This is a genomic window from Methyloterricola oryzae (genome assembly GCF_000934725.1).
Taxonomy (GTDB): Bacteria; Pseudomonadota; Gammaproteobacteria; order Methylococcales; family Methylococcaceae; genus Methyloterricola; species Methyloterricola oryzae.
In genome coordinates this window covers 55,208-112,878 of the sequence record NZ_JYNS01000004.1, presented here as the reverse complement: position 1 = coordinate 112,878, position 57,671 = coordinate 55,208, and the positions used below count along the sequence as shown (strand labels likewise).

49 protein-coding genes (2 of these 49 running past the window's edge) are annotated in these 57,671 nt (G+C 63.3%); 31 read left to right on the top strand and 18 right to left on the bottom strand.

Translation table 11 applies throughout. The features are described 5' to 3' along the window. The 3 genes from nifJ to EK23_RS07905 form a co-directional block, all read right to left on the bottom strand. Window positions 1-1,991 carry the 5' portion of a pyruvate:ferredoxin (flavodoxin) oxidoreductase gene (nifJ, locus tag EK23_RS07915; RefSeq protein WP_045224805.1) on the bottom strand. Its footprint begins 1,600 nt before the window's first position, so the window shows 1,991 of its 3,591 coding nt (coding positions 1-1,991); it begins with the start codon at window positions 1,989-1,991; its stop codon lies beyond the left edge, outside the window. Further along, window positions 1,988-3,634, bottom strand: a complete 1,647-nt coding sequence (locus EK23_RS07910; RefSeq protein WP_045224804.1) for an NAD(P)-binding protein — start codon at window positions 3,632-3,634, stop codon at window positions 1,988-1,990. Before EK23_RS07910 ends, nifJ begins: the two co-directional genes overlap by 4 nt. Before the next feature lie 170 nt (window positions 3,635-3,804). Next, window positions 3,805-4,293 (bottom strand): DnaJ domain-containing protein, encoded by a 489-nt coding sequence (locus EK23_RS07905; protein WP_045224803.1) that lies wholly within the window; start codon window positions 4,291-4,293, stop codon window positions 3,805-3,807. 200 nt (window positions 4,294-4,493) lie between these two features. On the opposite strand from EK23_RS07905, the gene EK23_RS07900 reads away from it, so the two are divergent. The 16 genes from EK23_RS07900 to EK23_RS07825 all read left to right on the top strand — a co-directional run bounded on the left by EK23_RS07900 (window position 4,494) and on the right by EK23_RS07825 (window position 20,662). Continuing rightward, the gene (locus EK23_RS07900) at window positions 4,494-5,462 is read left to right on the top strand and encodes a type IV pilus biogenesis protein PilM (protein WP_145998600.1); all 969 of its coding nucleotides are present in this window, start codon (window positions 4,494-4,496) and stop codon (window positions 5,460-5,462) included. Then, window positions 5,459-6,073, top strand: a complete 615-nt coding sequence (locus EK23_RS21630) for a PilN domain-containing protein (protein ID WP_052808032.1) — start codon at window positions 5,459-5,461, stop codon at window positions 6,071-6,073. Before EK23_RS07900 ends, EK23_RS21630 begins: the two co-directional genes overlap by 4 nt. Before the next feature lie 13 nt (window positions 6,074-6,086). Next, window positions 6,087-6,782 carry a hypothetical protein gene (locus EK23_RS07890; RefSeq protein WP_145998599.1) on the top strand — a complete coding sequence of 232 codons (696 nt, stop codon included), beginning with the start codon at window positions 6,087-6,089 and terminating at the stop codon, window positions 6,780-6,782. Beyond that, entirely contained in the window at window positions 6,775-7,107 is a 333-nt protein-coding gene (locus EK23_RS07885; RefSeq protein ID WP_045224800.1) for a hypothetical protein, read from the top strand. The genes EK23_RS07890 and EK23_RS07885 overlap by 8 nt, the downstream gene beginning before the upstream one ends. Before the next feature lie 2 nt (window positions 7,108-7,109). After that, the gene (locus EK23_RS07880) at window positions 7,110-8,951 is read left to right on the top strand and encodes a secretin GspD/PilQ domain-containing protein (protein WP_045224799.1); all 1,842 of its coding nucleotides are present in this window, start codon (window positions 7,110-7,112) and stop codon (window positions 8,949-8,951) included. 10 nt (window positions 8,952-8,961) lie between these two features. Continuing rightward, a complete protein-coding gene (locus EK23_RS07875; RefSeq protein ID WP_045224798.1) occupies window positions 8,962-9,870 on the top strand; it encodes an ExeA family protein in 909 nt (302 codons plus the stop codon). Then, window positions 9,867-10,976, top strand: coding sequence for a tetratricopeptide repeat protein (locus tag EK23_RS07870; RefSeq protein WP_045224797.1), 1,110 nt, complete (start codon window positions 9,867-9,869; stop codon window positions 10,974-10,976). The genes EK23_RS07875 and EK23_RS07870 overlap by 4 nt, the downstream gene beginning before the upstream one ends. Before the next feature lie 15 nt (window positions 10,977-10,991). After that, window positions 10,992-12,689 (top strand): GspE/PulE family protein, encoded by a 1,698-nt coding sequence (locus EK23_RS07865; protein WP_045224796.1) that lies wholly within the window; start codon window positions 10,992-10,994, stop codon window positions 12,687-12,689. Window positions 12,690-12,691: 2 nt separating this feature from the next. Further along, on the top strand, window positions 12,692-13,921 hold the full coding sequence (locus EK23_RS07860) for a type II secretion system F family protein (RefSeq protein ID WP_045224795.1): 1,230 nt from the start codon (window positions 12,692-12,694) through the stop codon (window positions 13,919-13,921). 108 nt (window positions 13,922-14,029) lie between these two features. Further along, window positions 14,030-14,536, top strand: coding sequence for a pilin (locus EK23_RS24445; RefSeq protein WP_045224794.1), 507 nt, complete (start codon window positions 14,030-14,032; stop codon window positions 14,534-14,536). A gap of 32 nt (window positions 14,537-14,568) precedes the next feature. Further along, on the top strand, window positions 14,569-14,988 hold the full coding sequence (locus EK23_RS24575; RefSeq protein WP_045224793.1) for a prepilin-type N-terminal cleavage/methylation domain-containing protein: 420 nt from the start codon (window positions 14,569-14,571) through the stop codon (window positions 14,986-14,988). Window positions 14,989-15,000: 12 nt separating this feature from the next. After that, window positions 15,001-15,453 (top strand): prepilin-type N-terminal cleavage/methylation domain-containing protein, encoded by a 453-nt coding sequence (locus EK23_RS24570; protein ID WP_045224792.1) that lies wholly within the window; start codon window positions 15,001-15,003, stop codon window positions 15,451-15,453. Window positions 15,454-15,478: 25 nt separating this feature from the next. After that, on the top strand, window positions 15,479-15,982 hold the full coding sequence (locus EK23_RS07840; RefSeq protein ID WP_145998598.1) for a type IV pilus modification PilV family protein: 504 nt from the start codon (window positions 15,479-15,481) through the stop codon (window positions 15,980-15,982). Between the two features lie 6 nt (window positions 15,983-15,988). Then, entirely contained in the window at window positions 15,989-16,819 is an 831-nt protein-coding gene (locus tag EK23_RS07835) for a type II secretion system protein (RefSeq protein WP_045224791.1), read from the top strand. Continuing rightward, window positions 16,809-17,234 carry a hypothetical protein gene (locus EK23_RS07830; protein WP_052808031.1) on the top strand — a complete coding sequence of 142 codons (426 nt, stop codon included), beginning with the start codon at window positions 16,809-16,811 and terminating at the stop codon, window positions 17,232-17,234. Before EK23_RS07835 ends, EK23_RS07830 begins: the two co-directional genes overlap by 11 nt. After that, on the top strand, window positions 17,231-20,662 hold the full coding sequence (locus EK23_RS07825; protein WP_052808030.1) for a LamG domain-containing protein: 3,432 nt from the start codon (window positions 17,231-17,233) through the stop codon (window positions 20,660-20,662). The genes EK23_RS07830 and EK23_RS07825 overlap by 4 nt, the downstream gene beginning before the upstream one ends. 54 nt (window positions 20,663-20,716) lie before the next feature. Here the strand turns inward: EK23_RS07825 and gnd are convergent, their stop codons facing one another. Beyond that, window positions 20,717-21,736 carry a phosphogluconate dehydrogenase (NAD(+)-dependent, decarboxylating) gene (gene gnd, locus EK23_RS07820; RefSeq protein WP_200892120.1) on the bottom strand — a complete coding sequence of 340 codons (1,020 nt, stop codon included), beginning with the start codon at window positions 21,734-21,736 and terminating at the stop codon, window positions 20,717-20,719. Window positions 21,737-21,855: 119 nt separating this feature from the next. Beyond that, window positions 21,856-23,130: a DEAD/DEAH box helicase gene (locus EK23_RS07815; RefSeq protein ID WP_082054044.1), complete on the bottom strand. Its 1,275-nt coding sequence runs from the start codon at window positions 23,128-23,130 to the stop codon at window positions 21,856-21,858. 215 nt (window positions 23,131-23,345) lie between these two features. Here EK23_RS07815 and EK23_RS07810 point away from each other — a divergent pair, with 215 nt between their 5' ends. The 5 genes from EK23_RS07810 (at window position 23,346) to rluB (ending at window position 27,151) form a co-directional block, all read left to right on the top strand. After that, on the top strand, window positions 23,346-23,966 hold the full coding sequence (locus EK23_RS07810) for an L-threonylcarbamoyladenylate synthase (RefSeq protein WP_045224788.1): 621 nt from the start codon (window positions 23,346-23,348) through the stop codon (window positions 23,964-23,966). 17 nt (window positions 23,967-23,983) lie between these two features. Beyond that, window positions 23,984-24,673 (top strand): site-2 protease family protein, encoded by a 690-nt coding sequence (locus EK23_RS07805; RefSeq protein WP_045224787.1) that lies wholly within the window; start codon window positions 23,984-23,986, stop codon window positions 24,671-24,673. 51 nt (window positions 24,674-24,724) lie between these two features. Continuing rightward, complete coding sequence (locus EK23_RS07800; protein ID WP_045224786.1) at window positions 24,725-25,600, top strand: segregation and condensation protein A; 876 nt, start codon at window positions 24,725-24,727, stop codon at window positions 25,598-25,600. Between the two features lie 113 nt (window positions 25,601-25,713). After that, window positions 25,714-26,328 carry an SMC-Scp complex subunit ScpB gene (scpB, locus tag EK23_RS07795; RefSeq protein ID WP_045224785.1) on the top strand — a complete coding sequence of 205 codons (615 nt, stop codon included), beginning with the start codon at window positions 25,714-25,716 and terminating at the stop codon, window positions 26,326-26,328. Further along, the gene (rluB, locus tag EK23_RS07790) at window positions 26,279-27,151 is read left to right on the top strand and encodes a 23S rRNA pseudouridine(2605) synthase RluB (RefSeq protein ID WP_082054034.1); all 873 of its coding nucleotides are present in this window, start codon (window positions 26,279-26,281) and stop codon (window positions 27,149-27,151) included. Before scpB ends, rluB begins: the two co-directional genes overlap by 50 nt. Window positions 27,152-27,154: 3 nt before the next feature. On the opposite strand, the gene EK23_RS07785 is transcribed toward rluB, so the two are convergent. The 9 genes from EK23_RS07785 to EK23_RS07735 form a co-directional block, all read right to left on the bottom strand. Next, entirely contained in the window at window positions 27,155-28,054 is a 900-nt protein-coding gene (locus EK23_RS07785; protein ID WP_045224784.1) for a GGDEF domain-containing protein, read from the bottom strand. Between the two features lie 164 nt (window positions 28,055-28,218). After that, window positions 28,219-30,054 carry a hypothetical protein gene (locus EK23_RS07780; protein WP_045224783.1) on the bottom strand — a complete coding sequence of 612 codons (1,836 nt, stop codon included), beginning with the start codon at window positions 30,052-30,054 and terminating at the stop codon, window positions 28,219-28,221. A 46-nt stretch (window positions 30,055-30,100) separates the two neighbouring features. Further along, window positions 30,101-30,526, bottom strand: coding sequence for a putative lipoprotein (locus EK23_RS07775; protein ID WP_045224782.1), 426 nt, complete (start codon window positions 30,524-30,526; stop codon window positions 30,101-30,103). 67 nt (window positions 30,527-30,593) lie between these two features. Next, window positions 30,594-31,142, bottom strand: coding sequence for a hypothetical protein (locus tag EK23_RS07770; RefSeq protein WP_045224781.1), 549 nt, complete (start codon window positions 31,140-31,142; stop codon window positions 30,594-30,596). Between the two features lie 98 nt (window positions 31,143-31,240). Further along, window positions 31,241-32,416: an autotransporter strand-loop-strand O-heptosyltransferase gene (locus tag EK23_RS07765; protein WP_045224780.1), complete on the bottom strand. Its 1,176-nt coding sequence runs from the start codon at window positions 32,414-32,416 to the stop codon at window positions 31,241-31,243. Window positions 32,417-32,569: 153 nt separating this feature from the next. Then, a complete protein-coding gene (locus tag EK23_RS23900; RefSeq protein ID WP_045224779.1) occupies window positions 32,570-33,298 on the bottom strand; it encodes a hypothetical protein in 729 nt (242 codons plus the stop codon). Between the two features lie 394 nt (window positions 33,299-33,692). Further along, window positions 33,693-33,968 carry an EscU/YscU/HrcU family type III secretion system export apparatus switch protein gene (locus EK23_RS07755; RefSeq protein WP_045224778.1) on the bottom strand — a complete coding sequence of 92 codons (276 nt, stop codon included), beginning with the start codon at window positions 33,966-33,968 and terminating at the stop codon, window positions 33,693-33,695. Beyond that, complete coding sequence (gene fliK, locus EK23_RS21625) at window positions 33,965-35,836, bottom strand: flagellar hook-length control protein FliK (RefSeq protein ID WP_052808029.1); 1,872 nt, start codon at window positions 35,834-35,836, stop codon at window positions 33,965-33,967. Before fliK ends, EK23_RS07755 begins: the two co-directional genes overlap by 4 nt. Window positions 35,837-35,852: 16 nt before the next feature. After that, on the bottom strand, window positions 35,853-36,731 hold the full coding sequence (locus EK23_RS07735; RefSeq protein WP_045224774.1) for an HDOD domain-containing protein: 879 nt from the start codon (window positions 36,729-36,731) through the stop codon (window positions 35,853-35,855). A 306-nt stretch (window positions 36,732-37,037) separates the two neighbouring features. Here EK23_RS07735 and EK23_RS07730 point away from each other — a divergent pair, with 306 nt between their 5' ends. Next, the gene (locus EK23_RS07730; RefSeq protein ID WP_045224773.1) at window positions 37,038-38,669 is read left to right on the top strand and encodes an alpha-keto acid decarboxylase family protein; all 1,632 of its coding nucleotides are present in this window, start codon (window positions 37,038-37,040) and stop codon (window positions 38,667-38,669) included. A gap of 275 nt (window positions 38,670-38,944) precedes the next feature. Beyond that, window positions 38,945-40,846 carry a sensor histidine kinase gene (locus EK23_RS07725; protein WP_045224772.1) on the top strand — a complete coding sequence of 634 codons (1,902 nt, stop codon included), beginning with the start codon at window positions 38,945-38,947 and terminating at the stop codon, window positions 40,844-40,846. A gap of 24 nt (window positions 40,847-40,870) precedes the next feature. On the opposite strand, the gene EK23_RS07720 is transcribed toward EK23_RS07725, so the two are convergent. Beyond that, window positions 40,871-41,518, bottom strand: a complete 648-nt coding sequence (locus EK23_RS07720) for a response regulator (protein WP_045224771.1) — start codon at window positions 41,516-41,518, stop codon at window positions 40,871-40,873. A gap of 187 nt (window positions 41,519-41,705) precedes the next feature. On the opposite strand from EK23_RS07720, the gene EK23_RS21620 reads away from it, so the two are divergent. Further along, window positions 41,706-42,233 (top strand): response regulator transcription factor, encoded by a 528-nt coding sequence (locus tag EK23_RS21620; protein WP_052808028.1) that lies wholly within the window; start codon window positions 41,706-41,708, stop codon window positions 42,231-42,233. Window positions 42,234-42,483: 250 nt separating this feature from the next. Here EK23_RS21620 and EK23_RS07710 read toward each other — a convergent pair whose 3' ends face one another. Beyond that, complete coding sequence (locus tag EK23_RS07710) at window positions 42,484-43,413, bottom strand: sulfotransferase (RefSeq protein ID WP_082054031.1); 930 nt, start codon at window positions 43,411-43,413, stop codon at window positions 42,484-42,486. Between the two features lie 766 nt (window positions 43,414-44,179). On the opposite strand from EK23_RS07710, the gene EK23_RS07705 reads away from it, so the two are divergent. The 5 genes from EK23_RS07705 to EK23_RS07685 all read left to right on the top strand — a co-directional run bounded on the left by EK23_RS07705 (window position 44,180) and on the right by EK23_RS07685 (window position 54,320). Continuing rightward, window positions 44,180-46,387, top strand: coding sequence for a PKD domain-containing protein (locus EK23_RS07705; protein WP_145998595.1), 2,208 nt, complete (start codon window positions 44,180-44,182; stop codon window positions 46,385-46,387). Window positions 46,388-46,487: 100 nt separating this feature from the next. Then, window positions 46,488-48,623, top strand: a complete 2,136-nt coding sequence (locus tag EK23_RS07700; RefSeq protein ID WP_045224768.1) for a cytochrome-c peroxidase — start codon at window positions 46,488-46,490, stop codon at window positions 48,621-48,623. Between the two features lie 282 nt (window positions 48,624-48,905). Further along, window positions 48,906-52,253: an Ig-like domain-containing protein gene (locus EK23_RS07695; RefSeq protein WP_200892119.1), complete on the top strand. Its 3,348-nt coding sequence runs from the start codon at window positions 48,906-48,908 to the stop codon at window positions 52,251-52,253. A 133-nt stretch (window positions 52,254-52,386) separates the two neighbouring features. After that, window positions 52,387-53,325 carry an SCO family protein gene (locus tag EK23_RS07690; protein WP_045224767.1) on the top strand — a complete coding sequence of 313 codons (939 nt, stop codon included), beginning with the start codon at window positions 52,387-52,389 and terminating at the stop codon, window positions 53,323-53,325. A gap of 206 nt (window positions 53,326-53,531) precedes the next feature. Beyond that, window positions 53,532-54,320: a response regulator gene (locus EK23_RS07685; protein ID WP_045224766.1), complete on the top strand. Its 789-nt coding sequence runs from the start codon at window positions 53,532-53,534 to the stop codon at window positions 54,318-54,320. An 82-nt stretch (window positions 54,321-54,402) separates the two neighbouring features. Here EK23_RS07685 and EK23_RS07680 read toward each other — a convergent pair whose 3' ends face one another. Continuing rightward, window positions 54,403-54,801 (bottom strand): YidB family protein, encoded by a 399-nt coding sequence (locus EK23_RS07680; RefSeq protein WP_082054028.1) that lies wholly within the window; start codon window positions 54,799-54,801, stop codon window positions 54,403-54,405. A 160-nt stretch (window positions 54,802-54,961) separates the two neighbouring features. On the opposite strand from EK23_RS07680, the gene lysM reads away from it, so the two are divergent. Then, on the top strand, window positions 54,962-55,432 hold the full coding sequence (gene lysM, locus EK23_RS07675) for a peptidoglycan-binding protein LysM (RefSeq protein WP_045224765.1): 471 nt from the start codon (window positions 54,962-54,964) through the stop codon (window positions 55,430-55,432). 372 nt (window positions 55,433-55,804) lie between these two features. Next, window positions 55,805-57,139: a YihY/virulence factor BrkB family protein gene (locus EK23_RS07670; RefSeq protein ID WP_052808026.1), complete on the top strand. Its 1,335-nt coding sequence runs from the start codon at window positions 55,805-55,807 to the stop codon at window positions 57,137-57,139. Window positions 57,140-57,269: 130 nt separating this feature from the next. Here the strand turns inward: EK23_RS07670 and EK23_RS07665 are convergent, their stop codons facing one another. Further along, on the bottom strand, window positions 57,270-57,671 hold the 3' portion of the coding sequence (locus EK23_RS07665; RefSeq protein ID WP_045224764.1) for a Spy/CpxP family protein refolding chaperone. It continues 81 nt past the right edge of the window; 402 of the gene's 483 nt are visible here — the last part of the coding sequence; its start codon lies beyond the right edge, outside the window; the stop codon is at window positions 57,270-57,272.

Here is a 57,671-nt window from a genome sequence, read left to right as displayed (position 1 = left end):
ACCGGCAGTTCGTCGCCCTTGCCCGCCATCATCAGCGCCGTGACCTTCTGCACGAAGTCCGGCGCCTGGGGCGGCACCGCGGGCGGCAACTGCCGGGTGCTGCTAGCGGCGGCAGGAATCTTCACCGGATAGAGATGGGCGAGGGTCTCGTCCACCGCCTTGAAGTTCTTCTGCACCACGTCCTCGCCCTTCTTGCCGTAGGTCTTCTTGATGGTTTCCTTGATCTTGGCGATGGAGTCTTCCCGCGGCAGCACCCCGGAAATGGCGAAGAAACAGGTCTGCATGATGGTATTGGTGCGCGAACCCATCCCCGTGTCCTGGGCTACCTGGGTGGCGTCGATCACGTGCAGTTGCAGCTGCTTGGCGATGATGTCCTCCTGCATGCTGCGCGGCAGCTGGTCCCAGACCTCCTGCGGTCCATAGGGGCTGTTGAGCAGGAAGGTGGCGCCGGGGCGCGCGTTTTCCAGCACGTTCACCTTTTCGATGAAATTGAACTGGTGGCAGGCGATGAAATGGGCCTGGCTGATGAGGTAGGGCGCGTCGATGGGATCGGGCCCGAAGCGCACGTGGGACACGGTGCGCGAGCCGGATTTCTTGGAGTCGTAGACGAAATAACCCTGAGCATAGAGCGGCGTGGACTCGCCGATGATCTTGATGCTGTTCTTGTTCGCCCCCACGGTGCCGTCGGCGCCCAGGCCGAAGAACAGGGCGCGGAACAGGTTGTCCGGCTCGATCTGGAAGGCGGGGTCGTAGTCCAGGCTGGTGTGAGAGACATCGTCGTGGATGCCCACGGTGAAATGGTTCTTGGGACTGTCCTTGGCCAGTTCGTCCAGCACCGCCTTGGCCATGGCCGGCGTGAATTCCTTGGAGGACAGGCCGTAGCGTCCGCCGATGATGCGCGGCAACTGCGGCGTGGGCAGGCGGCCGGCGCTGAAAGCCTCGGTGAGCACGGTCACCACGTCCTGGTAGAGCGGCTCGCCCGCGGTGCCCGGCGTCTTGGTGCGGTCCAGCACGGCGATGGCGCGGGTGCTGGCGGGCAAGGCCGCCATCAGGTGTTCGGCGGAGAAGGGCAGGCACAGGCGGACATGGATGACTCCGACCTTCTCGCCCTGATCCGCGAGATAGGCTACCGCCTGCCGCAAGGTGTGCGCGCCGGAGCCCAGGATGACGGCGACGCGCTCGGCCTGCGGGTGTCCGTAGTAGTCGAACAGCTTGTAGGCGCGCCCGGTGAGGGCGGCAAAGCGGTCCATGACGCCCTGCACGATGGCGGGCAGTTGGGCATAGTACGGGTTGACCGTCTCCCGTCCCTGGAAATAGACATCCGGGTTCTGGGCGGTGCCGCGGATGAAGGGGCTGTCCGGATTCAGCGCGCGGGCACGGTGCGCGCGCACCAGCCGCTCGTCAATCATGGCGCGGATCTGCTCGTCCGGCACCAGCAAGAGCTTGCTGACTTCGTGGGAGGTCCTGAAGCCGTCGAAGAAATGCACGAAGGGCACCCGCGACTCCAGGCTGGCGGCCTGGGCAATGAGGGCCATGTCGTGGGCTTCCTGTACCGAAGCCGAGGCGAGTTGGGCGAAGCCGGTATTGCGCACCGCCGCCACGTCGGAATGGTCGCCGAAGATGGAAAGCCCTTGCGCCGCCAGGGAACGCGCCGCCACATGGAACACCGCCGGAGTCAGCTCGCCGGCGATCTTGTACATGTTCGGGATCATCAGCAGCAAGCCTTGCGAGGCCGTGAAGGTGGTGGTCAGCGCGCCGGTCTGCAGGGCGCCGTGCACCGCGCCGGCGGCGCCGCCTTCGCTTTGCATCTCCACCACCAGGGGCACGTTCCCCCAGAGATTGGTCTTGCCCTCGGCCGCCCACTGGTCGGCGAGTTCCGCCATGGTGGAGGAGGGGGTGATGGGGTAGATGGCGCAGACTTCGTTGACCCGGTAGGCGATGTAGGCAACGGCCTCGTTGCCTTCGAGGGTGATGACTTTGGGTGCGTTCATGGTTGTTCTCCGGTTTCCGGAGTCATCTCGATGGCGTGGCAGGGGCACTGCTCATAGCACACGGCGCAGCCGGTGCAGCGGTCGTAGGCATAGCGGTAGCGGGCGCCGGGGCCCAGCTTGATGATGGCCTGCTCCGGGCAGGCGCCGTAGCAGCCGTCACATTCGAAGCAGTTGCCGCAGGAGAAGCAGCGGCGCGCCTCGAACACCGCCTCCGTCTCGGCCAGGCCCTTCACCACTTCGTCGAAGCCGTAACGCCGGCGCTCGGCGTCCAGGGTTTCCTGATGGCGCTGTTCCGCCTCGGTGAGATACCAGATGTGCAGCTTCTCGAAGCCTGCCAGTTCGTGCTTAGGCGGCTTGACGTAGACCTCGCCGCGCAGGAAGGCGTCGATGTGGCGCGCCGCCTTTTTTCCGTGACCCACGGCCACGGTGACGGTGCGCTCGCTGGGCACCATGTCGCCGCCGGCGAAGATGCCGGGGTGGCCGGTCATCATATTGGCGTCGACGATGACGGTGCCATCTCGCTGGAACTGAATCTCGGGCACGGCCTTCATGAATCCGGTGTCCGTGTCCTGGCCCAGGGCCAGGATCAGGGCGTCGGCCTCCAGGGTCTCGAATTCCCCCGTGGGCTCCGGATAGCCCTGCTCGTTGATCTTCATCACCTCGACGGTGATGTGGGTCTGGTCGATCTCCTTGATGGTGCGTAGCCAGTTGATCTTGACGCCTTCCTCCATGGCCTCGTCGGCCTCGAAGGGATGGGCCGGCATGTGCTCGCGGTCGCGCCGGTAGATGATCAGGGCTTCTTCCGCACCCAGGCGCTTGGCGGTGCGGGCGGCGTCCATGGCGGTGTTGCCGCCGCCGTAGATGGCCACCCGGCGGCCCAGGCTCGGGGCATCGCCGCTGGCGGCATCGCGTAGATAGGACACGGCGTCGAGGATTTTGCCGGCGTCGCGGGCGGGGATGTCCACGCGCTTGCTGAGGTGGGCGCCCACGGCGACGAAAACGGCATCGAAGCCGCCCGCCTGCTTTTCCAGCAGTAGGTCCTGAACCTTGTGGTTGAGAACGATCCTGACGCCCAGGTCCTCGATGCGGCGTATCTCGCCCATCAGTTCATGGCGCGGCAGGCGGTAGGCGGGGATGCCGAAATTCATCATGCCGCCGGGCACTGGGCCTGCCTCGTGGATTTCCACGCTGTGGCCCAGTCGCGCCAGATGATAGGCCGCCGACAGTCCGCTGGGTCCGCCGCCCACCACCAGGACGCGTTTGCCGCTGAGAGGCTGGTCGGGCACGATTTTCCAGCCCTCCTTGAGGGCCATGTCACCCAAGAAGCGTTCGACGGCGTGGATGCTCACCGCACTGTCCACCTGGGTGCGATTGCACTGGCTCTCGCAGGGGTGGTAGCAGACGCGGCCATGGGTGGCGGGCATGGGATTGTCCCGCATGAGGGTCTGCCAGGCCTGCTCGTAGCGGCCGGCCTGCACCTGGGCGAGCCAGGCCTGGATGTTCTCGCCGGCGGGACAGGCGTTGTTGCAGGGGGGCAGCAGGTCCAGGTAGATCGGACGTTGGCTTCTCACCGGCCCCGTTCCCTTGCCGTGCTTGAGCAGGTCGGCGGGGCGGGTCAGGTCTTTGGGCTTGGAGCTGATCATGGTCCTTTTCTCCAATAGGCGGCGCTTGTGGGGTCCACGCTTAGCCGGGTCATGCCCGGTCGCGGTTCGCGCGCCTCGAACCGTCGCGGTCGCCCCTTAGTTTAGAGGCTTGAGTGGCGGAATCAACCGCAATTCCCGCAACTTTCCTGTGACTTTGGCGGGGTCCTTCGTCAGCGGCCCAGAAGCACGTCGCGGGCTTTGTTCAACTGCGCGGCCAGGTAGGCCGAGCCGCCCCGGTCCGGATGAATCTTCTGCATCAGGCGGCGGTGCGCCTCGACGATCTGCGCCTCGCTCGCGCCGGGTTCCAGTCCCAGGATCTCCAGGGCTTCCTCGCGGGTCATGCGTGAGTTTGCCGAGGCTCGCGGGCCGGACTCGCGCGGCCCCTGTTGTGCGCCGGCGCGGCGCGCGCGCAGGAAAATAGGAGCCAATTGCACCAGCAGGGGCAGGGCCCGGGACAGGAGGGCGGCAAGTCCGCCCACCAGGGCCACCAGCCAGTTCACCCGGCCGGTGGCCAGGAGGACCAGGATCACGCCGACGGCCGCCCACACCAGGGCCGTGCGCAGCCTCTGCCGGGAAAGCTGCCGTGCGTCGCCCAACAGGCTATGGAGCCCGTAGAAGGCGAGGAGCAGGAGGATGACAAGCAAAACGATCTGTATCAAGGCTGTGACCGCCGGGCGCGAAACGACTTCAGGCCTCGCATTCTACCTCCTGGCCAGGCCAGGCGCGCGAGGCGGCTTGATCAAAACTTCCTAGAATTCTTGCTTACTCGCGCCGGTCGATTACACTCAATGCATAACTCGCGCCGCTGCAGCGGCGGCCGGGGTCGAACGATCGGACCGTTCTTCAAAGGAAGAGATCCTTGCCTCTATTCACATGGGCTCGCTTGTTTCGCTACGATAGACCGAACCGTGCGGGCGGTGTCGCCGTGGCGATGCTTGGCGACGGGTTCGCGATTGCTCAGTATCGAGGGGCGGAATCCACCAGCGGGAGTGGCCTTCCGCACATCGCTCATCATCCCTGCACTGCCCTCGACCGGCCGCGCCTGCTGGCGCAGGCGATAGCCGAACTGGGCGCCTCTGGGGCCGACGCCCGGCTGGTGCTGGCAGCCGGCGATTTCCGCATGCTGCAGACCAGTCGGCCGGAAGTTCCCGAGGACGAGTTACGCGAGGCGCTACGTTGGCGCATCCAGGACATGCTGGATTTTGCCGTCACCGAGGCGGAGATCGAGTACTTTCCCATGCCGTCTCCCCGTCAGGCCGCATCTGGCGAACTGCTCACGGTCCTGGCCTGCCGCACCGATCTGATCCGCGAATACAGCGAGTTGTGCGAGGCCGCAGGCTTGCAACTCGGCGTCATCGACATACCGGAAATGGCCCTGCGCAATCTGGGAACACGCCTCCCGGAAAATGCCCGCGGCGTCGCCCTGCTGTCCCTGCAGCGCGAACGGGGCATGCTGCAATTGCAGCGGGGCGGCGATATCTATATTTCCCGCGAGTTGAATGTCGGGTCGGTCCCGTTCGAAACAGATCGCGCCGGCATGGGTAGCCACGATCGGGAGAGCGCTTTGGAGCGACTGGCCCTGGAGGTGCAGCGGTCGCTGGATTACTACGAGAGTTACTACGGCCAGTCCCCGGTGGCTGGGCTGGTGGTGACGCCGATTGCCAGCGGCACGCAGCAACTGGTGGATGGTCTCAACCGTTCCTTGGGGTTGATCTCGCGCGCCATGGACCTGAGCGCGCTATTGTCCCTGGAGCGCATGGACGACGCCTTGCAGCAGGCCTGCCTGCCCGCCGTAGGCGCCGCGCTGCGGCAAGAGGCGGGGGCATGAGACAGGAAATCAATTTCTACCGTGGCGGCACCCACCCGCCGCTTCCTCCTTTCGGCGCGCGCTGGCTGATCCGGGCGGCCCTTTCTACGGTGGTCCTATTGGCAGCGCTCAGTCTGGCGCGGTTTGTCTTCAACCAGCGCCTGGCGTCCGAAGTGGCGGTGGCCAACAAGCAAGCCACTACCCTACAGGCTCAAGTGGACGCCCTGCGCGCGCGCTACCCCGAGCCCCGGCCGGATGCGGCCCTGGTGGCGCAGGCCGAGCGCCTGCAGCGGCAGGTGGGGCAACTGGACAGCCTGCTGCAGCGCGTGGAAGGCGGGCAATTGGTGAACCGAGGCGGTTTCTCGGGCTATTTTCAAGCACTGGCGCGGCAGACCGTCACTGACGTCTGGCTCACCGGAATCCGTTTCAGCGCCGGGGGCGCGCAGCTGGAACTGCAAGGCAGGGCGCTCAAAGCCGAGCAGATACCGCACATGCTGCAGGCCCTGGGTCAGGAGGCCGCATTCAAGTCTCGCAGCTTCTCGACGCTCAGCATCCGGCGGCCGGAGCAGCAGCCGGGTCAGGTGGATTTCATCCTGCGGACCCAGGTGCCCAAGGATGTGAGCAAAGGGTAGGGCGGGCCTCAGGATGGAACTAGGAACCATGCAGGCGGATCTGGCGGGGCAATGGCAGCAGCTGGCGGCGCGCGTCGACGCCTTGAGCCTGCGGGAGCGCGTCCTGGTGGGGCTGGCAGTGCTGTCGGTGTTGTTCGCCCTCTGGAACAACCTGCTGGATGAACCCATGGCCGCCCGGCACAAGGCGCTTGAGCAGCAGTTGCAGCAGGCTCAGACCCGCAGTCAGGCGCTTTCGGCAGCGGCCAGTGCCCTGTCGGCGCGGGCTGGAATCGATCCCAACCGCGCGGTGCGCGAGCGAATCGAAGGCTTGCAGGCCCGATTGGAAGAGACGGAGGCCCGCCGCGATCGTCTCGGCCATGAATTCATCACGCCCGAGGCCATGGCGGGGCTGCTCCGCGAGATACTCGCCCGCCAGCAGGGCCTGCGCCTGATCTCCCTGCAAACCGAACCGGCGCGCCGGCTCGGCGCCGCCGAGGATAGCGGGACAGGGAAGGCGAAGGAAGATGACGAGACGCCCGCCATCTACCGGCACGAAATGACTCTGGAAATCGAGGGCCGCTATTTCGATGTGCTCGATTATCTGCGCGCACTGGAGCCGCAGGCCCTGTTCTGGGACTCCGTGGATTACGAAGTGAAGGCCTACCCCTTGGCGCGGGTGCGGCTGAAGGTATATACCCTCAGCTTTCACAAGGAGTGGCTCAGTGCCTGAGTGGCGCGTGTGGATTGCCTTGGGCCTGGCGGGCATATCCTTGGGAACGGTGGCCGAAATGGCCGATCCGACCCGTCCCGCGTTGAACCAGTCTGCGGCAGAGCTGCCAAGCGCCGAGCTGCCGAAGGTGTCCGGCATCGTGATCCAGCCCCGCGGCCGGCACGCGCTGCTGGACGGCACGGTGACCGTACGCGTGGGCCAGCGCTGGCAGGGCCTGGAAGTGCTGGCCATCGAGCCCGGCCGGGTCCGGGTGCGCAAGGACGATCAGGTCATCGACCTGCCCTTGGTGTCACAGGTTAAGAAAACCCGAAGGAAAGACCACTGAACATGCCGTTCCGCCTGCTTCGACCACTGATAGCCCTGGCCCTGGCCTTGGGGATGAATTCCTGCTCTTACCTGGACCTGCGGCCCGATCGCAGCGCGCCCTCCGAATTCATGAAGGCCCAGGAAGACCCCAAGCCGGTCAGGCCGCCCCAGTCCACGCGTTTTCAGCCGCCGGCGGCGGTTTCCGACGCGCTGCTGCCCGACTTGTCTGCCCCGGGGGAGAGTGCGCCTCGCCATGGGCGTGAGCGGCGCTTCGACGTCTCGGTGATGCAGGTGGATGCGCGCGAGTTCTTCATGGGTCTGGTGGCGGACAGCGAGCAAAACGTGGTGGTGCACCCGGATCTGAAAGGCGCGGTCACCATCGACCTGAAGAACGTGACCCTGCCCGAGGTGCTGGAGGCGGTGCGGGAGGTTTACGGGTACGACTACAAGAAAACCGGCGCGGGCTACCTGATCTTCCCCTCGGAGTTGATGTCGCGCATCTATCATGTGGATTACATCAATTTCGTGCGCAACGGCCGTTCGGAAACCCGCGTCAGTTCGGGGCCCAGCTCGCAATCCTTCTACGCCAATGCCGCCCTGCAGGGCGGTGCGCTGGGCCAGAACTATGGCCAGGGCGCATACGGCGGCGGGCAGGCCGGCTACTCGGGCGGACAAGGCGGCAGTGGTTCGGGCGGCGCCAGCCAGGAGTACGAGGAGTCCATCGATTGCCGCAATTTCGCCAAGAACAGCGAAAACCGCGATGACAGCCACAACCAAGCCATCGCCGTGCCATCCCGCGGCGTGCCCTCGCTTCCCGGCAGCGTGGTTTCCACCACATCCAGCTCCCAGTTCTGGCGCGAGCTCAAGCAGGCCCTGGGGGTCATCGTCTGCGATGCGGCGGACGCCAATTTCGTGGTCAATCAGCAGAGCGGCGTGGTGGTGGTGCGCGCCTATCCCCGGCAGTTGCGCGAGGTCGAGCAGTTCCTCGAGGCCATGCGCCGTGAGGTGGAGCGGCAGGTGGTATTGGAGGCCAAGATCCTGGAGGTGGAACTCAAGGATGGCTATCAGGCCGGCGTGGACTGGGCCAGCGTCATCCGTGACGGCCAGAATTCCATGCTGACCAGCCTCACCGGGCCTATCGGTCCGCTCTCGGCCCTGGCCACGCAGACCTTGAATGTGGGTCAGGCCTTCACCGTCAGCGTCAACATGGGCGACTTCAAGGCCTTCATCGAATTGCTGGAGACTCAGGGAAACGTCAATACCCTCTCCAGCCCACGGATCTCGACCCTGAACAACCAGAAGGCGGTGATCAAGGTGGGCAAGGACGAGCTGCATGTGTCCAACGTCAATCCCGGCTCCTTCGCCAACACCATCGGTGCGGGCGGGTTCTCGCCCTCACCGGTGCTCAGCCCCTTCTTCTCCGGTATTTCCCTCGACGTGACACCTCAGATCGACGACAAGGGCATGGTCACCCTGCACGTCCACCCGGCGGTGACCCAGGTCAGTGACCAGGTGACCCGGCTGAACTTCGGCGATGGCGAGCAGGAAATCCCCCTCGCCTTGAGCCAGGTGCGCGAGTCCGACAGCGTGGTGCACGCACAGACCGGCCAGATAGTGGTGATCGGCGGTCTGATGCAGAACACCGAGCAGAACAGCCGCGAAGGCATCGCCTGGCTGAGCCGATTGCCCTGGGTGGGCTCGCTGTTCCGGCGCGGCACCGGCACCTTCGTCAAGAGCGAGCTGGTGATACTGCTCAAGCCCACGGTGATCCAGTCCGCCGCGGACTGGAAGCCGCTGCGTGACGAAATGGCCGAGCGCTACCGCAGACTGGATGGCGAATCGCGGCGGGATCCCTTGCCATAAGAGACCGGGCATGTATTTGCAGCACTTCGGCCTCACGGAATATCCCTTCGGGCTGACCCCCAACACCCAGTTCTTCTGTGCGCTGCCCGGCTATCAGGAGGCCCTCAACGTCCTGATGATCGCCCTGCACGGCGGCGAAGGCTTCATCAAGATCAGCGGCGAGGTGGGCACGGGCAAGACCATGCTCTGCCGTAAGCTGCTCAACGAACTGGACTCGGGCTTCGTCACCGCCTACATCCCCAACCCGGCCCTGTCACAGGCCGAGCTTCTGGCGACCTTCGCCGAAGAACTGGGCATTCCCTTCGAGAAGGTGATCCGGCCCGGCCATCTGCTCAAGCTGATATATGCGCACCTTCTGGGCGTGGCCGCCTCAGGCAAGCGCCTGGTGCTGGTGCTGGATGAAGCCCAGGCGATCCCGCCGGACAGCCTGGAACTGCTGCGGCTGCTCACCAACCTGGAGACCGAGCGGCGCAAGCTGCTGCAGATCGTGCTGTTCGGCCAGCCGGAACTGGACCGGCTGCTGGCGCGGCCCGAGTTTCGGCAACTGCGCCAGCGCATTACGTTCTCCTACCACTTGAGGCCCTTGCGGCGTAGCGAGACGCGACGCTATCTGACCAGCCGCCTGCGTACCGCGGGCCTGGAGCGCGGCGATCTGCTGACCGGCCCCGCCTGCTGGCTGATTCACTCCCTGACGCGAGGTACGCCGCGCCTGCTCAACATCCTGGCCAACAAGGCCTTGATGGTGGCCTATGGCAAGGGCGCCAGGCGGGTGCGCTGGTCCCATGTGCGTCTGGCCGCCGCCGACACCGAAGCCCTCAGCGCGCGCCCCGCGCGCCTGCCGCGCCTGTGGCTGGTGGCCCTGCTACTGGCAAGCGCCGGTTGGGCCGCGCTCAACGCCGCCCACGGGGCGCTGCCATGAGCCTGATCAACCAGATGCTCAAGGACCTGGAGGCGCGCGAATCGGGTGACAAGGGGCTGGCCGATCTCCCCGGCAGCGTGCGCGTGGTGGAACAGGACGCGCCGCGCTCCTCGTTGATATGGCTGCTGGTCCTGGCCGTCCTGGGCGGCCTGGTTTTTGCGGTGGCCTGGTTCTTTTTGCGGCCGACCCTGGATGCCAGCCCATCCGCCCCCGCCGTGGGTACCCCGGAACTGGCTCCGGCGGTCGTACTGCCCCAGCCTTCGCCTACCGCCGTTGCGGCCGCGCCGATGGCGCCGGAAATGCCGGCGCAGGTGGCGGCTGAGCGCACTCCCGAAGTTCCGGCCCAGGCCTTTAAAGCTGATGAATCGACTGGCGGCCAGGCTCCAGCCGCTGCGAGTGGCTCGAACGGAGAACCGGCACCATCCCGGGCCAGCAGCGAAACGCCTCCGGCGGTTGCCCCGCGCCCTATGCTCCCCAGCACCGCCGTCACGCGCGTCAAACAGGCTGGCACAGCCGGCGGGCCTGACCTGCCATCCGCCAAAACGTCCACTCCCCCGCGCCGCCGCAGCGGCACAAACATTTACGGCGGAGACCATAGGCGCGGCGTGGACGAAGAGGCGCGGGACTCGGCGGAAGCGCACCCCGACAGCCCCACCGAGCGCCTGCGCCGGGCGCGCCGCTATGCGGCCCTGGGCGATGAGGAACAAGCCTTGAGCATGCTGGAAGGCTCGCCACGCTCCGATGTGGACGCGGTGAAACTCCGGGCGCAATTGCTGCTGAAGCTCGGCCGCACCCGCCAGGCGGAACAGGAATTGCGCACGGCGGCGGCACTGGATGGCGGCGATCCCGAGGTGCAGGGGCTTCTAGGGGCCTTGTATCAGAAACAGGGGCGGTACGATGAGGCCGCCTCCCATTATGGCCAGGCCATCCGGGCGCAATCCGGACAGTCGCGCTGGTGGCTGGGACTGGCGGTTTCCCTGGATGGCGGGGAGCGCTATCAGGAGGCCCTGGAAGCCTATGTCAGGACGGCAGCCTTGGGTGGCGTGTCGCGGGACGTGCAGGCCTACGTGGCGCAGCGCATCGATGCGTTGCGGGGCCGGCGCTGAGTCCGGGAGACTGACATGGCCCTGAAGAAGATCCGTATCGGCGACCTCCTGGTGCAGGGCGGCATCATCACCCAGACGCAATTGGAGCAGGCGTTGGCCAGCCAGAGGGAGACCGGGCGCAAGCTGGGCAAGGCCCTGGTGGAACTGGGCTTCGTGCGCGAGCCGGAGTTGCTGGAGTTTCTCTCCCGCCAGTTGCAGATCCCGCTGTTGAATCTGCGGCAGTACAAGATCGACCCGGAGGCGGTGAAGCTGTTGCCGGAAGCCCAGGCGCGGCGTTTCCGCGCCATGGTGCTGAGCCGCAGCGGCCACGAGGCCATCGTGGGCATGGCCGATCCCACCGACATTGTCGCGTTCGACGAGATCGGCCGCATCCTGCACATGCCGGTGCAGGCGGCCCTGGTGCGCGAGTCCGATCTGCTGCACATGATCGACCAGCTTTACCGGCGCACCGAGGAGATCACCAATCTCGCCGGGCAGATTGGCGAGGAACTGGCGCAGAACGACTTCGACCTGGCCTCCCTGGCGGGCAGCGTGGACGTGGCGGACGCGCCGGTGGTGAAGCTGCTGCAGTCCCTGTTTCAGGACGCGGTGCAGGTGCGCGCCTCGGACATCCACATCGAACCGGACGAAGGCCTGCTGCGCATCCGCCAGAGGGTGGACGGCGTATTGCAGGAACACGTGATCCAGGAAAAGCGCGCCGCCGCCGCCCTGGTTTCGCGCCTCAAGCTCATGTCGGGCCTGAATATCTCCGAGCGGCGCGTGCCCCAGGACGGGCGTTTTTCCATCCGCGTGCGCGAGCGCAACATCGATGTGCGCCTGTCCACCATGCCGGTGCAGCACGGCGAGTCGGTGGTTATGCGCCTTTTGGACCGCTCCGCCGGCATGCTCAATCTGGAGCAGGTGGGCATGCCTGCCGAGCTGCTGCGCCGTTTCCGCCGCAACATCCGCCTGCCCCACGGCATGGTGCTGGTAACCGGGCCCACCGGCAGCGGCAAGACCACCACCTTGTATGCCGCCCTCAGCGAACTCAATTCGCCGGAGAAAAAGATCATCACCGCCGAGGACCCGGTGGAATACACCCTGTCGCGCATCAACCAGGTCCAGGTGCATACCCAGATCGGCCTGACCTTCGCCAGCGTTTTACGGGCAGCCCTGCGGCAGGACCCGGACATCGTGCTGGTGGGCGAGATGCGCGACCGCGAGACCGCCGAGATCGCCCTGCGCGCCTCGCTCACGGGGCACCTGGTGCTCTCCACCCTGCACACCAACGGCGCCATCGCCACCGCCAGCCGCTTGCTGGACATGGGGGCGGAAGGCTTCCTGGTGGCGGCGGCGCTGCGCGCCATCGTGGCTCAGCGCCTGGTGAGGAAGATCTGCGATCACTGCTCCCTGCCCGATGAGCCGGATTTTCATGGCCGCGTGGGGTTGGAGGCCGAATTGGGCGTCTCGCTGGAAGGCATTGCGTTCCGCCGCGGCGTGGGCTGCCAGAACTGCAATAACACCGGGTACCGCGGCCGCATCGGTGTCTACGAATTGCTGGAAACCAACCCCGCCATGCTGGATGCCCTGCGCCGCAACGACAGCGCGGCTTTCACCGTTGCGGCGGCAGGCGCTGAGGGTTTCAGGCCCTTCACCCAGTGCGCCCTGGATTATGCCGCCCAGGGTGTCACTTCGCTGGAAGAGGTGATGCGTATTTCCGGGGAGAATGCCTAGCCGTGGCCAAGTTCAGCTACAAGGGCCGCGACTCCCAGGGCGCGCTGGTGGAGGGGGTGTTGGACAGCGATTCGCCCGCCGGCGTCGCGCGTATCCTGCAGTCCCGTGCCCTGGTGCCGGTGAACATCGCCGAGCTGAAGCAGGACGCCCGCGCCGAGACGCCGGGCGCCGTCACACGGACCAACCGGCGCAAGCCGGACCTGGACGACATGATGTTCTTCTGCCGTCAGATGCACACCCTGGCGCGCTCGGGGGTGCCGCTCGTGCGGGGCCTTAACGGTCTTGCGGACACCACCCGCAGTGGCGTGCTGGCGGTCGCCCTGCGCGAGGTGGTCGGCGACCTGGAAGGCGGTTATGGGCTTAGTCAGGCCTTTAACCAGCATCCCGCCATCTTCTCGCCCATGATCATCGGCATCCTCAAGGTGGGCGAGAGCAGTGGCCGGGTGGACGAGGCCTTTCTGCACTTGGCCGGTTATCTGGAGCGCGAGCGCGACACCCGCAGCCGCGTGCAGGCGGCCATGCGCTATCCCGTCATGGTGCTGGCGGCCATCGGCGCCGCCATGCTGGTCATCAACCTGTTTGTTATCCCGGCCTTTGCCCGCGTGTTTGCCGGCTTCAATGCCGAACTGCCCTGGGCCACCAAAATCCTGTTGGCCACATCAGAATTTTCGGTGCGCTACTGGCCGGCGGTGCTGGCGGGACTCATCGGCCTTGGCTGGTTGTGGCTGCGCTTCATCCGAACCCCCAAGGGGCGGCTGTGGTGGGACGGATTCAAGCTGAGGCTGCCGGTGGTGGGCGCCATCGTCAACAAGAGCATGCTGGCGCGCTTCGCCCGCTCCTTCGCCATGGTGATGAAGTCCGGCGTGCCCATCGTGCAGGGCCTGGGGTTGATTGCAGGCGCGGTGGACAATGCCCACGTGGCTGGGCAGGTGGGCGAGATGCGGCGCGGCATCGAGCGCGGCGAGTCGGTGGGGCGCACCGCCGCCGCCTTGGGGGTGTTTCCGCCCCTGGTGCTGCAGATGATCGACGTAGGCGAAGAGTCGGGACAACTGGACAACATGATGGAAGAAGTGGCCAACTTCTATGACCGCGAGGTGGACCTGGACCTGAAGAACCTGAGCACCGCCATAGAGCCCATCTTGCTGTTGATCGTGGGCGCCATGGTGCTGGTTTTGGCGCTGGGGGTGTTCTTGCCCATGTGGGATTTGGGGCGTGCGGCGATTAAGCACTAATGGGTCTTCTCTGTCGCTACGCGATGCGGTCGGAAACCCGGTTCCCGCAACGGGTTTTACCAAGAACGGCTAATCTGAGGAAAGATGTGACGCGCACCGGGAGGCGCAATGAAAGACAGACATGAAGGTTTCACCCTGATCGAACTGGTGATCGTGATCACCATCCTCGCCATCCTGGCGGCGGTGGCGCTGCCCAAATTCGCTTCGCTCCAGGCAGACGCACGCCTGGCCAAGATGAACGGGGCGCTGGCTTCCGTGAAAGGCGCGGCAGCCATGGCCCACGCCCAGCTCATCGCGCGAGGCTACAGCGCTACGCAGACCATCTCGCAGGCAGACATGCTGGCGATGCCGGCGGACAAGCGCATCGTGGTGGAAGGCACCACGGTGGGTTTCGTCAACGGTTATCCCGCGGCCGGGCAGATCGCCGAAATCGCCGGCATCACGGCGCCGGATTACTTTCTGCCGCCGGCTGCTTCCGGTGCGCAGGTGATTGCCGCCGACAGTGGCCACGACGGCAGCGGCAGCAACCCGATATGCACGCTCGTCTATACTGAGGCTGCAGTGGCAGCGCAACCCATCTATACGCTCAACGCATCATTGGCGAGTTGCCAGTGAAACCGGATTTCTTCAATCAAGGAGTTATAACGATGCAACGGCAACAGGGCTTCACTCTAATTGAGCTGGTGGTGGTGATCGTGATCCTAGGCATCCTGGCGGCCACCGCCCTGCCCAAGTTCGTTGATCTGCGCGGCGACGCAGAACAGGCCGCTATCGACGGCGTGGCGGGGGGGCTGAGCTCTGCCTCGTCGGTCAATTACGGGGGTTGCGCGGTGACCAATAATGTTGTGACCACGGGCAAGTGCGCGCAAGTAGCCAAGTGCTCTGATGTGGGCAATCTATTGGTGCCGGCTCTAAGCCTTGGCACGACGGCCAGTGCGACCGACTATTACCTTCAGGCGGATACTGCCAGCGCTACGAATGGCACCGCCGTGACCTGCACGGTAAAGAAGGGCACTGGATCCACCATCTACACGGCCACGTATTCCGCCATAGGCGCCGCCAACTGATGCGGCTTCTCTGTGCATCGGCGGAGCGGTGGATTCACCGTGATCGAACTGGTGGTGGTGATCGTCATCCTGGGGGTGCTGGCCATCACTGCCCTGCCGCGCTTCTTCGACCGGCAGATGTTCGAGGCCCGGGGCTTCCATGACGGCACCCTGGGTCTCTTGCGTTATGCCCAGAAGGCCGCCATCGCGCAGCGACGCACGGTTTGCGTGAGTTTCGGCGCCTCCAGCGCCAGCTTGGGCATTGCTTCCGCCGCCGGTTCGGCTACCTGCGACCTTAACCTGGCGGGACCGGACGGAACCGCGCCATACAGCCTTCACGCGCCCGGCGGGATTGCGTATAGCTCCACGCCCAGCGACTTCAGTTTTGATTCCTGGGGGCGGGCGAGCAGCGGCCAGACCATCCAGGTGCACGGGGTGAACGAGCCCATCGTGGTCGAGGCGGCGACGGGACTGGTACACCGCTAGATCGGCGCGCAGACGGCCGGACGCCATGGAACCTTACACTGCCCAGATCAGCCATTCGCTCAGGAAATCTCGCCGAACCGCCACTAGGTCTGCCTGCGGCGGCTTCACCCTCATCGAACTGATCCTGTTCATCGTCATCGTCGGCGTCGGTGTCTCCGGCATCCTCTCGGTCCTCAACATCACCGCCGCCCACAGCGGCGACCCCATCGTGCGCAAGCAGGCCCTGGCCGTGGCGGAATCCTTGCTGGAAGAGGTCCTCGCCCATGATTTCAGCGATCCCGACGGCGTGGAGCCGGAAGCATCCAGGGCCCTGTTCGACGACGTGGGCGATTACGCGGGCTTCAGCATGACGGGTATCAGGGATATAACCGGGACAGCCATCGCCGGGCTGAATGCCTATTCAGCCAGTGTCGCCGTGGCCGGGGAGGCCTTGGGCGGCGTGGCGGCGGCCGACAGCCTGCGGGTGACGGTCACGGTCACTTCGGCTGGCGAAAGTGTCTCCCTCAGCGGTTTCCGCCTGCACTACTGAGCCGCCATGATTCCCCGATATACGCGGTTTCAGCGCGGCTTCACCCTGGTGGAGTCCATCATGGTGATAGTCATCACCGGGGTGGTGGCCGGCATGGTGGCGGTGTTCATCCAGGGACCGGTGCGTGGCTATTTCGACGCGGCGCGGCGGGCCGAATTGAGTGACGAGGCCGATACCGCGCTGCGCCGCATCGGGCGGGATTTGCGCGGGGCACTGCCCAACAGCCTGCGCGTCACTTCCAGTGGAGGCGTGCAGTTCCTGGAATTCATTCCCGCCGTGGACGGCGGGCGTTACCGGCTGGACACCGCCGGCGGGAGCTGTTTCATCGCCGGTTGCACCAGCCTCACTAGTGTCGGCAGCCTGATCACCGCCGACGACACCTATAAGGATGACTGGCTGGTGATCTTCAACTACTACAACAATGCCGGCAACGACTGCGGAACGGCCCTGCCTAGCGCTTATTGCGGGCAGAACCGGGCGCTGATCACCGGCTCCACCGAGGCCGGGACCGCCGATGTTCTGAGCTTCGCCTCCACGCGCTTCCAGCCGCCCGGTGGGTCGCCTGGCCGTCGCTTTCAGGTCGTCCAGGCGCCGGTGAGCTATGTCTGCGACCCGGGTTCCGGGCTGCTGACACGGCGAACTGGCTACGGCTTCGTGGCGGCCCAGCCTACCACCACGGGCGGCGTGACCCTGGCGGACGCGGTGAGCGGCTGCGCATTCGCTTACCAGCCGGGGGTGCTGGCGCGCCTTGGGCTGGTGAGCCTGCGGCTGACCCTGAGCGAGGCCGGGGAGAGTGTGACCCTTTACCATGAGGTCCACGTGGACAATGCGCCCTGACCGCGGCTTTTCCCTGATCACTGCGATCTTCCTGCTGGTGGTGCTGGCCGCTCTGGGCACCTTTGCCCTGACCTTCAGTTCCCTTCAGCAGGCCGGCGCAGCGCTGGATGTGCAGGGTAGCCGTGCTTATCAGGCGGCGCGCAGTGGCATCGAGTGGGGGTTGTATCAGGTGGTCGCGGTATCTTCCTGTCCCGCGACCACCCACCTCTCGGTCCCGGCCGGCGCCGGAGCGGCCCGCCTGACCGTCACGGTGAGCTGCGCGACCCTGGGTTCGGCCAGCGAGGGCGGGGTGACGGTGACCGTCTATGGAATCACCGCCACCGCCTGCAACCAGCCGGCCGCCGGCGCCTGCCCGGGCGCGGCGGGTGGGCTGGGCTATGTGGAACGGCAACTGCGGGCCAAGGTGAGCCGATGAAACGCCAGTCCTCTCTTGGCGGGTTGCTTGCAGCAATTGCGCGCTGCCTGCTCGCCTGCCTGGTGCTATTGGCCTGCAGCCCGGTGCACGCGGCGATCAGCTTCCAGCGCTCATCATCGACGGACACCGGGGGAAGCGGCTCCGGCAGCCTGAGCTTTTCGTCGCCATCCGGCCTGGCGGTCAACGACATCGTTATTGCCCAGATTGTTGTCCGCGGCACGCCTACCATCAACGCGCCCAGCGGATGGACCCTCGTTGACAGCCGGAGCGATGGCTTTTTTTCCCTGACCCAGGCGATCTATTGGAAGGCGGTGGGGAATAGTGGCCTGGGAACCTCGACCTGGAGCTTCAGCGTTAGCAGCGTCGCGATCCTGAGCTACATGGTGTTCCGGGGCGTCGACCCGGTCGTGCCCGTCAATGTGCACTCGCAGGCCACGGCGCTCGCGCCGCTCTTGGGTTCCAGCACCAGCGTTACGGCCCCCTCGCTCACGCCCACGGTCAGCGGCACGTATCTGGCGGCTTTTTACGCTGTCGCTAACGGATCGGCCGGGTTTAGCGAGCCTTCCGGTATGACCGAAAGGGAAGACCGCAAGGCTGGAAGCTCTGCCGGAGTGGGCGCTTCAGCAAACTATCAGTCCTATTCCGGTGGCACCAGTGCCACTGGATCCAAAACCGCAACAGCCACCGCGCTGGGTGCGTCGGTGGCGCACATGCTGGCCCTGTGGCCGGCGGGAACCAACACACTGAAGGCGGATTACCATTTCGACGAATCGACCTGGTCGGGCGTCAGCGGCGAGGTGGTCGACAGTTCGGGCAACGCGTATAACGCCACGGCCCATGACGGCGCCACGACCACCTCGGCGACGCCGGCCTACAGCAGCAGCGGCAGTTCCACCTGCAGTTACGGGCTTTTCGACCGCACGGGCACGACCCAGACCTATGTTGAATTGCCCAGCAGTTTTCCCTCCGCCACCGACAATTTCACCGCCATGGCCTGGGTGCGCTCCACTAGCGCTGGTAGCCAGCATCAGCGTATTTTCGTGCGCGACGACAACCAGGACGGTTGGGCCCTGAGCCTGGCGGACGGCAGCGGTACGGGGCTACTGCGCTTCTTCGACCGCAGCGTCAATTTCACTTCGGTGACCGGCGGCACCGGCGGCAGCATCAGCATGGACACCGATTTCCACCTCAGCAGCAATACCTGGTATTTCGTGGCGGTTTCGGCCCACCTGGACGGCAAGCAGGTGACGGTCTATGTGTACGACACCAGTGGGACGCAGAGGGCGAAGATGGTGGGCACCTACACCGGCACGTTCTCACCCGGCACCGGCGCCACCGCCATCGGCGGGGAGACGCCTGCCGGCGGGGAAGGCGCCTCGGATACGTGGCATTTCCTGGGGAATATCGATGAGGTGCGGGTCTATCGCGGCGCCTTGTCGCAGGCCGACATCGAGACGGCTCTGCCCCGGGTGCGTTCCTGCCCTTCCACCACCGCCAGTTATTACCTGCAGATCCAGCACGGCTCGGGTGCGGGTCTGACTTGCACTCCGAGCACTTTGACGGTCAAAAGCTGCAGCGATGCCGCCTGCGCGACGGCCTACACAGCCGGCGTCACCGGCACCCTGAGCGCCACCGGCACGCCGACGGTGAATTGGGTGAGTGGCAACAGCTTCACCATTCCGGCGTCGAGCAGCAGCACGACCCTCGACGTGCAGGTGACCACCGCTGGCAGCGTGGTGTTCGGCGTGGCCTCGGCCACTCCGACCAGCGCCGGCGCCAGTTGCAACTTCGGTTCGCCCCCCTGCACGTTTACCGCCGCCGACGCCGGCTTTTTGTTCGACGTGCCCGACCACCGCTCGGAGGCGGCGCAGACCGTCAACATCAGCGCGGTCAAGAAATCCGATGGCAGTCTCGCCTGCACGCCGGCTTTCGCCAGCGTGAGCAAGTCGGTGACTTTCATCTGCGCTTATCAGAACCCAGCCACCGGCAGCCTGCCGGTGCGGGTGGGCGGGAGCGCCCTGAACGCCTCGAACAACGTGGCTTCGGCCTGCGACGGCAGTGGACATGCGGTGAGCCTGAGCTTCAATGCCAGCGGCGTGGCCAGCACGACAGTGCAATACGCCGATGCCGGCGCCCTTACACTCAGCGCCAGCTATGCCTCCGCCAGCGGTAGCAGCGCGGGGCTGAGCATGACCGGCAGCGACAGCTTCGTAGCGGCGCCGTCTTCATTCAGTTTCAGCGGTACCACGGCGGGGCCCATCATCGCCGGGAAAACCTTTTCGACGACGGTGACAGCCCTCAATGCGTCCGGCAATGCCACGCCGAATTTCGGGCGTGAGAGCAGCCCGGAAGCGGTGACACTCTCCGCCAGCCGCTACCGCCCCACCGGCAGTGGCGCGGTGGACGGGGCCTTTTCCGGGAGCCTGGGCAGTTTCAGCAGCGGTTCCGCCAGCGCCAGCAATCTGACCTGGAGCGAGGTGGGCACCATCGACCTGACGGCCAGCCTGAGCGACGGCAATTATTTGGGGTCGGGCCTGAATGTCACGGGGAGCACCAGCGGCGGAGCGGTGGGGCGTTTCCGCCCGGACCATTTCGTCACCACGGTAACGCCGGGCTGCGGCAGCTTCACCTATTCCGCGCAGCCCATGACGGTGATCGTGCGCGCCTACAACGGCGCCGTGTCCCCGGTCCTCACCCAGAACTACGACGGCACGGCCGACACCAGCCCCAATTACGCCAAGGACCTGACCCTCAGCGCGGTGGGCGGCAGTGGCGGAAGCCTCTCGCCCACTGCTTTCGCGGCGACGGTTTTCGACAGCGGCAGCGCCACCCTGACGACGCCCACCTACACCTTCGCAAGCGCGGCCATCGCACCTGCCACGGTGCACGTGCGGGCGACGGACAGCGACGGCGTCAGTTCCTCAGGTTTCGCCGAGGGCGGCAGCGAGTTTCGCAGCGGCCGGCTGTGGCTGGGTAATGGCTATGGCTCGGAGTTGCTGGACCTGTCCCTGCCGGCGCAAGTGCAGTATTACGCCGACGCCACCACCGGTTGGGCGGCGAACAGCGCGGACCATTGCACGGTGCTGGCGGCTAGCCAGTTCGGGTTCAGCTTTCCGGCCTCCAGCAGCAATCACCTGGCGGCCTGCGAGACGGCAGTCAGCCTCAGCGGAGCCAGCCCTGACTTTTTCCTGCGCTTCTCGGCGCCGGGGGCGGGGAACGATGGCTTCGCCTCGGTGACGGCGAATCTGGGGAGTAGCGGCACGGGAACCCGGTGCACCACCGTGGGCGGTGCCGGCGGGACCGCAGGGGCGGCCTCACAGGCCTGGCTGCGTTATGGCTGGGGCGGCGGGGCCGCCATCGATCCGGTGGCGCAGGAGGTGTTCGGAATCTACCGATCCGGCGTGATCGACTGGCGCGAATCGCCTTGATGGGTGGCCCCTGGAAGGCCTGGCCGGGCCAGGCTTTCCAGGATGCGGGGCCGCTTACTTTTCGGAGTGCCCGCCGAACTTCTCGCGCATGGCGGAGAGGCTGCGGTCGGCGAAGGTGGCGGTGCGGCGCGAGCGGAAACGGCGGTACAGGGCGGCGGTGAGCACCGGAGTGGAGACAGCGTTTTCGACCGCCGTCATCACCGTCCAGCGGCCTTCGCCGGAGTCGGGCACCTGACCGGTGAAGCGCTCCAGGTCCGGTTCCTCGAACAGGGCGGAGGCGGTCAGATCCAGCAGCCAGGAGCCGATGACGCTGCCGCGCCGCCAAAGCTCGGAGATCTCCCTGAGGTCCAGATCGTAGCGCATTCCGGACTCTTCGGGATGCTGCTCCTGGCTGTTCATCAAGTCCAGGCCCTCGGCGTAGGCTTCCATGATGCCGTATTCGATGCCGTTGTGGACCATCTTCACGAAATGGCCGGCGCCGGCCGGGCCGCAGTGCAGATAGCCGTGCTCTGCGCTGGTTTCGGCGCCGGTGCGTCCCGGAGTGCGCGGCGCGGCCTCGATGCCGGGCGCCAGGCTGACGAAGATGGGCTCGAGCCGGGCAAAGGCTTCCTTGGGTCCGCCCACCATCAGGCAGTAGCCACGCTCGGCGCCCCAGACGCCGCCGCTGGTGCCGACGTCCATGTAATCGACGCCGTTCTTGGCCAGTTCCTGGGCGCGCCGCACGTCATCCTTGAAATAGGTGTTGCCGCCGTCGATGACCACGTCGCCGGGGCTCAGCAGCTCGCCCAACTGGGCGATAGCATCCTCGGTGATCTGGCCGTGGGGCAGCATGCACCACACGGCGCGCGGCGGGGTCATCTTGGCGATCATGTCCTCGACGCTGGTGGCTCCCACGCCGCCGTTGCTCTCATGTTTGGCCACGGCCGCCGCGTCGCGGTCGTAGGCGACCACGCGATGGCCCCCGCGCATCAGGCGCTTGGCCATGTTGGCGCCCATGCGGCCCAATCCGATCATTCCCAGTTCCATAGCAAGCCTCTCGTGGTAGTTGGACAGTACGCAATGCCAGCGGCGCATTGACCTCGCGCCTGCCGGCATCTTACAGAATCAGGCTCCCGGCCGATGCCGTCTCGCGGTAGAAAGATAGTTGAGTCCGGGTTGACATTGGTGCGCGGAGGTCGAGGCGGCCGCACGCTTCAGGCGCGGCGTCCGCTCGCGCGGCCCGACCCGGCTTGCTCCCGGCGCTTGCGGGGCGCGTTGGGCCGGTGTGTCGGCGGCAGGTTGGGACGGGGCGCATGTCCCCCCTTGGGGGCGGCTTGCACCTTGAGACTGAAGGTGGCTTCGAAGCCCGGCATGGTGACCCTCGGGATTTCGCGCTTGAGCAGGCGCTCGATGGCGGCGAGTTGCTTGACCTCCTCGGCGCAGACCAGGGAAAGCGCTTCGCCGCTGGCTCCGGCGCGGCCGGTGCGGCCGATGCGGTGCACATAATCCTCGGGCACGTTGGGAAGCTCGAAATTCACCACATGGGGCAGTTGGTCGATGTCCAGGCCGCGCGCGGCGATGTCCGTGGCCACCAGCACCGCCACGCCACCGCTCTTGAAGTCGGCCAGAGCGCGGGTCCTCGCGCCCTGGCTCTTGTCGCCGTGCAGCACGGCGGCGCGGATGCCGTCCCGCTCCAGTTGCCGGCCCAGGCGGTCGGCGCCGTGCTTGGTGCGCACGAACACCAGCACCTGCTGCCAGTTGCCGCTGCCCACCAGATAGGAGAGCAGTTCGCGCTTGCGATCCTTTTCGATGGGAAATACGCGCTGGCTGACGGTTTCCGCCGCCGCATTGCGCCGGGCCACTTCCACCTCGGCGGGCTGGTGCAGGATCTGGGCGGAGAGCGTGCGGATCTCCTCGGAGAAGGTGGCGGAGAACAGGAGGTTCTGGCGGCGCGGCGGCAGCAGCTTGATGATGCGGCGCACGTCATGGATGAAGCCCATGTCCAGCATGCGGTCGGCCTCGTCCAGCACGAAGATCTCCACCCGGGACAGATCCAGGGTTTTCTGCTGCACGTGGTCCAGCAGGCGGCCGGGCGTGGCCACCAGGATATCGACGCCCCGGCGCAAGCGGTCCACCTGCGGGCCCATGCCGACGCCGCCGAAGATCGCGCTGGCGCGCAGCGGCAGGTATTTGCCATAGGTGGTCACGCTCTCGTGCACCTGGGCCGCTAGTTCGCGGGTGGGGGTCAGGATCAGGGCCCTGACGAAGCGTGGCTGGCCCTTGGCATTGGGCGTTTCGTTCAGCAATTGCAGCAGGGGCAGGGTGAAGCCTGCGGTCTTGCCGGTTCCGGTCTGGGCGCCGGCCAGCATGTCCCTGCCTTCGAGGATGGCCGGAATGGCCTGTTTCTGGACCGGGGTGGGACGTTCGTAACCCTGTTCGCCGACGGCGCGCAGAAGTTCGGCACTCAGGCCGAGCTGTTGGAATGACATGAAAAATCTCTCGGAAAACAAAAGGAAACCTGCCGGAATGAACCGGGCCGATCCAGGCGGGAAGGGGAACTGTGAAGGGAAGGGCGATGATCGGTATCGCGGGCAGACCTTTTGTCCACCGGAATGCAGTATATCCCATCGCAGGGCTATGGCCTAATTTGTCGCTCAAAACGCGTGAGGTGTTGGCCGGCGCTCTGTAGTAAACTACCCAGCTTATGGCCCAGTTCTTCCAGATTCACCCGCTCAACCCGCAGCCCCGGCTGATTCGCCGCGCCGTGGAGATCGTCAAGGCGGGCGGCGTGATCGTCTATCCGACGGATTCCTCCTATGCCCTGGGGTGCCGCATGGACGAGAAGGCAGCCCTCGACCGCATCCGCCGCATCCGGCAACTGAGCGAGGACCACAATTTCACCCTGGTTTGTGAAGATCTTTCGCAGATCGCCATCTTTGCCAAGATCGGCAACGAGGCCTTCCGCATGATGAAGCAACTGACGCCCGGGCCCTATACCTTTATCCTCAAGGCCACACGGGAAGTTCCCAGGCGCCTGCAGCATCCCAAGCGCAAGAGCATCGGCATTCGCTTGCCCGACAACGTAATTTCCAAGGCGCTGGTCGCCGAGTTGGCGGAACCCATGTTCAGTGCGACACTGATTCTGCCAGGGGAGGAGGATGCCATGACCGACCCGGAGGATATCCGCGAGCGCCTGGAGAAGGAGGTCGATTTGATCATCGACGCCGGGGCCGTAGCCTACGCGCCCACCACCATCATCGGCTTCATGGAGGAAACGCCGGAAATCATCCGCCAGGGTGCGGGAGCCGTCAGTAACCTTCGTTAAACCACCGATCGCAAGAGATGGAAGAATTAACCACCGTCGGGCGTTTCGCCATCTGGGCCCTGCCCGTATTGTTTGCCATCACCCTCCACGAAGTTGCCCACGGCTGGGTGGCCAAACTGCTGGGCGACCGCACCGCCGAGCAGCAGGGGCGGCTCTCCCTCAACCCCTTGAAGCACATCGACCCGGTGGGAACCTTGCTGGTGCCGGGACTGCTGCTGGTGTTCAGCCAGTTCATCTTTGGTTGGGCCAAGCCGGTGCCGGTGGATTGGGGCCGCTTGCGCAATCCCCGGCGCGATGTGGGCTGGGTGGCGGCCGCGGGTCCGGCGGCGAACCTGGCGATGACCGTGTTCTGGATACTCATCGCCAAGCTGGCCATCTACCTCAACAGCGCCGTGGTGTCGCGGCCCATGATCTTCATGGCGGCGGCGGGCGTCTTCATCAACATCGCCTTGATGTTGCTCAATTTGCTGCCGTTGCCTCCCCTGGACGGCGGGCGCATCCTGAGCAGCCTGCTCTCCCCGCGCATGGCCATGAAATATGCGCTGATCGAGCCCTATGGTTTCATCATCCTGCTGGTGCTGATCATGACCAATGTGCTGTCCATGATCCTGAGCGCGCCCCTCAACATGATGCTCGGCCTGGCCCTGCAACTGGGCGGAATTCCACCGGGCATCCTGTATCACCTGTTCGGGCAGGGTGGTGGCTGACGGGGTGCAAGGGAGGCACGGGAGCCTGATGCTCGCGCTGGCCGTCACGGCATGAATTCGGCGGTGATCGAGGCGGAAGCCGAGGATGCCGTGGAAGCCGCGCCGCGGCCGGAACCTCTGGCGCTGGTCAGGGGCGCGCCCATCACCGAATGGCCAGAGGATCTTTACATCCCGCCAGACGCTCTGGAAGTCTTCCTGGAGACCTTCGAAGGCCCGCTAGACCTTCTGCTCTACCTGATCCGCAAGCAGAACCTGGATATTCTCGACATTCCCATCGCGGCCATCACCCGTCAGTACATCGCCTACATCGACATGATGGCGGAGATGCGTATGGAACTGGCGGCGGAATATCTGCTGATGGCGGCGATCCTGGCGGAGATCAAGTCGCGCATGCTGCTGCCGCGCCCGGCCAGCGCAGAAGTCGAGGAAGATGACCCGCGTGCCGAACTTGTGCGGCGCCTGCAGGAGTACGAGCGCTTCAAGGCCGCCGCGGAGGATCTGGACCGGCTGCCGCGCTGCGAGCGCGACGTGTTCGAACTGGGCGGCGTGGACACCAGCACCGTCAAGGTGCGCAAGCTCTACCCGGAAGTGGCGCTGGACGAGGTGCTCAAGGCCTTCCGTGAGGTGCTGATGCGGGCCGACCGTGCCACCCACCACCGTATCCTGAAGGAACCCTTGTCCGTGCGCGAGCGCATGTCCGGTATCCTGGAGCGGGTCAAGGACGGCGGTACCCTGGCGTTCCACGAGCTGTTCCCGCGCCACGAGGGTCGCTCCGGCGCCGTAGTCTCCCTGCTCGCCATCCTGGAATTGTCCAAGGAGAGGCTGCTGGAAATCATCCAGGAGGAGCCGCTGGGACCCTTGCAGGTCAGGTGCAGGACCCAGGCGCCAGCGGAAGCGGATGTGGAACTTGCGGTGGCGGCCGGGTGATGCCGTTGAGATGTCCGGAGCCGAGGCACAGCGCGTTCATGGGGCGGCCGGTTTCGGCGGAAGCGGCCTGCCGAAGCCCTTGTTCCTCACCCTGCCTGGTGTGAGCCGCGGCCATGGAACTTAAGACCATCATCGAGGCCGCCCTGTTCACGGCTCAGCGCCCGCTGAGCGTCGGCGATTTGCAGAACTTGTTCGCCGAGGGCGAGCAGCCGGAGGCGGCCGAGGTACGCGCCGCCTTGGCCGAACTCGGGCAGGAGTTCGCGGGGCGTCCGCTGGAGCTGAAGGAGGTGGCCTCCGGATTCCGCTTCCAGGTGCGCGAGGCCCTGTCGCCCTGGATCTCTCGCCTGTTCGAGGAGCGGCCCGCGCGTTATTCCAAGGCATTCCTGGAGACCCTGGCCATCATCGCCTACCGCCAGCCGGTGACCCGTGGCGAGATCGAGGACATACGAGGCGTGAGCGTCTCGACCCTCATCATCAGGGGTCTGCTGGAGCGCGAGTGGGTGCAGGTGGTCGGGCACAAGGAAGTCCCTGGGCGGCCCGCACTGTATGCCACCACCCGGCAGTTCCTCGATTATTTCAACCTGCGTACCCTCAACGATTTGCCGCCCTTACAAACCTTTCTGGATCAGCTGGCTCCCGCCGCCGATCCGCCCCTAGCCAGCGAACTTCCGCACGACCATGTCCCAGCCGAGACGGCCGAAAGCCAAGAAACCGACACATCCGTCTGAACCCCCGGCGCTGATCCCTTCGGAGGACGGCGAGCGCTTGCAGAAAGTGCTGGCCCATGCGGGGCTGGGTTCACGCCGCGAGATCGAGGAATGGATACGCAACGGCGAGCTTCAGGTGAACGGCCAGGTGGCCAAGCTTGGCGAACGCTGGCGGGTGGGTGACCACGTCACCCTGCGCGGCCGCGTCGTCAAGCTGGAGCGGCGCGTGATGGCCCCCACGCGGGTCTTGGTCTACCACAAGCCCACCGGTGAGCTGGTTACCCGGCGCGATCCGGAAGGGCGCCCAGTGGTGTTCACCCAACTGCCCCGCCTGGAGACCGGCCGCTGGATCGCCATCGGACGCTTGGACATCAACACCCAGGGGCTGCTGCTGGTGACCAATAACGGCGAACTGGCCAACCGCTTGATGCACCCTTCTCAGCAGATCGAGCGGGAATACGCGGTGCGCGTGCTCGGCCAGATCAGCGAGGCGACTTTGGAACGCCTGAGGACGGGTGTGGAACTGGAAGATGGCCCGGCCCATTTCGAATCCATCGAAGAGGCTGGCGGCGAAGGCGCCAACCACTGGTATCACGTGGTCTTGAAGGAAGGGCGCAACCGGATCGTGCGCCGCTTGTGGGAGTCTCAGCAGGTGGCGGTGAGCCGCCTGATCCGCATCCGCTTTGGCGACATCCGGCTGCCGCCGCGACTCAAGGCACGGACCTTCTACGAGTTGAACGCCAAGGAACTGGAGGAGATGCTCCGGGCGGCGGGATTGCCGGTTCCGCCAAAGCCGGAACGGGAGCGGCGAGCCGTGCCCGGCGGGCGCCGGCAGCGCCGCTGACGATCAGGCTCCGCGGGCCAGGCAAACCTGGTTGCGGCCACGCTCCTTGGCCTCGTACATGGCCAGGTCGGCGCGGTGCAGCAGACCCTCCTTGCTTTCGCTGGCGTCCAGGGTCGCCACGCCAAAGCTGGCGGTGACCCGCTGCGGGCCGTCGCCGTCGGTTACCGGAACCATGGATTCCAGGGTGTGGCGTATGCGTTCCGCCAGTTGGAATGCGCCGTCTTCCGGGGTACTGCTGAGGAGGATGATGAATTCCTCGCCGCCATAGCGAAACACGATATCCGACCCGCGCACCGTCTGTTTCAGACAGTCGGCCACTTTTTGCAGCACGCGGTCGCCCTGCTGGTGTCCGAACAAATCGTTGATGCGCTTGAAATGATCCACATCCACTAGGATCACCGAGAGCGGGTTCTGGTGGCGGCGCGCCAGTTCCCATTCCCGCTGGAATACCGAGGCCAGGGCGCCCCGGTTACGGGTCCGGGTCAATGAATCCAGGTAGGCGGATTCCATGGCCTCGCGATACTGCAGGGCATTGCGCAGGGGAAACAACAGGCGGCAGAGATAGGCTTCGACGGTAGCCAGTTCCAGTTCGCTGAAGCGCTTGTTCCGCGTGAGACGCAGCTGCCCCAGGTCCAAGTCGTGCAGCAGCAGATCGTAGCTGCAGGCATGGCGCCCGCTCTTGCTGCTGGAAACTTCGATGCCATCTTTCTCCATGGCGTAGGTGTAGCCCTCGTGCTTGACGACCTCCTGCAGATGACTGCTGAAGATTGCTAGCAATTGCTCCAGTTCCAGCGTGGTTTGCAGGGCCAGCGTCATTTCGTGAAAAGGCTGGTCCGCCAGCACACTTTTCCTGTTTGTCCTCACGCTCGAGAGAATCGCCAGATTGCCGGTTTCGGTGTACATCGCTGCCTCGCTCAGATCAGTCCCAATTTGAATCTGTGGACTATCAAGCCAATTCCATGCCAAGAAAAATATCGTAGATTATTCAATTTAATAGCTTGTATTGGCAAAATCCGCAGGCAAGAAATTGCCGGATTTTCGTCGGCGCGCGAGCGGGCTTTGCCGGATCAGTCGGAGGTGGCGGAAAGATCGGCAATCCCGGACCGGTGTTCCGGGTACGAGCCCTTGCGGATACCCATAAACACCGTCTCCGGCAAACTGATCAGAAAACCCTTGGCGCCCTGGCGTAGATTGCGGCCAGCGTCCCAGGGCAGGGTGGCGAGACCGGCCACGCCCTGGCCGAGGCCGATGGCGGCGTTGACCGGGCCGCCGAGCAGGCCAAGCCAAGGCTGGGCATCGGTGAAGACCAGGAAGGCCGCATCCTCCGGGTGCCAGCGGTATAGACTGGCGCTAAGCACATTGGACTCGCGGACATCTGCCAGCCAGCCGCTTTCGTTGCGCGCGTCCTGTAGTTTTCGATGACGCCAGGACGGCAGTTCGTAGGTTTCTGCTACGTTCCAGTGGGCCGCCACCGCGCGAAAGGCGACGAAGGGTATGCTGTTGGGAAAGCCGGGGTCCACGTGGCCGCCCAGCCGCCGGCGGGATTCCGCCGCTGTGATCTTGGAGCCGCCCGCCGCGCGTTCCGATGCCAGAATCGCGTCGACGCTGCGGAACAATTCGCTGACGCAGTTGGCGGTGATGAGATGGTAAGGATAGAGCTCGGCCAGCCTGTCCCGATAAGCCTTGGCGGCCGATTCCAGCCTTGCCAACTGACCCGCGAGTTGTGGCGCGGGCATGTGCGGGGCGACGGCGCTGACGGGGGCCGGTCTTTGCGGGAGCAGACTGAGCAGCGGCAGCCTGTCGTTGGCGCTGAGTGTCGGATTTCCGGCGTGTATCAGCAGATTGGCGCTGCGCTCCAGGCGCCCATAGGCGCGCTCATCCACCTCCGAGGGGGTTTCCAGGCCCGCGAGGGCGCTGGCGAACTCCTTCTGCGCCCGCTGGAGGACATCCTCGCGCCGAAGTCCCTGCGGACTTCCTTCGGCGGCCAGATTCAGCACCATCAGGCGGCCTTCGGCCAGGGCGGCATCGATGGCGGCCAGTCGCGCCATGCCCACCAGCAGGGCGTAGCCCCATTGTCTGTGGGGCGAAGACGGAAGGGCCGCCAGGGAGTTTTCCAGGCGATTTCGGAATGCCAGCAAGCCGGCCCGGCGTGCCGGCGACAGGGCAAACTCCGGACCGCGCGGTCTTAGCAACACGCCGGGCTGCAGGGGGGCGGCGCGCGCGAGTACCTGCCAGGCGTGCAGGGTGCCCAGCCTGTCCAGAAAGCGTTCGGCATAGCCGTAGCGGGCCGGCTGGAAACGCCGCATATCGAGGGAGGCAGGGTCAGGGAGTTCGTCCAGCGCCTGCAGTTGGGCAAGCTCGTCGCGCAACCGGGCGCCCAGGCCGTCGAAAGCTGCCTGGCCCAGGTTGGCCCGTATGCGCTCACGCAGGCCCGCGCTGGCGGTGTTGGCGGTATCCGCGGGACCGGGATGGCCAGCTTGCGGCGGGGCGTACAAGCCGGCGCCCTTGAGGCTGACTTCCACAGTCCGCTGAGGTTTGCCGGTCTGTTCAAGTTGCTGGCGCAACAGCGCCATGTCCCGTTCCAGGCCTTCCAACTGGCCGAAATGCTCGTCCTCGATCAATAGCCGGCGATTGAAGCCGTCGCGCAGGAACTGCCAAGTGTCCTCGGAAACCGCGATGCGGTGCACGAAGATGCTGCGGTTCTCGGCGTCGCCATAGAGGGTGCGGAAACGCGGGAAGTCGTCCCGCGTTATACGCAAGAGGCCTGGGGGTACGTGTTGAAAGTGATAGACGTCGCGGTCGAAGCGTAGGGCGGCATGACCGCCGCTGGCAGTGCCCTCGTTGGCGTTGATGTACAGGAACTCCAGCCGATGAGGCTCGGCCTGCGCCAGAGCGCAGGCCAATAACCCGGTCAGGGGAAGGAGCTTCAGGAAGCTGAGGGCCGTGGGCTTAACGGTAGCCGCGGTCGATGGCCTGCATGCGCTCCGGCGTGCCGCCCAGGGAATTCTTGAAGGCATCGTACTGTGGTCCCTTGAGACCCGCTTTTCTCAAGCCCTGGCCGATGGCCACGTAGGTCTCCTGATCGTTTTCCCAGTCGATGATGCCGTATTTTTCGGCCAGCGTGGCGACCTTGGCGCGATATCCAGCGAGGCTGCCCGAGGATGCCTGGGTGTACTCGGCGGTGTAATCGCGTACGTCGGTCTGGTAGCGTTGCTTGTCGGTCTTGGACGAGTCGGAGAGCCAACCGGACGGACTGGATGCCGAGTCGGACAGACTGGAGCCCGAGTCCGAAGAACTTTTCGAGCTATCGGAAAAGGAACAGCCGTACAGAGCCAGCGGCAAGGCCAGCGCAAGCCAATGCAAGGGTCGGGTCATGGTTTTTCCCTGTGAGGTCGATGTCGCCAAATCAATCTGGTTTGATAGGGTCCGCGGTACGTGGCCGTCAGGGCTGGCTCTCGTCCATGTCGTCATCCGGTTCCTCCGGCAAGCCGATCAGAGGCATCTCGCTCGCAATCTTCAGGTCGGAGAGCAGGTTGATGCGGTTTTCCAACTGCAGGAAACGCACGGCGATGGTGGCCGAAACCGCCTTGCGGATGCTATTGAAGTACTTCCGGGTCAGGTCCAGCCGTCGCTGCTGCAACTTGAAGGAGCGTTCGGCGAGGCTTTCCGCCGTCTCGTCGGTCATGATCTCGTAGTTCTTGGCGTAGTCGCGGATCAGCCGGTACTTTTCATCGTAATAGGTTTTCAACTCCGCTTCGTACTGCTCGTATTCCTGCCAGAAAGCATTTTGCTGACTCGGTTCCAGCTTGATCGCGCGGCTGACCAGTTCCCGCTTCTTTTCGCTGAAGCGGCTCTGCTCCTGTTCCAGGGCCCGGATTTCCGGATCGTCATCCTGGGGCGGGGGTGTTTCGGTGGCGCAGCCCAGCAGCAGCAGGCATGCTGTTAGCACGGCGGCCAGTGGTCGGCGCAGCGGGTGGCAAACTTCGCTCATGACTTTTCCTTAAGAGGCGTGGAACAGGGCGCCGTCTGGCGGGCGGCTTCCGGGAGCGCGCATAGTATGACGCAAATCCGCTCCCAGAGGCGATGCCGTCACGGTTGCAGATGGGGCGTGATGGCTGCGATGACCTCTCGAGACGTAATGCGGCGCGAACATTCGAACATGCGCTCGCTGCCCTTGTGGTCGGGACACCAGTTCCAGTCGCCAGGATCCAGTTTGTAGCGGTTGAAGCATCCGGTGCAAACCTCGCCCTGCGGAAACACCCGGATCAGGCTCTCCGGTTCCGAGTAGGGGTAGGAGAACCCGCTGATCAGGCAGGTGGGGCAGCCGACTGTCCAGGCCAGCCAGGAAAGCCCGCTGCCCACGCCGACGAACAGGTCCGCGTGGCGCAGGTAGTTGACGATGGTGGCAATGGGGCCTGCCGGAACCGGGGTGACGCCATCGGGCACCCGGTTTCCCATGTGCTCTATGCCTTCCTTCGAGAGGAGCAGGACCTGATAGCCGTGGTTGTCCAGGTAGTCCACGAGTTCCTTCCATCCTGTGGGGTTGTTCCAGTATTTCGCCTGGGCCGTGGAATGCACGCCGATGCACACATATTTGCCTTGGACGGGCCTGGGCTGCTCGGGCGCGTATAGCCTGGGGCGGATTTCCTGATAGTCCAGACCGAGGATATCGAAGGCCGCCTTGCCCAGAGGTCGCTCCCGCACATTGCCAAGATTGCGGTCCAGATCGGGACGGCCATCCGGAAAATAAAACAGGCCCAGGCGGTACATGGCATAGAGATTGTGCACCGTGGTTCCGGGTTCGACGAATTCGATTTCCGGGTAGGCTTCGCGGAACAAGCCGTTCATGAACGTTGAGCAGATCATGCGGCAGCCGTGCGCGAGGCGGAATTCCTCGACTGCGGGCAGCCAGGCCAGGGTATCGCCGAGGGATTTTGACTCCATGGCCACATAGACGCGCTGACCGCTGCAGTCATAGTGATGCTCGAACACCGGGAAGTCATTTTCCGCCCGCGTCACGCGAATATGCCAGCGGGTAAAGAACTTGCGCGCCGTGCGCACCCAGTGGTTGTTGCCGATGACATCCTGGTGTACCACCTGGCCAGTTTCCGCGTCGATGAACTGCACCTGGTAGCGGTCCTGAATGGCGCCGAGCACCTCGAAGAATGCGCCGTCGACGAAGTGGACCTTACAAACGTTGGCACTGGGACGGGCCGGAATCGGGGGGCGGTTGCGCCGGCCGTGCTGCTGGCGTTTCTTGCTCATGGCGGGGGGATAGGGTGTCTGGAATTTTGAAGCGCTAAATGTAGGGCATTAAAAAGGCGCCCGGCCTTGGGGCCGGACGCCTTTATCTTAAACGAGTGCAGCGGGAATGCCAGCCGCCTTGAGCCTGGTGGCCCGGTGGCTGGTGACGCTGGATTAAAGGTCGCCGTTAGCGATCGTGTGGGTCGTCGTTCCGTCTTCCAGGGTGATGGTGGTGGGGCTGGCGACTACGGTACTCAGGCTGTCGGAACCAAAGTCGCAGTCCCCGGCTTTCTCCTTGATCGCCTTGGAGCCACGCTGAAGCAGCTTGATCTTGTACTCGGCCTTGTTCTGCTTTACATCATCGATTTCGAAGAAGCAGACGGTGCCATCGGTGAAGGTGGCTTTCAGATCGATTTCCGCCGCGTTATCGCGCGTCAGGATGTCGCCGTATTTGGCTTTCGCGGTGATTTCCAGTTCGTCGCGGTCGGACTTGGGCTTGTGGACATGCTTGTACTTCACGGTCACGCCGGAAACTTCTCCGGTGGGGTCCAGGGTGCCCTTATGGGTGCTCGCTTTGCCCGAACTGCCGGAACTGCTGTCATCGCCGGACGAACCGGAGGTGCCAGAGCTTCTGTCGTCGCCGGAAGTACCCGATGTTCCTGAAGTGCCCGAGCTGTCGTCGACGCCCGATGTGCCGGACGTACCGGTCGTGCCAGATGTCCCTGACGTGCCCGATGTGCCGGCGGTTCCAGACGTACCCGCGGTGCCGGAGGTGCCTGCGGTGCCCGAAGAGGAGGCGCCGGAGCTACCGGAACTGCCATTGTCCACCCCGGCGGCGAGCAAAGGCTGTGCGATGGCCAGGGAGCTGGCAAGTATGAGGGCAAGATTGGCGGCTTTTTTCATAGTGTAATCCTCAAGGGTGATTTCTCAGTTCGCTCGCAGGTCCTCGTGCTCGGGACCTTGGACTCCGTAGGGTCACGAAGGGAACGCATTCCACACAGCGCGCCAGTACATAGGATGCTTACGGAAATTCAAGTCGCACAACATCAGGCGCCTACTGTCCGCGTCCATCGCCAGCTTTTCTGGTGGTTTGCTACGTTTGTTCCGGATTCAAGGGTAAAGGTTCATTGCTAGATAAAAATCTTATGAGCCGAGGGTGGCGCCCTCCCGCGGTATCTCTAGCAAATCGCGGGCCTGGCGTAAGAAAGTTGCGCTGATCAATGGCTTGGCAGAGGTCTAAAAGGCGGCATAAGGGCTGGAGCGGCATTTCGTAAAATGGCCTGACACTGGCGACCTTTCAGTCTGTGGGGGTTTTTCCTGACAAGAGATAGGCGAACGCGATCACCTCGGCAATGGCCAGATACAGTTCCCGCGGGATTTCATCTCCCAAGGGCACGTTGGACAGTACTTTGACCAGGGCAGGGTCGGTGTGCAGCGGGATGTCATGCTCACGCGCCAGTTCGATGATCTGCTCGGCCACCGTGCCGCTGCCCTTGGCGGTGACCCGGGGTGCATGGTTGCCATCGTAGGAGAGGGCGACGGCGATGTCGGGCGGATTGATCAGCTTGTTCATGCGCGTTCGTCCACCAAAGTAGTGGCGGGGGGGCTTGCCGTCGTGCCTTCCGCCGGCGCGCCGGGCAGCGTGTTGATTTCGCCCACGTTCAGGCCTGCCTGCTGCATGCGCGCGGCCAGCAGGTCGAGATGGTCCTGGATGAGGTGTGCCGTGCTGCCCTCATCGCTCCAGAAATAGGTGTTCACGTAGTCTCCGCACAGGTTGATGCGGCTGTGTATGGTGCCCAGGCCCGGTGGTGACAGTTCCAGTATGACCGACCAGAAGGCCTGGCCGGATTGAGCCTCGTGGGGGTTCTCGCGGACGACCTTTAGCTTGGCGGTGTCCGAGCGGCCGTCGTCTGTGAATGGGATCTCCATCTGCCAGACCATGGGCTTGCCCTCGGCTTGGGGCAGCGAGGCCAGTTGGTCCAGCACGATGCGCGCGATGGCGCCCTCGGTGCGCTGGTGCAGGGATTTGATGGTCAAGGCCTCGTTCAACGCACTCTCGTTCGGAGGCGGCAGCGTGGCCTGAGTGCGGACCGCTGTGTCCTTGCCAAACGGGGGCTCGGCGCGTGGTGTCGGTTCCTGGCGCTGCGGGACCTGCGCTTCCGGAGCCGTGGCCGCAGGAGGCGCCGCTTGGGCCCGCTCGCCGGCAGCCGGTTGGGGCGCCTCGGGCAGGGGCAGCTGGCTAGCGAGTTGCACGATGACCCGGTTATCCCTGAGCGCAGCGGGTAGTTCCGGCGCGGTCTTGGGAGGGGGCGTGCTAGAGGCAGGGGGCGCCTCCGGCTGTGGCTTGCCGGAGCCGGTTTCGCCCGGCTTGGGCGCTGCGCCGGCGTGAGCGGATTCCGGGAGGATGGCCGTCTTGCCCGGGGTGGCCGCAGCTTGCCCGTCGGTCATCGGGGGCGGGCTGGACCCGCTGGGCTTGGCCACCTCTGGAAGCGCTGCGGATTCGGCGCGCTGCGTGATTTCCTCGGGCTTTGCCGCAAGCGCCGGACTGATCGGCGCGCGCGCCTCCGGTTCGGCCGGCAGCGGCCTCGCGCCAGTTGGGGTGTTTGCCGCGGGGCCTGCCGTGGTTTTGCCTGCATCGGCCGCCGCCTGGGGCAAGAGCGCTGTCCCCGGCGCAGTTGGTTTTGCCGTTGCCGCAGGCTGCGGCGCGGATGAAGGGCGGTCCGTCACCTTTGCATCCGCTCCCGTCTCTGCGCCGGTCGGCTGGGGGGCGGTGGGGGCGGTGGGCGCGGGCGCGGGCTTCCCCTCGGCCGATTTGATCAGCACCTTCAAGGCCTCGTTGAGGGCCAGCAGGTTCCCTTTGAGATCACGCCCGCTCAACTGAGCGGCCGCTTCCGGCTGAGCGGCGAGGCGAGCCTCGAGAAACAGGCCGGAATCTTCCGCCGCCTGCTTCAATCCATCCGGTGTCACCAGCCCGCTTTTCTGCGGCAGGGCATCCAGCACGGATTTGACCAGGTTGCGCAGGGGCTCGGGCAGCGGGGGGGCGGCTTCGGCGGCGGGCGGCTTGAGCGCTTCACGCAGGCCGGACGCCAGATCCGCCAATTGCAACTGTTTCGGCAGGAACTGGCGGAAGGCCTGCTGGATGGCCACTGTCTCCGGGGAATCCTGAGTCTGTGCGGCCTCCTGCGGCACGATCTTGAGTTCCGGCGTCGTACCCAGTTTGACCACTTCCAGCTTCAGGGTCTGGCCTGGCGTGAGGTTCAACTGGCTACGGGCGCGCAGGGTCTCGCCGCCGTCGCTCAGCTTGAGCAGAAAGCTGTCCTCGGCCAGTTGCGCTTCCACCACCGCGCTGATGTTCTCGCCCGGGCGCAGGCGCTCCAGCAGGCTGGAGATCGCCTTGGAGGGCTGTATGGGCTGAAGGGCGGTGGTGAGACGGATTTCCACGGGCGAGGCCCCCGGTTCAGTTGGTGAGCATCTTCTGGATCTGCGCGATTTCCTCGCGCGCCAGCCCCAGCACGTCCTTGCTCATGTCGGCGCCGGCGGCGTCGGCCAGCACCTTGCGGTAGGCGGGGATCTCGTCCATGCGTGGGTACCGGTGAATCTGTAGGGTGCCGACGAAGCTGTGCAATTGGGAGAGGATCACTAGGTCGGAGTAGTCCGGCTCCTGGGTGCCCTGGCGCCACCAGTTCTCGGCCTCGCCGACGACGTCGTCGAAGTCGGCCGGGAAATTCCAGCGACGCATGATCATGATGCCGATGCGCGTGCGCAGATCCTGGATGGTCTCTTCGATCTGGCGCGGGTCCGTGATCAGCTCCGGATGACGGTCGGCGTAAGTCAAAATGGGGACGACGCCGATGTCGTGCACCAGGCCGGCCAGCATGGCGCGGTCGGGGTCGAAGCCGTGGGTTTTGTGCGCGAGCACGGCGCAGATGGCGGCCACATAGCTGCTGTGCTGCCATAGATCCTGCATGCGCTTGCGGATATAGACCGACTTGGCGATGAACACGCCCTTGAGGGCGAAGCTGGTGATGAAGTGCTGGGCGGCTTTCAATCCCATGCGCGTAAGCGCTTCGGGACAGCTTTCGATCTTCTTGCGTCCCAGGTACAAGGGGCTGTTGGCGATATGGATGAGGCGCCCGGTAATGGCGGGATCGACCTGAACCACCTTGGCGATGCGGGCATTGTTGGCCTTAACGTCATTGATGGCCTTGCGGATCTTGACGGAGATGTCGGGCAGGGTGGGCAGCAGCAGCGTATCCGCCTCCAGATCCTTCAAACAGTGGGCGAGCAAGGGATTGTCGCCCTTGTCGGCAATGGCTTCATCCATCATGATGGACATGTCTGGAAGCTGAATTCATGGGGTCACCCTGACGTATGGGGAAACGTATCCTGTCGCGTTCGGCCAAGTACCAGGCCGGGCGGAGCGCCGTCGCGAATGCTGTCCCGCGCGCGCCAAGGCGCGCGCGGCGTGTCACAAGTATAGAGAAAATCAAGGGGGTCCAGGCGGCCTGGCCACCGCGCCCGACTTGGGTCTTGATGCTCGCTTGAAATCGCGTGACGGTTTCGCCGGGGTTTTAGTCTCGGGATGCCAGGACGTAAAGCCCCCGCCCGAATCCGTGCCAGCCACATAAAGGAGTAAGCTGCCATGACTGAACCGGTTGCCATTGGCCGATACCTGCTCGCCAAGCTGCATGAGGCGGGAGTGCACGATATGTTCGGCGTGCCCGGCGACTATATCTTGCGCTTCTATCAGGAGTTGTCGCAGAGCCCCATACGGCATGTGGGCACCACCCGCGAGGACACCGCCGCCTTTGCCGCGGACGCCTATGCGCGCTGCCGCGGCATAGGCGCGCTGGCCGTGACCTACGGGGTGGGCGCGCTCAATTGCGTCAATGCGGTGGCAGGCGCACATGCGGAGTCATCGCCAGTGGTTGTGATCAGCGGCGCGCCCGGGGTCCAGGAACAGCGGCTGGACCCGCTGTTGCACCATCGCTTCGGGCCCTACCGCCTGCAGCGCGAGATTTTCGAGCGCATCACCTGCTTCACGGCGGTGCTGGACGACCCCCTGATCTGCTGCCGGCAGATCGATCGCGCCCTGGCCGCCGCCCGCGAACATTGCAAACCCGTCTACATCGAATTGCCGCGCGACAGAGTGGACGTGCCGGGACACCCGTTTCCAGGCGAGGAGCCGAGCCGGGCGGAAAGTGATCCGGCGTCCCTGCAGGAGGCGGTGGCGGAAACCCTGTCGCTGCTGGAAGCCGCCAGGGCACCGGTCCTGGTGGCCGGCGTGGAACTGCATCGGCGCGGCCTGCAGGAAGCCCTGCTGAAACTGGTGGAAGGGGCCGATCTCGCAGTGGCTTCGACCTTGACCGGAAAGTCGGTGCTGGGGGAGCGGCATCGCAACTACCTGGGGGTTTACGAGGGCGCCCTAGGTTCAGCCAAGGCGCGGGAGCGCGTGGAACAGGCTGATCTGCTGCTGATGCTGGGCGTCACCCTCAACGACGTGGATCTTGGCATCTACACCGCCAAGCTGGATGCTAACCGCATGGTGCGCGCCAGTCAGGGCGAGGTGATCATCCATCACCATCGCTACCCGCAGGTGCTGCTCGCCGATTTCGTCGGGGCGCTCAATGCCCGCTTGACGGGCACCAGGCCCGGTGCCGGCGGAGCGCCGGTCGAAGCGTCTCCCGCGTTTGTCGCGCAGGACGCGCACATGACGGTGGCGCGCCTGATCGCCCGCCTCAACAGCTTTATCCAGCCCGATATGCTGGTCGTCTGCGACACCGGCGACTGCCTGTTTGCCGCCATCGACCTGATGGTGCACGACAAGAGCGAGTTCCTGGCCGCCGCCTTCTACACCACCATGGGCTTTGCGGTTCCCGCGGCCCTCGGCGCGCAGGTGGCCACGCCGGATCATCGCGCCCTGGTCCTCGTGGGGGATGGTGCGTTCCAGATGACCGGCACCGAGCTGTCCACGGCGGCGCGACTGGGCCTGAATCCCATCGTCATCGTGTTCAACAACCGTGGCTACAGCACCGAGCGTTTCATTCTGGACGGACCCTTCAATGACATCAGCACCTGGCATTTCGAGCGCCTGGGCGAGCTGTTCGGGCCATTACGCGGCTATTCCGTGCACACGGAGCTGGAGTTCGAATCGGCTCTCGCCGGGGCGCTGGCCGAGACATCCGCCCCGAGCCTGATCAACGTGCACCTGTCTCCGGACGATCCCTCGCCAGCCATGCGGCGGTTGGCGGAACACCTCGGGCAGCTTATCTGAACGTGCCCGGGCCGTGGGAATCGCCCTGACGGCATTCCCAATGGGATGGACGAAATGCACCACGGGCGTGGTTCATTATAACCACTGGAGGCGGCGCTATCTTGTCCGGCCAAACGATTATTTCCCCGCGGCGCGTGTTGTGCCCCGAATCCCGCCCGGCTTGGCGGTTGGCGTAGGCCTTGCTAAACGCTCACAGTTCCAGCTGTTAACGGCCACTCGGTGTCGATGGCTTTTGCCGAAGGGACCAGGGTTTTTGTGAGAAATGAAGGAGGCCGATGAAAGCACGGGTCGAACCAGTGCCTGACTGGGAAGCAAGCTATGGTAGCGCCCGGCAGGAGAACCGGCGCAAAGCCGACGACTGGTTTCGCGTTCTGGTGGAAGCCATGGACCAAGGTCTGGGCATCCTGGACGACGCCGAGCACCTACGCTATGTCAACCCGGCATTCTGCCGAATGACCGGGTTTGCGGCGGAAGATCTGTTGGGTCGCAGGCTGATGGAGACAGGGCTGTTTCCGAAGGAGAGCAAATCAAAGCTGCGCAAACACCTTGATGGGCACCGGCAGGGCGATTTCGAGCCCTATGAACTGCTCTGGTGTCGCAAAGACGGCAGCCGTATGGTCGGCCACATATCTCCGCGTCCACTCCTGGGAAGCGATGGCAGCCTGCGTGGCAGCTTCGCCATCATCACCGACATCACCGAGCGCCGCCAGCGCGAGGAGCAGATCGCCAAGCTTTCCGCCGCCGTGGAGCAGAGTCCGGTGGGGATCATGATCACCGACAGGCATGGGCGCATCGAGTATACCAATCGCGGTTTCGAGGAACTCACGGGTTACCAAGGCGCCGAATTGCTCGGGCGCAACCCGCGTGTGCTGCAGAGCGGCGAGACGCCGCCGGAGGTTTATGACGCTCTCTGGAAGGCGGTGGTGGCAGGCCAGGAGTGGCGGGGTGAGCTGTGCGACCGAAAAAAAAGTGGAGAAACCTATTGGGCGAAGGTGACGATCTTCAGCGTCAAGGACGAGCAGGGCGGCATTCGTTACCTGGTTTCCCTGCACGAAGACATCACGCCCCGCAAGCTGGCCGAACAGCGACTCTTGGAGTCCGAGGAGAAATACAGCCTGCTGGTGGAAAACTCGCTCACGGGCATCTATATCCTGCAGGACGGAAGGATTGCATTTTCCAACCGCGAGCACGCGAGCCGGCTGGGCTATGACGTCGACGAGCTGGTTGGCAAGGACTTCTCAGCCCTGATCCATCCGGAGGATCGGGCTCAATACGTCGAGTTGGTCGGCCAGGCCCTGCTGGGCAAAGGGGCCGCCGGGGCGGGAGCTGTCTTGCGGGCCGTGGCAAAGACAGGCGAGATCATCAGCTTCAAGAACAGCTGTCTCCCGATCGTTTACCAGGGGCGGCCGGCAATTTTGGGCAATGCCGTGGACGTGACGGAAGAAAGGCGCCTGCAGGCCGAACTCTCGCTATCCGCCACTCAACTCCAGGCCTTGTCGGAGCAGTTGCTGGCTTCCCTCGAGAAAGAGCGCAAGCGCGTGGCATCGGATCTCCACGACAGCGTCGGGCAATACTTGCACGCGCTCAAGTTCGGGTTGCAGAAGGCGCCTCAGGCGAGCTGCTTTCAGCAGGAGGAGCGCAATGGACATGTGCCTGTCTGCGCCAGTGTGGTTTCCTTGTTGCAGGAGGCCATCGACGAGGTACGCCGCATTTCCGCCGACTTGCGGCCTCCGATCCTGGATGATCTTGGCCTGCTGGCCGCCATCAACTGGTTCTGCCGCCGCTATGGCAACGTCTACTCCGCCATCGAGATTGCGAAGTCGTTTGAAATCTGCGAGAGCGAGATTCCCGATTCGATCAAGATCGATATCTTCCGGGTGGTGCAGGAGGCGCTTAGCAACGCCGCGAAGTACTCCGGTTCGAAGCGTGTGGAGCTGGAACTCAAGAAACGGGATGATCGTTTGGTCCTGATGATCAGCGACAATGGCACCGGATTTGCCGTGGAATCGGTATTGCGGGGGGAACCCGGAGAGAGTGGCTTCGGGCTCATCGGTATGCGCGAACGGGTTAAGCTTTCCGGCGGCTGCCTGGTCATCGAATCGGTGCTCGGCAAAGGAAGCCGTATCGAGGCAAGCTGGCTGCTCGCGGCAAAGGACTCCCCGTCGGCCTGCCTTTAACCGGACAGGCTGGATCAAGCTGGTTCATTTGACGATCAAGCCCTTCTCCAGGGCGTAGGCCGTCAAAGCACCGGCGCTGTGCAGGTCGAGTTTCTTCATCAAATTGCTGCGGTGCGTCTCCACGGTTTTGACGCTCATGTGCAGAAACTCTGCGATCTCCTTGTTCTTCCTCTGTTCGGCAATCAGCTTGAGAATTTCCCGCTCCCGGTGGGTCAGGCTGTCGAAGGACGAGCCCGTTGCCCCGCCCTTCTTCCCCTCCAGATACCCGTTGAGCACTTTTCCCGATATCTCCGGGGACAGGTAGATCTTGCCGGCTAGCACCGACTGGATTGCCAAAACCAGTTCGTTGGGTGTGGCGTCCTTTAACGCATAACCCTGCGCGCCGTTGTTCAAGGCGGCAAAGATGTAATCCTCGCTGTCGTGCATTGTCAGCACGAGAATTTTGGTGCCGGGAAAGCGCTGACGCACTTCGCGTATAGCCTCCAGTCCACGCAGGCGCGGCATGGAGAGGTCGAGCAGGACCATATCTGGCCGGCATCGGTGCAAGACGTCCAGTAACTCAATGCCGTCGCGCGCCTCACCGACGACTTCAATTCCAGGTTCCGAGTCGAGCAGGGCTTTCAAACCAGCCCTAAGGATGGTGTGGTCCTCGGCTATGCAGATGCGGTGCATGGGGTTCGTCCGATGAAAGTTTTTTTATTACGTTGAACTATTTCACGCAATTTTGAAACTTAATTTTAGGCACGCACCTTATGTATTCAATGTCAATCAGTGACATTCGGTTTGTTCGCCTCTCACCCTTTTCATTAAATTGACCAAACAGGACGTATTGGCCATGATTCCCCTCTGGAGCAGCGTCATGCTGAAAGCCCTGGTTGTCGAGGACAGTTACCTTTACCGCGAACTGTTGTGTTCGCTACTGGTCGAGCAGTATCCCGACATCATAATTGCAACGACCGGAGAAGGCTCCAACCTCATGGCGCTGATCGAAGAATTCGTTCCGCATATTGTCTTTATGGATATCAAACTGCCGGGTGTCAATGGGCTGCAATTGACGCGGTCCATCCACCAGACCTATCCGGAATTGCCCGTCGTGATCCTGACAAGTTACAGCGATGAGGATTATCGCCTCGCCGCCTTAGCCGCGGGAGCCTCTAGCTTCATCCCCAAGGACGAATTGGATGACGACAAGATTGCGGCACTGCTCGCGTCGGTGGTGGCGGCCCGTCAATTAATTAATGTCGAAAGCCACGCGGTTGTCGAAGGAGGTGCCACTGCCAAGCGCAACGCCGCCGAGCGGGAACCGAGCGCATCCGTTCCCACCGCTTTGAGCGAAGGCTCCGTCGCGGAGCCGGGCAGCAGCACCGCGCGGCGCATCAACCATTGAGTCATCGTAATCTACGGCGGGACGAGAAAATCCGTATTCTGAAATACCGGTTCCGAAGCTGGCCCGGCCAATGGGTCCTAGATGGCAAAAATACCTGGGCCTGCTTTGGTTTGGTCAAGCGGCTTGTCTTCCGGAATGAGAGAACTGCTGATTTACCCCGCGATTTCCTCATCTCGGTGCAGATTGTCCAATTGCCAACATAAGCCGGCCGGTGCTCGACCAGTATTTGAATCCGGGTCCTTGGGACCACCTATAACCACGTATCGTCTGTATAGAAGGCTTTGGATATCTCATGGACCTTAGAGTACAAACGGTCTATTTCCGGCGGTGTTAACCTTGTTTTCCAGGCTTGGATATTCGCAAGACTATCCCTTTTCAGTTCGTCTTGTGTTCCCTGCGTATCTGGTGTGGATGGGGTGAAGGAATGTGAGTTGATGGTATCCGCGGCACTCTGGGAGAAAGGGAGATTCAAGCTCTCGAACAGTTCGCGGAACTGGTTGACCGGATCGCGGGAAAGGTCTTCGTGACGCAGATAAATCCAATCGGGATGCTTTTCTTTGAACTTCAATATCATATAGTGAATCAAGTTCCACAAGAGAGCGGCCTGGTCGATGATGTCCTTCTCTTCGTTGGCAAATTCCCTTATTTTCTTCTCGAACGGATGCAGGTGATGCTTAATCAATAGCGGTTGATTGAGGAAATGTTCAAACGGATGCGTCCAGTTCTTCTCCTTGAGGCTGCCGGCGAATGCTGCCGGGTGCCGAATGAGGACTACGTTTCGGGTCTTGAAACGGGAGGACAACCACTCCGCGGAGAATAGTGCGATCGGATCTTTGAGTAAAGCTCTTTTGCCAGAAAGCCCGTACCATTTATATCGGGTATAGGTTTTCAGTTCCTTGCCAATGACATGCCTGCGATGCTTGGCCGCCTTGAGTTTTCCGGTCAGGTTATACCGAAAGTTGATGGTATCTCTTATGCCGTCGGCATACTCATGCTCGTTTTCCCGGCATACATAGGTAAACCAGTTTTCGAAGCGTGCCTTGCAAGTTCCTGGATCGTGGTAGAGATTGAAGGGTTCGTGGAAATAAACGGTTTTGGGAGAACTGGCCAGCATTCGACCTACCCATGTCGTTCCGGAGCGATGGGACCCCGTAACCAGAATCGGGTTTTGGTTACTCATTTTTTGCCTTCTCTCTTGGTAGAGTGGAAGCGCCGGATCGGTGGCGTGGCGCAGTGTACTTGGGGTCAAGTCGACACGGGCGACCTTGGCACGGTGCCCATGGACAACTTTCGGCCCATGCTCATTCTTAGTTTTTCGTTTTATACAACGCCGTAGTGCGAAAGTCGGTCCACTTTCAGCGCGGGCACTTGCTACTAGGCGGTGGCGCCTGGAACGACACGAGCGCCAACCTTACGGCACTTGCATCTGGTTTTGGACCTTAATCCCGAATTCTGGCTCATGCCTAGCGTACTCACACGCATCTTCAGGGAGTAGGGCGCCACATGATATTGCGGCTTTCTCTGGGACTCTACCGCAAACCGCCCCTTCGCCACGACGACAAGGAAGTTGTGCACGTTTAGTGGCCTTCCCACCGTCGTAACGCACTACGAAACCCTAGCCTAGGGTACCGTGAAAAAGGGGGCGTGACTACAGTATTTCCCTAGAGTAATTACATTCCTTACCCGATCCGATAGAGACACGGCTGCCTGTACCTTAACAAGCGTATGAGACAGCCGGCATCGCACGACAGCTCCTTGTCAGGTTCTGGAGCGTTCATTCTGGCTCTCATTGACTGAGTTCCTGCTTGTAAGCAAAAGGTTCAATCCGGTTCGAAAACGCGACGCGACGATCGCAGCGGCGGCGCCTTCCGATCCCAGCGGTTCCGCCCCGGGGCCGCGAAGCCGGTTGATTTTGGCACTACGACATTTCGCTAAAGGTGAAAAACATGAAATCGATGACTGGGCTGACGAGGCTGCTCCTCGGTGCGGGACTGCTCGGGGCGACGGGTGTGCAGGCCCAGGATGCGCCGACGCCCCAATTTGACATTCTGGGCTTCATCCAGGAGGCCAGCTTGGATACGGCTGGAACGATCTGTCAGGCAACGGATCCGCGTCTTCGGGGCGGCACCCTGACGGTCAATGGACACAAGCTGATCGTGCCTTGCAATACGCTGTTGCAATTGCCGGCGGCAACCATGACCTGGGCCGACCTCTTCGATCCCGAAAATTCGCGGCCGGTTGGCAGCTACATTGGTTCCCCTGGCGTCACCACGCCCGTTCCCGCCAACCCGGTTTACCCGGACGAAAAAAGTGGTCTTGCCCTGGCCGATGCGCCGGCACCGTTTCCGTCCTTCGAGGTCAGGGCCCAGGGTAATGTGGTCAATGGACGATACATCGTCGGCCTGATCTCACCAGTCACCCAGCAGGGCCTCAATGCCGGGTCCGGCACCATCAATTACATCGATTACAAAATCGGCGCGCTCCGCATCGGCGGCACGCTCAATGATTCGAACTGCACGAATTCGGGAATCCTGTCTTCTAAGTGCAGCGGGGCGCTGGTCCAGGTCAACGACCCGGTGGGGCGCTGGGGCCTGGTGCACAGCCCAGATCCGCGCTTCAGCGGCGACTACGAGAACTCAACGGTGTCCGCCGCGACCGGTATCCCGGTCTGCATACCGCGCGTCGCGCCGCCTATGGTGGACACGGAGTGCCCGCTAACCAACCGTCCGTTGAACGGCTCCAGCTTCGGCACCGACCCGTTCCTGGCCTCCAATGCGCCCCTGCGCGGCTTCACCATGCCCGCGCCGGTGCTGGATGCCTACGGTAACAATACCGCCGTGCCGGACGCTTACAAACAGGTGCCGATGATGGTGGGCGATCAGGTGGACTATGCCGGTACGCTCTTCAAGATCGACCCCAACGGCGCCAACACGCCGGCCAATCTCTATATCTCCGCGCATACGCTCTCGGACAACCTGGGCATCTTCACCGCGCCGGGCGTGCCGCCGGCCTATGTGACAGTCGAGGAAATCCTTATCGGGACCGGCGGCGCCGGCGTACAAGGCCTGTTGCAGGAGGCTTCCACACGCCTGACAGTAGTCGGCACGACCACGGACCCGACCCGGTTGATCGACATCTATGCCCAGGACGTCAACGCTTGCACAGGCGAGGGCAAACTCCGCTGGCTGGCGGCGACCGACCCGTCTACACAGCCCGTCAAGGGCCGCTTTGTCTATCGTGTGCTGGGCGGCACCTTCATGCCGCCGACCCGCAATTACGTGATGAAAAGCCAAACCGGCGGAGATCTGGGCATCAAGGCTGCCAACGGCATCACCGCCGGCCAGTTCCTGCTGCCCAACTTCGAGTTTGTGTTTCCGGAGAACCACAGCTTCGGCGACCCCTTTGTGCCCTTCAACTTCCAGGATTTGGGATTTTTAGCGCAGGGTTCGGGGCCGGTGGGTGGTTTTGGCAGCGGTACGGCGGTGCTGGCTCAGTTGGATCCGTGGCCGGGTAATCCAGCTCCAACCAAGGTCAATTGCAGCGCTACCGGTGCTTTGCCGGTCGTCAATGCTGGCGCTGATCTCACCGCGACGGCCCTGACTACAGTGAAACTGACGGGCAATGTGAGCTGGGACAGCAATGATGTTGCTTGGCCGCGCACTCAGTTGTGGTCGCAAGATTCGACAGACTCCACCAAGGTGACACTGCTGAACACGTCGACGCTGACGCCCAGCTTCTATGCTGCCGTCCCGGGCACCTACCACTTCACCTTGACAGCCACGGATCAATTCGGCACCAGCACGGATTCGATAACGGTCACCATCATTCCGGCCGGCGACATCCTCAGCATTCCCGCGGGTGGCGCAAGTTGGACGCTGACCACCAGCAGCAAGCGCGGCTCCTTTGGCAAGCTGAGCGTGACGGCTACCACCAGCGATTCCACGGCATTGCTGACACTGACGGAAATCGCTCTGGATGGGAGCAGCACAAATTGGGGTACAGGAGCCAAGACAACAACAGCACCACAGGTTTCCACGTGGGCCATCAAGGGTGCTGCACAGCCCCGTAGCTTAAAGATTACGTCCACCTCCGGCGGTTCCCTCACGCTTAACTGCAATGTGCAAAGCGGCAATGGGACCTTGCTCTGCCAGTAGACGACGGTGCCGATAGGCGGGATCGAATCCGGCCCGCCTATCCAGTTCCATTTTCAACGGTGTCTGCCCAAGGGGCGACTGAAGTGAAAGAGGTTTAAAGATGAAATCTTCGAATTCTGAATGCCAGTCCAAGCGAGTCGGCTGGCCTTTGAGCCGGCAAAGCGCTCCCGGCTGGCTGGGCCTTTTCCTGACTGTTGGCGCGCTGGCCGCGCTAGCAGTCCCGGCGCAAGCGGCCAATCTGGCGGCGCCGCCGTCCTTGAAAACCGTGGAAGTGCCGGAGCCGCCGAATCTGACTGAGTTCGTCAAGAGCAAGCAGGCCGCCATCGTACTGGGCAAGGCGCTGTTCTGGGATGTCAAGGTGGGCAGCGACGGCGTGCAAGCCTGTGCCTCCTGTCATTTCCACGCCGGCGCCGACAACCGGGAGAAAAACAACTTGAATCCGGGCGCCGCCGTTCCCGGTGATTCCGGCTTCAGACTGACGGGTCCCAATGGGCTGCTTACGGCCAATATGTTCCCCCTGCATAAGGTGAGCAACCCTGACGACCATTTTTCAGTGGTGTCCGATGCAAACGACATCGTCGGCTCGCAGGGCGTTCACAAGACCGATTTCGTCAAGCTGGCGAAAAAGGGGGAAGTGGGGACACCAATTTATGACGACGTGTACAACGTCGGCGGTCTTGACGTGCGCCGCGTCACGGGCCGAAACGCGCCTTCGGCCATCAATGCGGTCTTCAATTTCGCCAATTTCTGGGACGGCCGCGCCAACAACATCTTCAACGGCTCCAGCCCCTTTGGCGACGCCGACCCTGATGCCGGCGTTTACGTGGTAGACCCGGCCACCGGCAATCTAGTCAAAGTGCGGGTGCGCATTCCCATGGCCAGCCTGGCCTCCCAGGCGGTCGGGCCGCCCGGCAGCGACGTGGAAATGGCCTATCACGGCCGTACCTTTTCCACCATCGCCCGGAAACTGATGGCAAAGTCCGGTAACAAGCTGCGCAATCTGGTGCCGCTGAGTGGTCAAAAAGTGCATCCGCAAGACAGCGTATTTGGCTCGCTGTCAAATTCGACAATCTCAAAAGGGCAAGTCTCGCTTAAGCCAGGACTGCGTACAACCTATTCGGCACTGATCATGGCGGCATTCCAGGACAAGTACTGGAACTCCAGCAAGACCGTCACCCTCGACACGGATACCTATACCCAGATGGAGGCCAACTTCTCGCTGTTCTTTGGCTTGGCGATCCAGTTGTACGAAGCCACCCTGGTGTCCGACGACAGCCCCTACGACCGTTTCCAGGATTGCATCGCTGGCTTGCCGAGCTGCGATGACAACGCCTTGAGCGCGAGCGCAAAGCAGGGACTCAACATCTTCCTGGACGACAATGAGCAGGGTAGCAAGGGCGGTATCGGCGGCAGTTGCATCAATTGCCATGGCACGTCCACCTTCACCAACGCATCGGTCATGCACCTGGGCTTCAGCAATTTCGACACCAGCTTGCCCGAGGCGCTGCTTGAGCTGATGACCATGGGCGACCAGTTGGGTTCCTTCTACGATGCCGGTTACTACGACATCGGCGTCAGGCCCATTGATGAAGATCCGGGCCGCGGCGGCACGGACCCGTATGGTTACCCGCTGTCCTTCACCGACCGGTCTTTGTTGCTCAACAGCGGCAACTTCAATTTGCCGTCCCTGCAGTCCGCGGATCCGAACCTGCCGGTATTCAATCCCTTCCTGCCCTGCGCGCAGCCCGGCTTTCCCCCGACCTGTCCCAGCGCCATCCGTTCGGCAACCAAGGGTTCATTCAAGGTGCCAACCCTGCGCAATGTGGAGCTGACTGGACCTTATTTCCACAACGGCGGCCAGGCGACCTTGCGCCAGGTAGTGGACTTCTACACCCGTGGTGGTGATTTCCCGGAGGCGAACATTTCCACCCTGGACCCGGACATCGGATTCATCTTCGGACTGGCGGGGAATCCGGCAGCGAAAAAGCAGGTCGTGGATTTCCTGCTTTCGTTGACTGATGAGCGGGTTCGTTGGGAAAAGGCGCCGTTCGACCACCCGGAACTGCCGCTGCCCAACGGCGCCGTGGGTAACACGGCTCAGGTCAAGGCTTGCGGTACGCCGGCAGTGGCCTGTGACGCAAAGACCACATTACCGGCAGTAGGTGCGGGCGGCCTGGCGGCAGTCACTGGCAAGCCGATCGGAACTTTCCTGAATCTCGACCCACAGCAGCCGTAGGAAGTAGCGGCTTGAAAGCGGGGAGGCCGACGAGCCTCCCCCGGCCTTGACGGCCAAGTATGCCCTCGGTGTTGCAGCACCGGCAGGCATAGAACGCAGTGACAACAGCACACGGAATTGAAGGGGCGGCTGCCGGCACGCGAGGTCAGCCAATTCCATTTGAATCGTACGAACCATCCTATTGGGAGAGGCATTATGCACGCCATAAGCAAGAGATCAATTCATCGGAGGCGGCCGAAGAAGTCCGTTTCCGGTTGCGTTTCCAATTCCGCTTCGATGGCCATGCCGCTATCGGGGATTTCCAGGTCTGTCCTGACCGCCGCGGTGGCCGCCGTCATCGGTCTCGGGCTGGCGGCTCCGGCCCACGCCAAGTTCGATGTGCCTACGGGCGCGGGGTCCAGCCCCTTGTTCGGTGCCGCGCCGTTCACCCAGAAGATGCTGATGTTCGAAGAGTTTGGACCGCAGCCGCTGCCGACTAGTGCATCCGCCCATTCCCTGCCGGAACCGGGAGGGTGCGAGGGCCCCCTGAATCCCAGCACGTATTCCGCCGACCTGGATAAATTCCTCAGCGAACCCTTATATCCGCCTACCCAACGCCTGGCCAATACCAGTTCTCCAAATCCTTGGAGCGCCCGGATCAGCGATTGCATCGGCCGTCCGATGACGGGCGTTCTCGAAGGGCGTCCAGGGGGCGAAGACTTTGCGCACCAGCGCTGGAGCGATTTCCCGCCGACGTCCGATGCCGGCGCGGTCTATTTTCAGACCGCGATGGCGGGGGCGCGCAAGAACGGCGGCCTGCGCGATAACCTGCAATCGCACGGTTACACGTACGGCGAGTTTGGTACTGGCGGACTCTACCATAACACCACCGGACTCCCCGGCTTTGATGGCACAACCGCCGGTATCGAAATCCGCTTCCATCCCAAGATGCCCATCCAAAACCCGCAGGCACTTTGGACTTTCGACGGCACCTTGCCTCCAAAACTGCTGATGGCGCCCTATGGCAGGACAATACTGTTCCGCCACTACAACGCATTGCCGATCGACGACTCGGCGAACTACGGATTCGGCAAGCACACCATTACGACCCACGAGCACAATGGCCACAACCCGGCCGAGAGCGATGGTTACGCCGGCGCCTATTTCTTCCCCGGCGAATTCTATGACTACCGTTGGCCCATGGTGCTCGCCGGTCATGACAGCGTGCCCATCAACTCCAGCGATCCCATTCTGCAGGAGAAGAACTCCAAGGCGGGCAGCCCTGCCTGTTTCGATCCGCGTCCCGGCAATTGTGCCACCTGGGGCGGCGTCAAGAAGGTGCGGGGCAATTGGCACGAGACCATGAGCACCCACTGGTTTCACGACCACATGGTCGATTACACCGCCCAGAACGTCTACAAGGGCAATGCCGCGATGATGAATTACTACAGCGCCATCGACCGCGGCAACGAGGGGCTGAATGACGGCATCAACCTGCGTTTGCCCAGCGGCACGGCGCTGGATTGGGGCAACCGCGATTACGACATCAATCTGGTGGTGGCGGACAAGGCTTTCGACTCTCAGGGGCAACTCTGGTTCAACACCTTCCAGACCGACGGTTTCCTGGGCGATGTGGCCACGGTCAATTTCCTCTACAAGCCGTATTTCGACGTGCGGGCGCGCCGGTATCGCTTCCGCATCCTGAACGGGAGTGTCTCGCGCTACTGGAAGCTGGCCCTGGTGCAGCAGGTTTCAGGTTCCGGCGGAAAGTATCCGGGGCCATCCGGTTCGGGCGTCTCCTACAATCAGGTGCCTTTCCATCTGGTCGCCAACGACGGCAACATTCTCGAGCATGCGGTGCCGTTCCCCAATGTGCAATCCCCCGAGGGCCTGCCGTCGCAGGGTATCGCCGAGCGCTATGACATCGTGGTGGACTTCAGTCAGGTACCCGTCGGCAGCAAGCTGTATTTCGTGAACTTGCTGGAGCACGAGGACGGCAAGGGTCCGAAGCAGGCGATTCCGCTTGCCCAGGTGCTGAGCGGGGCGTATTCCAAGAGCGGCTGCCCGGCCAGTTGCGATCCGGTGGTTGGTTCCTTCATGGAATTCAGGGTGCAGGCCATGCAGGCTGGGGCTCAGGACGTCAGCATGAACCCGGCGGACTATGTCGAGGGTAAGAAGACGATGATCCCGCTGCCGGGGTTCAGCAAGCAGGAACTGGCCAATGCCAAGGAACGTACCTTCACCTTCAACCGCGGCGGCGATGTCAAGCCCTGGACCATCAGCACCGACGGAGGACAGTCTTATAACGCTACCAGCGTCGAAGGCTTGTTTGACCGTGTTTCGGCGGCCCCGGATGGCACGGGCAAGGACGGCAGCGCCAACAGCGTGGAAATCTGGCACATCCGCAACGGCGGCCAGGGCTGGAGTCACCCCGTGCACATCCACTTCGAGGAGGGCCAGATCCTGGAGCGCGGCGGCGTGGCTCCGCCCCTGTGGGAAAAAGGTGCTCGCAAGGACATGTACCGCATTGGACCCATGGCCGATACGACCGACAGCGTCGATATCGCCATCCGCGTGCGCGAATTCCAGGGAACCTACGTGGAGCACTGCCACAACACCCAGCATGAGGACAACGCCATGCTGCTACGTTGGGACAGTCAGCATCCCGGCCAGACGGTGGCCATTCAGTCGCCTTTCCCATCCTGGGATGGCGTGAATTACATGAACACCAACACGACGGATGTTCCGACCTACAAGTCCGGCCAGCAAACGACGTTCCTGGGTTCGGTGGCGGGTCCTGTTGCCGCAAACGACACGGCGGCGGCGACCGCTGGCGTGCCGGCAATTATCCAGGTGCTGGATAATGACTCCTGTGTGGGTAACTGCGACCCGGCTACCCTGGTCATCGGATCGGTGTCAGGCAACGGAAAAGCGATCAACAACGGCAATGGCACCGTTAGCTACCTGGGGACGGACAACGGCACCTACAGCTTCACCTACACCGTCAAGGACACCACCACGGGCTCGAAAGTGTCCAACGTGGCTACGGTGACCGTGAATGTGACCGGAGGTGTCACGCCGCCCCCGCCGCTGGCCGCTCCGGTGACCGTCGCCGACTCGGCCACGACCCAGCAGGATACGGTTATAGGAATCAACGTCGTCGCCAACGACAGCAACTGTGGATCCGGCTGCAGCTTGTCGATTGCCTCGGCTCCGGCCCATGGAAAGGTGACCGCCAACAGCCCCGCCGCGGGCCAGATCACCTATACGCCGACCGCAGGCTACTCCGGCGCGGATTCCTTTACCTACACAGCGACCAACTCCGGCGGCACCTCGGCGCCAGCCACGGTCAGCTTGACCGTGAACGCCAATCCGACGACTGACAAAGTGACCATCAGCAAGGCGGCAATCAGCAAAAAGACCTTGTCCGTGGCAGGCAGCCTGAGCAAGCTCAATAACGCCTACGCGCCAAGCGTCATGGTCTATTCCGGCGGGATGAACGCCTCGGCGACGGCCTGTGCCGGCTCCATCTTGGGGAGCAGCGCAGTCACGAGCGCCGGAGCCTGGTCGTTATCGGCCAAGAACGTCACACCCACGAGCGTCTGCGTCTGGTCCGCCAACGGCGGGGTGGCATCCGCGGCCGTGAAATAACGGCCGGTAACCTGGGGCCGCCGCTTTGGTGCGGCGGCCACCTTCCCATTCAATCGAAACGGAGCCGCGACATCCGCGGCCCGATACCTCGCGATTTCTCCTCGCCCGCAGTTCGGGCGAAAAGAGGTGGATCATGAACGAAACCAATTCAAGCAATCGGCAGGTGTGGCTGGCCATCCTGCTGCTAGCAACACTTTGTCTGGCGGGCATTGTCGAGCCTGTCGCGGCGGCCCCGAGGGGCTCGCCCTGGGGGGCCAACTTTTTCCCCAATAGCGTGCTGATTAACCAGGACGGGAAGAAGCTCCGATTCTATGACGATATGCTCAAGGGCAAGGTGGTCATGATCAACTTCGTCTATGCGGGCTGTAAGGACGCCTGTCCCCTGGAGACGGCCAAGCTGCGACAGGTCCAGGAGGCCTTGGGCGATCGGGTGGGGCGTGACATATTCATGTACTCCATCACCATCGATCCCAAGCATGACACGCCCGCGCGGCTCAAGGAGTACGCGAAGCGCTACAAGGTGGCGCCCGGCTGGCAGTTCCTGACGGGAAAGGAAGCCGAGATCAACCAACTGCGCCAAAAGCTGGGTCTGGCCGAGGAGGGCGAGGGGCGCAGCGACCATACCATGAACCTGATTGTCGGCAATGAAGCCACGGGTCAATGGAAGCAGCGTTCCACCTTCGATAATCCCAAGGTGCTGGCCCGTGTGTTGGGGGACGAGCTGTTCAACTTCAGCCGTCCCGCGGTCGCCGATGGCAGTTATGCGGCGGCGCCCCACACGATTACCATCGATCCCGGCGAGGACCTGTTCCGCCGGCGCTGCCAGGTCTGTCACACCGTGGGCGCCGGCGATACCTTGGGACCGGACCTGGCTGGAGTGACCCGCAACCGCGACCGCAACTGGCTGGTGCGCTGGCTGAAGACACCGGATCAGGTGCTGGCCGAGAAGGATCCCATCGCCCAGACATTATTTACCCGGTACAACCAGGTGATCATGCCCAACCTGCGCCTCAGCGACCGGGATGTGGATGTCCTGCTCGAGTATTTGGATTCACGGGGCGGCACGATGTGACCCACGCCGGCGCCTGTGGCCTGTCCAGACAAGGCGGAAACGGTTTGGTTTCCCGAAGCGTTGAAACCCTAGCTCAATCTACAGTGAAGACCCTATGTCCGCGCTTTTTTGGGTATGTATCATATCTGTGACACGTAAGGTTCCGAGTATCCGTCGGCGGTGCCTTCCAAGAGGTTGATATGTGCCTACAAAGTGGTAGCGAGACAATGAAAGCCCTGATCGTGGACGACAATCAGCAGTTTCACGATTGTCTGCGCGAACATCTACAAACCCGCAATCCCGGCATGCGCATCGAAAGCGCGTGGGAAGGCGCGGATCTGGCCGCGCGCCTGGACCGTCTCAGGCCCGACGTGCTGTTTCTGGATATCAAGCTGCCTGACAGCAACGGGATCGAACTGGCGCGGCAAGTGCGCCGAGTTTATCCGGATATGCCCGTCGTCATCATGACGGCACATGGCGAGCCCGAATACCGGGAGGTGGCGGAGGCCGCCGGCGCTTCCTATTTTTTCCGCAAAGACGAACTGGACCCGCAGGTGGTGGATGCCATTATGCAGGCTGCGCGTCCCGCCGTGCGCGAAGCGGCGGGCAAGGACGGGCCGGTGGGCGCAACCGCCGCCATCAAGAGGCTGAAGTGCGGTACCTGGCTGGCGCTGGCCATTCTTGCAGTGCTGGGGGGATCTGTCCCGATGCTGCTGAAGGATGCTGCGCCGGGTTCTTCGGCGCCCGCCTATCACACCTTGGCGACCCAGGGCAGCATGCAGCAATTCGGGCGCAACGATGTGCGCCTGGTGTTTTCCGATGAGGCTTTGCAAAAGGATCTGACAGCCCTTTTGCTTTCGGTGAACGCGAGCATCGTGGGTGGGCCCAGTGCGCACGGGGTCTATACCGTGCGCATCGGTGACGGTACGGTTCCCGAGCCTGCCGTTGCGGATGCCTTGGCGCGGCTAAAGGCGGATAAGGCCGTGTTGCTGGCCGAGCCGGCCCTGGCCCGCTGAGCCGGGAGCCCGATCTGTCTGCATAGGCGCAGAACCAGGCGCCGGCGCAGCTCGCGCCGGCTGGCTTACACTTCCGTCGTCGCTACACCTTGAAGATCCCGGACAGGGCCTGGCTCAGGTCCGAACTTTGTGGAACCTGCCCATCGGGCGTCAGCTTGTCGATCAGCACCGGCAACAGGCTGGCTAGTTGATTGCTGGCCGTGTCCGCGTCGATGCCTAGCTTGGATGCCAGGCCAGTGACCAATTCAGGGCCGAGCACCGACTTGAGCTGGTCCGCGCCTATGGACTCATTGGCGCCGGTTCCTATCCACGAGGAAATGACGCTACCCAGCCCTCCTTGCTGGAATTTCTGGGATAGTCCATCCAGTCCGCCGGCACGATTTAGCAGCTCGGCAAGGCCCGACTGCAGCTCCGGTGACTGGCCGGCCTGTTTCAAAACGGCTTCCAAGGCGCCTTGCGCCAGATCGCTCAGAAAACTCATAGCAGGACTCCTTCATTCACGAGGGATGCCGGCCACGCGCGGCCGGTGCTCCAATTTAACAGACTTTTGCCCCTCATTCGGGTACCCTGGCCTTGGCTGCGCCTGCCGGAGCCCTCCGTCGGGATTGCCGAATCCAGTTCATCAACGAAGGGGGAATGCCATGGGTCTATTGAGCTTTATCCGTGAAGCCGGAGAAAAACTGTTCGGCGCTCAGGCCGAGGCCGCCGATACTGCCTCGTCCAACCGCTCCGCCAGCAGCGCCATCACCGCCTACATCGGCTCGCTGCAACTGCCGGTGACGGACCTGTCCATCGAGGTCGACACGGCCAGCCATACGGCCCGGGTGTCCGGGAAGGTACCGAGCCAGGAGGCGCGGGAGAAGGTCATGCTGGCCTGTGGCAATGTGCAGGGCATTGCCCAGGTGGAAGACGCGTTGACCGTCGAGGGCGAGGTGGATGCCGAAGCCCAGTTCCACACCGTGGAGCGCGGCGACACCCTGTCGGCCATCGCCAAGAAGTTCTATGGCGATGCCAATGCCTACAATGCCATATTCGAAGCCAACAAGCCGATGCTAAAGCATCCGGACAAAATTTATCCCGGCCAGGTGCTGAGGATTCCGTCTCGGGCGTGATGGGGGCGTCCAAGGCCCTGCAGTGCATCGCTTGAGCTGCGGGGGAAAAGGCTGGCGGCCAGACAAGTCGAGGATGTCGCGTCTTGCTGCCGCCGCCAGCAAAAAGAGGTCATGCAAGTCCCTCAGGAGCAGGTTTGGTGCCACGCGCCGGCAATTGTGGCGACTCAATGGCCAAAGCGTCTGCAGAGCGTGACACGGGGTGTTCGTTCAGGCCGCGACGGGATGGAATGCTGGATATAGCCTAGCCGCCGCGGCAAATGCCTGAACCTGAATTCGGCTTGTGCCGGGTGGCGCAGGTCCGCCGCAAGTTCTGCAGACAGGGCGACCGGCGACGCCACCGTTTTTGGGAGATGCAGGGAGATAGGTTGAGTCATGTCGCGAGTGGGTGTGGTCAAGGAATTTCTCGAGCGGGGGATTTGGTCACCGCAGTTGTCCAGCCGCAGTCCCTGGCTGGGCCGCCTCGCGGGCGCTCTCCGCTGGGGCTTTGCCTTGCAGCGCGCGATCCGCGAGGACGCGCTGGATTACCGCGCCATGGGCCTGGTTTACACCACCCTGCTGTCTCTGGCGCCGCTGCTGGCCGTCAGCTTTTCCGTGCTCAAGGGGTTTGGCGTGCACAACCAACTGGAGCCGTTTCTGTTACAGACTCTGGCGCCATTGGGACAGCAACGGGAAGAAGTCGTGCAGCGCATTCTCGGTTTTGTGGAAAACATCCAGGTGGGCGTATTGGGTGCCCTGGGCCTGGCGCTGCTGTTCTACTCGGTGGTCTCGCTGCTGGGCAAGATCGAGGACAGCCTCAACCTGATCTGGCACGTGCGCGAGCAGCGTCCTTGGCGGCGCCGCTTCACCGATTACCTCAGCGTGGTGCTCATAGGGCCCGTATTGGTCTTCTCGGCGCTGGGCATCACCGCGTCCATGACCAGTGGCCGGCTGGTGCAGTGGCTGGTCGAGCAGGAGCCCTTCGGATTTCTGTATTTTTTGCTGGTTCAACTGGTTCCCTATGCGCTCATCATCGGCGCGTTCACTTTCGTCTACCTGTTCCTGCCCAATACTCAGGTGCGGTTGCGCGCGGCCTTGATCGGAGCCGTTTGCGCTGGTTTGGCCTGGAAGGCCGTAGGTTGGGCCTTTGCGACCGTGGTGGTCGGATCCGCCAGCTACAGCGCGATCTACTCGGGATTTGCGACGGTCATTCTGTCCATGATCTGGCTGTACGCCAGTTGGATGATCCTCTTGCTCGGCGCAGCGATCGCATTTCTTGCCCAGTTTCCTTCATTCAGGGAATTCAAGGCGGAGGATGGCGGGACCATTCGGTATTCGCGGGAGCGGCTTGGGCTTCTCTTGTTGGTGCGGATCGGCAGGGCCTTCCTACAAGGTGAACCGCCACTTCGCCTCGAATCCTTGTCCGCGGATCTGAATCTGCCGCGTGAGCGAATCGCTGAGGTGCTGAGCGTTCTACTTCGCAGTGAAATGATCGCCCAGGTGCAGGGCGAGGCGCCTGCCTACCTCCCGGCGAAGGCGCTGGACCGGTTGCTGCTGAAGGACATTCTGAATGCCCTCGGGGGCGGCGGAGAAAGCCCCGGGCATCTGTCAATGGTGGAAGTCGATCGCCTGTTCGAACGCTTGCAAGCGACCCGGGATCAGGCCCTGGCCGGTCTGACGCTGAGTGATCTGTTGCTTGGCACCGCAAGTGACCCGCCGCGCGCAGTGTGAGCGGGCCTGGACTTGCGACATCGAGCCTGCTGTCCTCCGGGGAACAGCAGGCTGACGAGGAGGGACTCAAGGCTTATACGGGCCAGCCTGGATTAGGCCTGAAGGACCGGGAGGGCAGTGGTGGGCTCGATCAGTCCTTTTTCCAACGCCGGCCATGAAAGCCCATGGGCTTGTTCTTGACCTGTTGTTGCTGTTCGGCCGTCAGCACTTTGAAGATGGCGTTATCCAATTCCGCATGCAGCAGGGCGACTTCGGTCTTGTCCGCCATGCCGGCTTCAACCAGCGCCTTGGCCTTGTCCGCCGTGTACTCCTCGGAGAAGGCTAGCTTGCGCAGTTCCTCGAAATTGTCGCGGCGGTCCTGCCATTTACTGCGCAGGGCTTCGCCCTTGGTCTTGAGAATGTCCTTGATGGCCGTGCGTTGGGCCTCGGTCAGATTGATGCCGTCCAGGTAGGGCGGCAGGCGGTCTGCAGAGAATGGTCCCGGTCCGCCGTGGTAAGGTCCGCCCGGTCCGCCTTTGGGGCAATCGGCGGG

Bases quoted from the DNA above. Each gene is read 5' to 3' on its own strand.
- EK23_RS24575 (WP_045224793.1), top strand. From the start codon at position 14,569: ATGCAACGGCAACAGGGCTTCACTCTAATTGAGCTGGTGGTGGTGATC.
- gnd (WP_200892120.1), bottom strand. From the start codon at position 21,736: ATGCGCCGCTGGCATTGCGTACTGTCCAACTACCACGAGAGGCTTGCT.
- EK23_RS07825 (WP_052808030.1), top strand. From the start codon at position 17,231: ATGAAACGCCAGTCCTCTCTTGGCGGGTTGCTTGCAGCAATTGCGCGC.
- EK23_RS07785 (WP_045224784.1), bottom strand. From the start codon at position 28,054: ATGTACACCGAAACCGGCAATCTGGCGATTCTCTCGAGCGTGAGGACA.
- EK23_RS07700 (WP_045224768.1), top strand. From the start codon at position 46,488: ATGAAATCTTCGAATTCTGAATGCCAGTCCAAGCGAGTCGGCTGGCCT.
- EK23_RS07865 (WP_045224796.1), top strand. From the start codon at position 10,992: ATGGCCCTGAAGAAGATCCGTATCGGCGACCTCCTGGTGCAGGGCGGC.
- EK23_RS07890 (WP_145998599.1), top strand. From the start codon at position 6,087: ATGGAACTAGGAACCATGCAGGCGGATCTGGCGGGGCAATGGCAGCAG.
- EK23_RS07875 (WP_045224798.1), top strand. From the start codon at position 8,962: ATGTATTTGCAGCACTTCGGCCTCACGGAATATCCCTTCGGGCTGACC.
- EK23_RS07770 (WP_045224781.1), bottom strand. From the start codon at position 31,142: ATGAGCGAAGTTTGCCACCCGCTGCGCCGACCACTGGCCGCCGTGCTA.
- scpB (WP_045224785.1), top strand. From the start codon at position 25,714: ATGGAACTTAAGACCATCATCGAGGCCGCCCTGTTCACGGCTCAGCGC.
- EK23_RS07755 (WP_045224778.1), bottom strand. From the start codon at position 33,968: ATGAACAAGCTGATCAATCCGCCCGACATCGCCGTCGCCCTCTCCTAC.
- EK23_RS21630 (WP_052808032.1), top strand. From the start codon at position 5,459: ATGAGACAGGAAATCAATTTCTACCGTGGCGGCACCCACCCGCCGCTT.
- EK23_RS07690 (WP_045224767.1), top strand. From the start codon at position 52,387: ATGAACGAAACCAATTCAAGCAATCGGCAGGTGTGGCTGGCCATCCTG.
- EK23_RS07810 (WP_045224788.1), top strand. From the start codon at position 23,346: ATGGCCCAGTTCTTCCAGATTCACCCGCTCAACCCGCAGCCCCGGCTG.
- EK23_RS07720 (WP_045224771.1), bottom strand. From the start codon at position 41,518: ATGCACCGCATCTGCATAGCCGAGGACCACACCATCCTTAGGGCTGGT.
- EK23_RS07710 (WP_082054031.1), bottom strand. From the start codon at position 43,413: ATGAGTAACCAAAACCCGATTCTGGTTACGGGGTCCCATCGCTCCGGA.
- EK23_RS07670 (WP_052808026.1), top strand. From the start codon at position 55,805: ATGTCGCGAGTGGGTGTGGTCAAGGAATTTCTCGAGCGGGGGATTTGG.
- EK23_RS07835 (WP_045224791.1), top strand. From the start codon at position 15,989: ATGATTCCCCGATATACGCGGTTTCAGCGCGGCTTCACCCTGGTGGAG.
- EK23_RS21620 (WP_052808028.1), top strand. From the start codon at position 41,706: ATGCTGAAAGCCCTGGTTGTCGAGGACAGTTACCTTTACCGCGAACTG.
- EK23_RS23900 (WP_045224779.1), bottom strand. From the start codon at position 33,298: ATGAAAAAAGCCGCCAATCTTGCCCTCATACTTGCCAGCTCCCTGGCC.
- EK23_RS07695 (WP_200892119.1), top strand. From the start codon at position 48,906: ATGCCGCTATCGGGGATTTCCAGGTCTGTCCTGACCGCCGCGGTGGCC.
- EK23_RS07910 (WP_045224804.1), bottom strand. From the start codon at position 3,634: ATGATCAGCTCCAAGCCCAAAGACCTGACCCGCCCCGCCGACCTGCTC.
- EK23_RS07880 (WP_045224799.1), top strand. From the start codon at position 7,110: ATGCCGTTCCGCCTGCTTCGACCACTGATAGCCCTGGCCCTGGCCTTG.
- EK23_RS07730 (WP_045224773.1), top strand. From the start codon at position 37,038: ATGACTGAACCGGTTGCCATTGGCCGATACCTGCTCGCCAAGCTGCAT.
- EK23_RS07815 (WP_082054044.1), bottom strand. From the start codon at position 23,130: ATGTCATTCCAACAGCTCGGCCTGAGTGCCGAACTTCTGCGCGCCGTC.
- lysM (WP_045224765.1), top strand. From the start codon at position 54,962: ATGGGTCTATTGAGCTTTATCCGTGAAGCCGGAGAAAAACTGTTCGGC.
- EK23_RS07840 (WP_145998598.1), top strand. From the start codon at position 15,479: ATGGAACCTTACACTGCCCAGATCAGCCATTCGCTCAGGAAATCTCGC.
- EK23_RS07775 (WP_045224782.1), bottom strand. From the start codon at position 30,526: ATGACCCGACCCTTGCATTGGCTTGCGCTGGCCTTGCCGCTGGCTCTG.
- EK23_RS07765 (WP_045224780.1), bottom strand. From the start codon at position 32,416: ATGAGCAAGAAACGCCAGCAGCACGGCCGGCGCAACCGCCCCCCGATT.
- EK23_RS07805 (WP_045224787.1), top strand. From the start codon at position 23,984: ATGGAAGAATTAACCACCGTCGGGCGTTTCGCCATCTGGGCCCTGCCC.
- EK23_RS07725 (WP_045224772.1), top strand. From the start codon at position 38,945: ATGAAAGCACGGGTCGAACCAGTGCCTGACTGGGAAGCAAGCTATGGT.
- EK23_RS07735 (WP_045224774.1), bottom strand. From the start codon at position 36,731: ATGTCCATCATGATGGATGAAGCCATTGCCGACAAGGGCGACAATCCC.
- EK23_RS07830 (WP_052808031.1), top strand. From the start codon at position 16,809: ATGCGCCCTGACCGCGGCTTTTCCCTGATCACTGCGATCTTCCTGCTG.
- EK23_RS07705 (WP_145998595.1), top strand. From the start codon at position 44,180: ATGAAATCGATGACTGGGCTGACGAGGCTGCTCCTCGGTGCGGGACTG.
- rluB (WP_082054034.1), top strand. From the start codon at position 26,279: ATGTCCCAGCCGAGACGGCCGAAAGCCAAGAAACCGACACATCCGTCT.
- EK23_RS07870 (WP_045224797.1), top strand. From the start codon at position 9,867: ATGAGCCTGATCAACCAGATGCTCAAGGACCTGGAGGCGCGCGAATCG.
- EK23_RS07685 (WP_045224766.1), top strand. From the start codon at position 53,532: ATGAAAGCCCTGATCGTGGACGACAATCAGCAGTTTCACGATTGTCTG.
- EK23_RS07800 (WP_045224786.1), top strand. From the start codon at position 24,725: ATGAATTCGGCGGTGATCGAGGCGGAAGCCGAGGATGCCGTGGAAGCC.
- EK23_RS24445 (WP_045224794.1), top strand. From the start codon at position 14,030: ATGAAAGACAGACATGAAGGTTTCACCCTGATCGAACTGGTGATCGTG.
- EK23_RS07680 (WP_082054028.1), bottom strand. From the start codon at position 54,801: ATGAGTTTTCTGAGCGATCTGGCGCAAGGCGCCTTGGAAGCCGTTTTG.